The organism is Pseudomonas sp. X10, assembly GCF_054889225.1.
Genome location: NZ_CM142677.1, coordinates 2,396,803 through 2,453,342, shown reverse-complemented (window position 1 = coordinate 2,453,342; position 56,540 = coordinate 2,396,803). Strand labels below are relative to the sequence as shown.

The 56,540-nt window shown below is 63.6% G+C and carries 49 protein-coding genes and 1 pseudogene (2 of these 50 only partly in view); 25 read left to right on the top strand and 25 right to left on the bottom strand.

Annotated elements, in window-relative coordinates; translation table 11 throughout:
* Positions 1-1,908, bottom strand: the 5' portion of a protein-coding gene (locus ACYU03_RS11340) for a TonB-dependent receptor (protein WP_461890734.1). Its footprint begins 261 nt before the window's first position; the window shows 1,908 of its 2,169 coding nt (coding positions 1-1,908); it begins with the start codon at positions 1,906-1,908; the stop codon falls past the left edge of the window.
* Between the two features lie 259 nt (positions 1,909-2,167).
* On the opposite strand from ACYU03_RS11340, the gene ACYU03_RS11335 reads away from it, so the two are divergent.
* Positions 2,168-3,019, top strand: a complete 852-nt coding sequence (locus ACYU03_RS11335) for a CAP domain-containing protein (protein WP_461890732.1) — start codon at positions 2,168-2,170, stop codon at positions 3,017-3,019.
* A 63-nt stretch (positions 3,020-3,082) separates the two neighbouring features.
* On the opposite strand, the gene ACYU03_RS11330 is transcribed toward ACYU03_RS11335, so the two are convergent.
* From ACYU03_RS11330 to ACYU03_RS11310, 5 genes are all read right to left on the bottom strand, one after another.
* On the bottom strand, positions 3,083-3,826 hold the full coding sequence (locus ACYU03_RS11330; RefSeq protein WP_461891444.1) for an AraC family transcriptional regulator: 744 nt from the start codon (positions 3,824-3,826) through the stop codon (positions 3,083-3,085).
* A 151-nt stretch (positions 3,827-3,977) separates the two neighbouring features.
* On the bottom strand, positions 3,978-5,486 hold the full coding sequence (locus ACYU03_RS11325) for an MDR family MFS transporter (protein ID WP_461890730.1): 1,509 nt from the start codon (positions 5,484-5,486) through the stop codon (positions 3,978-3,980).
* Positions 5,476-6,609 carry an HlyD family secretion protein gene (locus ACYU03_RS11320; protein WP_461890728.1) on the bottom strand — a complete coding sequence of 378 codons (1,134 nt, stop codon included), beginning with the start codon at positions 6,607-6,609 and terminating at the stop codon, positions 5,476-5,478. Before ACYU03_RS11320 ends, ACYU03_RS11325 begins: the two co-directional genes overlap by 11 nt.
* 125 nt (positions 6,610-6,734) lie before the next feature.
* The gene (locus ACYU03_RS11315; RefSeq protein WP_461890726.1) at positions 6,735-7,607 is read right to left on the bottom strand and encodes an alpha/beta fold hydrolase; all 873 of its coding nucleotides are present in this window, start codon (positions 7,605-7,607) and stop codon (positions 6,735-6,737) included.
* 20 nt (positions 7,608-7,627) lie between these two features.
* Complete coding sequence (locus ACYU03_RS11310) at positions 7,628-8,248, bottom strand: LysE family translocator (protein ID WP_461890725.1); 621 nt, start codon at positions 8,246-8,248, stop codon at positions 7,628-7,630.
* A 187-nt stretch (positions 8,249-8,435) separates the two neighbouring features.
* On the opposite strand from ACYU03_RS11310, the gene ACYU03_RS11305 reads away from it, so the two are divergent.
* From ACYU03_RS11305 to dkgB, 3 genes are all read left to right on the top strand, one after another.
* A complete protein-coding gene (locus ACYU03_RS11305; protein WP_461890723.1) occupies positions 8,436-8,915 on the top strand; it encodes a GNAT family N-acetyltransferase in 480 nt (159 codons plus the stop codon).
* A 191-nt stretch (positions 8,916-9,106) separates the two neighbouring features.
* On the top strand, positions 9,107-9,445 hold the full coding sequence (locus ACYU03_RS11300) for a hypothetical protein (RefSeq protein WP_461890721.1): 339 nt from the start codon (positions 9,107-9,109) through the stop codon (positions 9,443-9,445).
* 132 nt (positions 9,446-9,577) lie between these two features.
* Positions 9,578-10,381, top strand: coding sequence for a 2,5-didehydrogluconate reductase DkgB (gene dkgB, locus ACYU03_RS11295; RefSeq protein ID WP_461890720.1), 804 nt, complete (start codon positions 9,578-9,580; stop codon positions 10,379-10,381).
* Between the two features lie 142 nt (positions 10,382-10,523).
* Here the strand turns inward: dkgB and ACYU03_RS11290 are convergent, their stop codons facing one another.
* The gene (locus ACYU03_RS11290; protein WP_461890718.1) at positions 10,524-11,720 is read right to left on the bottom strand and encodes a CynX/NimT family MFS transporter; all 1,197 of its coding nucleotides are present in this window, start codon (positions 11,718-11,720) and stop codon (positions 10,524-10,526) included.
* Complete coding sequence (locus ACYU03_RS11285) at positions 11,717-12,175, bottom strand: nucleoside deaminase (protein WP_461890716.1); 459 nt, start codon at positions 12,173-12,175, stop codon at positions 11,717-11,719. Before ACYU03_RS11285 ends, ACYU03_RS11290 begins: the two co-directional genes overlap by 4 nt.
* A gap of 201 nt (positions 12,176-12,376) precedes the next feature.
* On the opposite strand from ACYU03_RS11285, the pseudogene ACYU03_RS11280 reads away from it, so the two are divergent.
* Positions 12,377-12,655, top strand: a pseudogene (locus tag ACYU03_RS11280) (carboxymuconolactone decarboxylase family protein); the annotation flags it as partial.
* A gap of 8 nt (positions 12,656-12,663) precedes the next feature.
* Here ACYU03_RS11280 and ACYU03_RS11275 read toward each other — a convergent pair.
* Positions 12,664-13,686, bottom strand: a complete 1,023-nt coding sequence (locus ACYU03_RS11275; protein WP_461890714.1) for an AraC family transcriptional regulator — start codon at positions 13,684-13,686, stop codon at positions 12,664-12,666.
* 168 nt (positions 13,687-13,854) lie between these two features.
* Here ACYU03_RS11275 and ACYU03_RS11270 point away from each other — a divergent pair, with 168 nt between their 5' ends.
* From ACYU03_RS11270 to ACYU03_RS11260, 3 genes are read left to right on the top strand one after another with little or no spacing between them, the layout of a single operon-like run.
* A complete protein-coding gene (locus ACYU03_RS11270) occupies positions 13,855-15,039 on the top strand; it encodes an acetyl-CoA C-acyltransferase family protein (RefSeq protein WP_461890712.1) in 1,185 nt (394 codons plus the stop codon).
* Positions 15,040-15,056: 17 nt separating this feature from the next.
* The gene (locus ACYU03_RS11265) at positions 15,057-15,905 is read left to right on the top strand and encodes a 3-hydroxybutyryl-CoA dehydrogenase (RefSeq protein ID WP_461890710.1); all 849 of its coding nucleotides are present in this window, start codon (positions 15,057-15,059) and stop codon (positions 15,903-15,905) included.
* A gap of 12 nt (positions 15,906-15,917) precedes the next feature.
* On the top strand, positions 15,918-16,526 hold the full coding sequence (locus ACYU03_RS11260; RefSeq protein ID WP_461890706.1) for a TetR/AcrR family transcriptional regulator: 609 nt from the start codon (positions 15,918-15,920) through the stop codon (positions 16,524-16,526).
* A 3-nt stretch (positions 16,527-16,529) separates the two neighbouring features.
* Here ACYU03_RS11260 and ACYU03_RS11255 read toward each other — a convergent pair whose 3' ends face one another.
* Genes ACYU03_RS11255 through ACYU03_RS11235 form a run of 5 tightly spaced genes read right to left on the bottom strand, consistent with a single transcriptional unit; the run spans position 16,530 to position 23,032 of the window.
* Positions 16,530-16,907 carry a response regulator gene (locus ACYU03_RS11255; protein WP_461890702.1) on the bottom strand — a complete coding sequence of 126 codons (378 nt, stop codon included), beginning with the start codon at positions 16,905-16,907 and terminating at the stop codon, positions 16,530-16,532.
* A 44-nt stretch (positions 16,908-16,951) separates the two neighbouring features.
* On the bottom strand, positions 16,952-18,178 hold the full coding sequence (locus ACYU03_RS11250) for a hybrid sensor histidine kinase/response regulator (RefSeq protein ID WP_461890700.1): 1,227 nt from the start codon (positions 18,176-18,178) through the stop codon (positions 16,952-16,954).
* Positions 18,172-18,747, bottom strand: coding sequence for a chemotaxis protein CheB (locus ACYU03_RS11245; RefSeq protein ID WP_461890698.1), 576 nt, complete (start codon positions 18,745-18,747; stop codon positions 18,172-18,174). Before ACYU03_RS11245 ends, ACYU03_RS11250 begins: the two co-directional genes overlap by 7 nt.
* Positions 18,744-19,565: a CheR family methyltransferase gene (locus tag ACYU03_RS11240; protein ID WP_461890696.1), complete on the bottom strand. Its 822-nt coding sequence runs from the start codon at positions 19,563-19,565 to the stop codon at positions 18,744-18,746. Before ACYU03_RS11240 ends, ACYU03_RS11245 begins: the two co-directional genes overlap by 4 nt.
* Positions 19,562-23,032, bottom strand: coding sequence for a response regulator (locus ACYU03_RS11235; protein WP_461890694.1), 3,471 nt, complete (start codon positions 23,030-23,032; stop codon positions 19,562-19,564). The genes ACYU03_RS11240 and ACYU03_RS11235 overlap by 4 nt, the downstream gene beginning before the upstream one ends.
* Positions 23,033-23,292: 260 nt before the next feature.
* On the opposite strand from ACYU03_RS11235, the gene ACYU03_RS11230 reads away from it, so the two are divergent.
* Complete coding sequence (locus ACYU03_RS11230) at positions 23,293-23,646, top strand: response regulator (RefSeq protein WP_461890692.1); 354 nt, start codon at positions 23,293-23,295, stop codon at positions 23,644-23,646.
* A 185-nt stretch (positions 23,647-23,831) separates the two neighbouring features.
* Here the strand turns inward: ACYU03_RS11230 and argE are convergent, their stop codons facing one another.
* Positions 23,832-24,995, bottom strand: a complete 1,164-nt coding sequence (gene argE, locus ACYU03_RS11225) for an acetylornithine deacetylase (protein ID WP_461890690.1) — start codon at positions 24,993-24,995, stop codon at positions 23,832-23,834.
* Complete coding sequence (locus ACYU03_RS11220) at positions 24,988-25,665, bottom strand: DUF1028 domain-containing protein (protein WP_461890688.1); 678 nt, start codon at positions 25,663-25,665, stop codon at positions 24,988-24,990. The genes argE and ACYU03_RS11220 overlap by 8 nt, the downstream gene beginning before the upstream one ends.
* A 341-nt stretch (positions 25,666-26,006) precedes the next feature.
* Between ACYU03_RS11220 and ACYU03_RS11215 the strand changes: the two genes are divergently transcribed.
* Together ACYU03_RS11215 and ACYU03_RS11210 are read left to right on the top strand one after the other, a co-directional pair.
* A complete protein-coding gene (locus tag ACYU03_RS11215; protein WP_461890686.1) occupies positions 26,007-27,329 on the top strand; it encodes a flavin-containing monooxygenase in 1,323 nt (440 codons plus the stop codon).
* Positions 27,329-27,745 (top strand): RidA family protein, encoded by a 417-nt coding sequence (locus tag ACYU03_RS11210; protein ID WP_461890684.1) that lies wholly within the window; start codon positions 27,329-27,331, stop codon positions 27,743-27,745. Before ACYU03_RS11215 ends, ACYU03_RS11210 begins: the two co-directional genes overlap by 1 nt.
* A gap of 54 nt (positions 27,746-27,799) precedes the next feature.
* Here ACYU03_RS11210 and ACYU03_RS11205 read toward each other — a convergent pair whose 3' ends face one another.
* Entirely contained in the window at positions 27,800-28,705 is a 906-nt protein-coding gene (locus ACYU03_RS11205; protein WP_461890682.1) for a LysR family transcriptional regulator, read from the bottom strand.
* Positions 28,706-28,882: 177 nt separating this feature from the next.
* Positions 28,883-29,848 carry a GlxA family transcriptional regulator gene (locus tag ACYU03_RS11200; protein WP_461890681.1) on the bottom strand — a complete coding sequence of 322 codons (966 nt, stop codon included), beginning with the start codon at positions 29,846-29,848 and terminating at the stop codon, positions 28,883-28,885.
* A gap of 99 nt (positions 29,849-29,947) precedes the next feature.
* Here ACYU03_RS11200 and ACYU03_RS11195 point away from each other — a divergent pair, with 99 nt between their 5' ends.
* Together ACYU03_RS11195 and ACYU03_RS11190 are read left to right on the top strand one after the other, a co-directional pair.
* On the top strand, positions 29,948-30,559 hold the full coding sequence (locus ACYU03_RS11195; protein WP_461890678.1) for a LysE family translocator: 612 nt from the start codon (positions 29,948-29,950) through the stop codon (positions 30,557-30,559).
* 424 nt (positions 30,560-30,983) lie between these two features.
* Entirely contained in the window at positions 30,984-31,298 is a 315-nt protein-coding gene (locus tag ACYU03_RS11190) for a hypothetical protein (protein WP_461890676.1), read from the top strand.
* Between the two features lie 640 nt (positions 31,299-31,938).
* Here ACYU03_RS11190 and ACYU03_RS11185 read toward each other — a convergent pair.
* Complete coding sequence (locus tag ACYU03_RS11185) at positions 31,939-32,820, bottom strand: PAAR domain-containing protein (protein ID WP_461890674.1); 882 nt, start codon at positions 32,818-32,820, stop codon at positions 31,939-31,941.
* A gap of 320 nt (positions 32,821-33,140) precedes the next feature.
* Here ACYU03_RS11185 and ACYU03_RS11180 point away from each other — a divergent pair, with 320 nt between their 5' ends.
* The 4 genes from ACYU03_RS11180 (at position 33,141) to ACYU03_RS11165 (ending at position 40,000) form a co-directional block, all read left to right on the top strand.
* Positions 33,141-33,470, top strand: coding sequence for a cupin (locus ACYU03_RS11180; RefSeq protein ID WP_461890672.1), 330 nt, complete (start codon positions 33,141-33,143; stop codon positions 33,468-33,470).
* Between the two features lie 209 nt (positions 33,471-33,679).
* Positions 33,680-35,893 carry a TonB-dependent receptor gene (locus tag ACYU03_RS11175; protein ID WP_461890670.1) on the top strand — a complete coding sequence of 738 codons (2,214 nt, stop codon included), beginning with the start codon at positions 33,680-33,682 and terminating at the stop codon, positions 35,891-35,893.
* A gap of 282 nt (positions 35,894-36,175) precedes the next feature.
* Positions 36,176-38,593, top strand: a complete 2,418-nt coding sequence (locus tag ACYU03_RS11170; RefSeq protein WP_461890668.1) for a glucose/quinate/shikimate family membrane-bound PQQ-dependent dehydrogenase — start codon at positions 36,176-36,178, stop codon at positions 38,591-38,593.
* A 123-nt stretch (positions 38,594-38,716) separates the two neighbouring features.
* Positions 38,717-40,000 carry a carbohydrate porin gene (locus ACYU03_RS11165; RefSeq protein ID WP_461890666.1) on the top strand — a complete coding sequence of 428 codons (1,284 nt, stop codon included), beginning with the start codon at positions 38,717-38,719 and terminating at the stop codon, positions 39,998-40,000.
* 53 nt (positions 40,001-40,053) lie between these two features.
* Here ACYU03_RS11165 and soxR read toward each other — a convergent pair whose 3' ends face one another.
* Positions 40,054-40,512: a redox-sensitive transcriptional activator SoxR gene (soxR, locus tag ACYU03_RS11160; protein WP_461890664.1), complete on the bottom strand. Its 459-nt coding sequence runs from the start codon at positions 40,510-40,512 to the stop codon at positions 40,054-40,056.
* 161 nt (positions 40,513-40,673) lie between these two features.
* Here soxR and ACYU03_RS11155 point away from each other — a divergent pair, with 161 nt between their 5' ends.
* Both ACYU03_RS11155 and ACYU03_RS11150 read left to right on the top strand, forming a co-directional pair.
* Positions 40,674-41,879 (top strand): MFS transporter, encoded by a 1,206-nt coding sequence (locus ACYU03_RS11155; protein WP_461890662.1) that lies wholly within the window; start codon positions 40,674-40,676, stop codon positions 41,877-41,879.
* A 248-nt stretch (positions 41,880-42,127) separates the two neighbouring features.
* Positions 42,128-43,936 (top strand): sensor histidine kinase, encoded by a 1,809-nt coding sequence (locus ACYU03_RS11150; protein WP_461890660.1) that lies wholly within the window; start codon positions 42,128-42,130, stop codon positions 43,934-43,936.
* Here the strand turns inward: ACYU03_RS11150 and ACYU03_RS11145 are convergent.
* The 3 genes from ACYU03_RS11145 to parS form a co-directional block, all read right to left on the bottom strand.
* A complete protein-coding gene (locus ACYU03_RS11145; protein ID WP_461890658.1) occupies positions 43,933-44,568 on the bottom strand; it encodes a LysE family translocator in 636 nt (211 codons plus the stop codon). The genes ACYU03_RS11150 and ACYU03_RS11145 overlap by 4 nt on opposite strands.
* 92 nt (positions 44,569-44,660) lie before the next feature.
* Positions 44,661-45,125, bottom strand: a complete 465-nt coding sequence (locus ACYU03_RS11140) for an RES family NAD+ phosphorylase (protein ID WP_461890656.1) — start codon at positions 45,123-45,125, stop codon at positions 44,661-44,663.
* A complete protein-coding gene (gene parS, locus ACYU03_RS11135; protein WP_461890654.1) occupies positions 45,125-45,694 on the bottom strand; it encodes a type II RES/Xre toxin-antitoxin system antitoxin in 570 nt (189 codons plus the stop codon). Before parS ends, ACYU03_RS11140 begins: the two co-directional genes overlap by 1 nt.
* Positions 45,695-46,082: 388 nt before the next feature.
* On the opposite strand from parS, the gene ACYU03_RS11130 reads away from it, so the two are divergent.
* The 4 genes from ACYU03_RS11130 to ACYU03_RS11115 all read left to right on the top strand — a co-directional run bounded on the left by ACYU03_RS11130 (position 46,083) and on the right by ACYU03_RS11115 (position 52,174).
* Entirely contained in the window at positions 46,083-47,495 is a 1,413-nt protein-coding gene (locus ACYU03_RS11130) for a purine-cytosine permease family protein (RefSeq protein ID WP_461890652.1), read from the top strand.
* A gap of 267 nt (positions 47,496-47,762) precedes the next feature.
* Positions 47,763-49,253 carry an aldehyde dehydrogenase gene (locus tag ACYU03_RS11125; RefSeq protein ID WP_461890650.1) on the top strand — a complete coding sequence of 497 codons (1,491 nt, stop codon included), beginning with the start codon at positions 47,763-47,765 and terminating at the stop codon, positions 49,251-49,253.
* 79 nt (positions 49,254-49,332) lie between these two features.
* Entirely contained in the window at positions 49,333-50,736 is a 1,404-nt protein-coding gene (locus ACYU03_RS11120; protein WP_461890648.1) for an APC family permease, read from the top strand.
* Positions 50,737-50,791: 55 nt separating this feature from the next.
* Entirely contained in the window at positions 50,792-52,174 is a 1,383-nt protein-coding gene (locus ACYU03_RS11115; protein ID WP_461890646.1) for an aspartate aminotransferase family protein, read from the top strand.
* 88 nt (positions 52,175-52,262) lie between these two features.
* Here ACYU03_RS11115 and ACYU03_RS11110 read toward each other — a convergent pair whose 3' ends face one another.
* Positions 52,263-52,811 carry an RrF2 family transcriptional regulator gene (locus ACYU03_RS11110; RefSeq protein WP_461890644.1) on the bottom strand — a complete coding sequence of 183 codons (549 nt, stop codon included), beginning with the start codon at positions 52,809-52,811 and terminating at the stop codon, positions 52,263-52,265.
* Between the two features lie 277 nt (positions 52,812-53,088).
* Between ACYU03_RS11110 and ACYU03_RS11105 the strand changes: the two genes are divergently transcribed.
* Positions 53,089-54,291, top strand: coding sequence for an NAD(P)/FAD-dependent oxidoreductase (locus ACYU03_RS11105; protein WP_461890642.1), 1,203 nt, complete (start codon positions 53,089-53,091; stop codon positions 54,289-54,291).
* Between the two features lie 101 nt (positions 54,292-54,392).
* Here ACYU03_RS11105 and ACYU03_RS11100 read toward each other — a convergent pair whose 3' ends face one another.
* Positions 54,393-55,793 carry a purine-cytosine permease family protein gene (locus ACYU03_RS11100; protein WP_461890640.1) on the bottom strand — a complete coding sequence of 467 codons (1,401 nt, stop codon included), beginning with the start codon at positions 55,791-55,793 and terminating at the stop codon, positions 54,393-54,395.
* Positions 55,794-56,108: 315 nt separating this feature from the next.
* Between ACYU03_RS11100 and ACYU03_RS11095 the strand changes: the two genes are divergently transcribed.
* Positions 56,109-56,540: the 5' portion of a flavin reductase family protein gene (locus ACYU03_RS11095; protein WP_461890638.1), read on the top strand. Its footprint extends 54 nt past the window's final position; the window shows 432 of its 486 coding nt (coding positions 1-432); it begins with the start codon at positions 56,109-56,111; its stop codon lies off the right edge, out of view.

The window sequence follows — 56,540 nt, the reverse complement described above, 5'->3', positions numbered from 1 at the left end:
GCCCGGCACGTCCCAGTCGACGCTGGCGTTGAGCTGGAAGGTCGGCACGCCGACCGCGTGATTGCCGTCATTGGCGCCGTCCTGGGTGTTTTTCAGTTCGGTGTCCATGCGCGTACCGCCCACCATCAGGCGCAGGCTATGGATCGGCTCGCCGAAGAGGCTCAGTTCGACGCCACGGTTGACCTGCTCGCCGTCCTGGACGAACACACCGTTCTGGTTGTAGCCATCGGTAGGCCGCTCGATCCGGAACACTGCCAGGCTGGCGCCGTAGGTCTGGCGGTCGAGCTTGATACCGGCCTCGATCTGCTTGGTCTTAGCCGGAGGGAACACCTCGCCGAGGTTGATCACGTCGCCCGAGGCGGTCGCGCCCTGGGCCAGGCCCTCGATGCGATTGGCATACAGCGAGACCGAGGGCGTGGCCTTCCAGACGATGCCGTACACCGGGGTAGTGACCGATTCATCGTAGAAGGCATTGCGGCCCGCGTCGGGGCCTTCGCCATCATAGGCATAGCCCTCGACGCGCAGTTGCTGGCGACGTACGCCGGCAGTCAGCAGCAAGGTGTCGTCGAACAGGCCGACGGTGTCCGACAGAGCGAGGCTACGGTTGCGGGTCTTGCCGGTCACGCCCGGGTCATTCAGCTTGCCACCGGTGAAGGTGGGTGTGGTCGGCTTGGGCAACGGGTCAGTGTGGTAGATGTTGGTATCGGCGGAGTTATAGAAAACGAAGGCATTCTCCTGCTGGGTCCAGATACTCGCGCCACCGAGATTGAGCTGGTGGCTGACCGGCCCGGTCCAGAAACGGCCGTTGATTCCGCCCATGACGGTGGTGTTGTCCTCATTGTGCGGGATCATCGAGCCACCAATGCTCGCCGCCCCCGTGCTGGCGTTGGTCAGGATCGGCGTGCCGTAGAAGCCTGTCTCGCGGGTGTGCTTGGCGCCTGCGGCCAAGTACGCGCTCCAGTTGTCACTCAGGTCCCAATCACCACGGGCCATGCCGAAAGTGTCTTCGGTTTCGGTGTATGTCCAGTCCTGGCCGTAGTTGTGGTCAGCATCCGGCGCGCGGGGAATGTGGGTCACGCCCGCGTCCAGGCGCACCGAATTGCGCAGGTGGTTGACCCGCTGTTTCTGGTAGCCGAAATCGGTGGATACGCGGAAGGTGTCGCCACGGTAGTCCAGGCCGGCGATAAACAGCTTGCTGCGGTGGTCCTGGTCATCGATGGCTGTCTCGCCCTCGCGCTGCGACAGGTTCAGGCGCACGCCGAAGCGGTTATCGGCACCGAAACGCTGGCCAATATCCAGATGCTCGCCGAGGCGGCCATCAGTGCTGATGTCCTGGGTGTAGCGACGAGTCGGCGTGTCACCGGCACGCTTGGGCTGCAGGTTGACGTTGCCGCCCAGCCCTGTGCCGGTCGGGCTGGCGCCGTTGAGAAAGGCATTGGGCCCCTTGAATACCTCGACTCGCTCTACCGCATCGATGGAAATCATCTGCCGCGGCAGCACGCCGTACAGGCCGTTGAACGAGACATCGTCGCCATTGAGCGGCAGGCCACGGATAACGAAGACCTGGGATTGGTTGCCAAAGCCGAACGACTGGCGCACCGACGGGTCGTTGAGCAGCACATCGCCGATGTCTTCGGCCTGCTGGTCCTCGATCAACTGCGCGGTGTAGCTGGTCATCGTGAAAGGCACATCCATAATGTCCTGGTTGCCCAGCACGCCCATCTGCCCGCCACGGGCCACCTGGCCGCCGGCGAAGGGTTCAGGGAGCTCACCGCGCGGGGTCTTGAAGGCCTCGGCGCTGACAGCGGTGGCCCCCAGTTCGATGGCACCATCGGCAGCATGGACAGTGACGCCGAGGGAACAGCCAAGAGCAAGCAAGGTCGGACGTAAAGGACAGGATCGTGCCATGGAAGGCTCCCCCACATAATTAAATGAAGGCCTTCCTGGCAATGAGATTGCTTATCACCCAGATCAGGCTAGCAGATGGAATACAAACCATTACCAATCACTCGCACTTTTTCACCAGTGGGTGGTCTACTCCCCCTTTTGCCATACGCAATCGATTGCTACCGGCCTTTTACCCTGCATCAGGCGGGGCAAAATGCCATACGCTTGTGTAGGATGAGCAGCGAACCTCAAGGTCGCTGCCAGCCATAGGGAGATTTTCATGCGAGTCCTGTCATCCGTTGCTCCCCTTGTCGCCCTGTCGCTGGGCCTGGCGTTCTGCGCCAGCGTCCAGGCGGGCGAGGAAGCGCAACTGATCGATTCGATCAACGCCTACCGCAGCCAGGCGCAGCGCTGTGGCGGCGAGGCCTCCCTGGAGCTGCCACCACTCAACAGCGACACTCGCCTGGCCCTTTCGCCGGAAGGCACCCGCGACCTGCAGCAGGCCATGACCCGAGCCGCCTATCCCATGGTCAATGTCCAGGCCATCAGCCTGTCCGGCCCGCGGGATGCCCAAGCGGCGATGAGCGCCATCCAGGAGAGCTTCTGCCAAGTAGTGCTCGACCCCCAGTTCGTCGACATCGGCGTCAGCCAGGAAGGCCGCGATTGGCGCATCGTCCTGGCGCGCCCGCTGATCAGCGGGCGTCTGGGCGACTGGCAGGCCGAGGGGCAGAAGCTGCTGCAAGAGGTCAATGCCGCCCGTGCCCAGCCTCGCCAATGTGGCGGCCAGCCCTTCGCCGCCGCCGGCGCGCTGACCTGGAACGCCACCCTGGCCGGGGTCGCCGCCACCCACACCCGGGCCATGGCGAACCAGAACTTCTTCGACCATATCGACCATGATGGGCGTACCCCGGGCGACCGCGCCGAACTGGCCGGCTACCCCTACCAGCAGATTGGCGAGAACATCGCCGCTGGCCGCGACACGCCGCACAAGGTGGTCAATGGCTGGCTGGCCAGCCCCGGCCATTGCGCCACCTTGATGAACCCGGACTTCCATGACCTCGGCGCCGCCTATGCGGTCGACCCGAAGAGTGACGCTGGGATCTACTGGACCGCGCTGTTCGGCACGCCCTAGCCGGGCCGAACAACGCAAGGGGACTTTGAAAGCCGGCTCTTGGCGTTGACGCTTGCGGGGCGCTCAGGCGGCCCTGCCGAAGTAGGCCGACGGCGACACGCCCAGCGTGCGGCGGAACATGGCGCTGAACGCACTGGGGCTGTCGTAGCCCAGGTCCAGTGCCACATCGAGGATCGAGTGCCCGGCCGCCAGGGCGTCGAGACTGGTCAGCAAGCGCATGCGCCGCAACCATTGGATGAAGCTGAGCCCCGTCTCGCGCTGGAAGGCGCGGGTCAGGGTACGCGGGCTGATACCGCTGTGCCGGGCAGCTCGCTGCAGGCTCCAGTCCTCGGCCGGTGCGGCACGCAGGGCCTGGCACAGGGCGAGCAATTGCGGATCGCATGGGCTTGGCACATGCAGGGCCATGACCGGCAGCACGCGGATTTCGTCGAGGATCAGTTGCATGACCCGCTCATCGCGCCCGCCTGCTGGAACATCGGCCGGGATGTCCATGGCACTGATGATCAATTCGCGCAACAGCGCAGAGATCTCGATTACCTGGCACTCCCTCGGCAAGTCCGGGCGAGCCTGGGGGTCGATGAACAAGGTGCGCATGCGCACCATCCCGGCGATCTTCAGGTCATGCTCCACCGCAGCCGGCACCCAGACACCGCGCCCCGGCGGCACCACCCAACTGCCCTGGCGCGAGTTGACCGTGACCACCCCGCTCAAGGCATGGATCAACTGCGCGCGGTCATGGCAATGCGGAGCGATGCGTTCGCCGTGACGGTAGTTTTCCGCGAGGGGGAGGATGGCCGGTCGGGTCATGGTGATGCTCGGCAAGGTCGGGCCTGAATAGTTGGCAGGGGCGTCATCCTGGAGCAAGCCCATGCGAGAGTGCAATGCTCCCAAACTGGAGGCATTGCAGGAGCCTGAGCCAACGTAGCCTGGCCAGAAGCACAGCCATGGGCAACACGCCTCATCGGCTGCGCAAGAGCAACGAGGCCAGTGCACACCCCAACAGCGCCACGCAGGACACATAAAAGGCATCCGAATAGGCCATCAGGTAGGCCTGCTCCCGCACGCTGCCATCGATCAGCGCCAATGTCTGCATGACCTCCGGCAGTTGCGGTTGCAGCAGCCCGTCAGGCAAGCGCTGTTGCAGGGCGTTGTCGAACTGAGTCAGCCCCTCGCCCACCCGCACCGAATGGAAACGCTCGCGCACCGACACCAACTGGGTCAGCAATGCTGTGCCCAACGCCCCGCCAAGGTTACGCAGCATGGAAATCAGCGCCGAGGCCGAGCCGGCCTGTGTCTTGTCCAGCCCCTTCACCGCCAGCACCGACAGGGCCACCATGATCAGCGGCTGGCCGATGCCACGCACCACCGTCGAGGGAATGATCACGTTCTTCGCCGCATCCCCCGTCAGGTGCGCGCCCAGCCAACACCCCAGCGCCATGATGGCGAACCCGCTGGCCACCAGCAGCTTGCCGTTGAGCCAACGCATCAGGCGGGGCAACAGTGGCGCCAGCAGCAACTGGACCATGCCATAGGCAATCAAGGTGACGCCGATCTCGCTGGCGCTGTAGCCCTGCACCTGTGAGAGGTAGTTAGGTACCAGGAACACCAGACCGAAGGTGGCCGCGCCGAACACCGCCATGGCCAGGCTGGAGACACCGAAGTTATAGCTGGCCAGTAAGCGCAGGTTGATGAAAGGCCGCTGCCCCCACAACTGGCGCTGGATGAACAACGCCAAGGCGAACCCCGCCAACAGACTGAAGACGATGATGAAACGCGAGTCGAACCAATCCTTGCGCCCTCCCTCCTCCAGCACCACCTGCAGTGCCCCTAGGCCCAGGGCCATGGCCGCGATACCCAGCCAGTCGGCCTGGCGCAGGGCACTGCGGTCTCCCGCCTGGCCCTTGATCGACCACGCCACTGCCGTCAGCAACGCCAGCCCTGGCGGCAGTTGCAGGAGGAAAATCCAACGCCAGGAATAGGCGTCGGTCAGCCAGCCGCCAATGGACGGCCCGGCGGCCTGGGCCACGCTGTTGGACAGGCTGAACAAGGCCATGCCCATGGGGATGCGGCTGGCCGGCAGCTCAGTGATGATCAACTGCATCGACAGCGGAATCAGCACCGCGCCGGAAGCGCCCTGCACCACACGCAAAGCGATCATCCCGGCCAGGTTGGGCGCCAGCGCGCAGCTCACCGAACTGACCAGGAACACGAACGAGCCCACCAGCATGACCCGGCGCAAGGAGAACACCTGCACCAGCCAGGCGGTCAGCGGAATCATGCTGATCTCCGCCACCAGGTACGCGGTGGAAATCCAGGAGCCTTCCTCGAAGCTGGCCCCCAGGGCGCCTTCGATCTCGGGCAAAGCGGCGCTGGTAACGTGCACGTTCATGCCCGCCATGAAGCAACCGAACAGTCCGCCGATCACCGCCACCCAAGCGCGCAGGGAGACCTTTTCCTCAACTGCCATGGGCCGGCTCCCGGGTATCCACCGTGGCGATCACCGACATCCCGGGCAGCAAGCGCGGCGCCTCTTCGCTTACGGCGTCCAGGCGGATGTGTACAGGAAAACGCTGGACGATCTTGGTGAAATTGCCGGTGGCGTTGTCCGGCGGCAGCAAGGCGAACACCGCGCCAGAAGCCGGCGCCACGCTGTCCACGGTGCCTTGCCAATGACGGCCGAAGGTGTCCACCTCCAGGGTCACCCGTTGCCCGGGGCGCAGACGCTCCAACTGCGTCTCCTTGTAATTGGCCACCACATAGGCCTGGGCCAGCGGCACCACCGCGAGCAAGGGCAAGCCAGGGTTCACGTACTGTTGCTGGCGCACCTTGCGCTGCCCCACCACACCGTCGAAGGGCGCACGGATTTCCGTATCGGCCAGGGCGTTGCGCGCCAAGGCGACGGCAGCGCCAGCCTGGTCGAGCGCCGCCTGGCGCTGGCGCAACTCAGCCTCCAGTTGTTGCGCCTGCCGCTGCAAGACCTGCTGGCGGGCCCTTTGCCGCGCCAACTCGGCGTCGGCAGCGCGTTGCTGGGCCAGGGCCCGCACTCGACTGGCCTTGGCATGTTCGAGGCGCTGGACGCTGGCTGCATGCTCTAGTGCCAGCACCCGGTAGCGCTGCCAATCCCGGTCTGCGCGCTCGGCCTCGCCAACACTGGCACTGCGTTCAGCCTGGGCCCGTGCCACCGCCTGGACCTGCTCCTCCTGTTCGGCCCCAAAGGCACGCAAGCGGGCCTGTTGCACCTGCACCGCCGCAGCGCTGACGGCCAGGCGGGCTTGCGCCTCGCGCAAGCGCTCACGGTAGTCCCGGTCATCCAGGCGCACCAGCAGGTCGCCGGCCTTCACCGACGCATTGTCGGCCACCAACACGTCAGCCACATAACCACTGACCCGACTGCTGATCGGTGCCCAATCGGCACGTACATAGGCATCATCGGTCTGTTCGAGAAAGCGGCCGCTGCTCCACCAGTACAAGCCATAACCCACCAAGGCGACACTGGCGCAAGCGGCCAGGCCATAGCGCAGCCGTTGCTGGCGCCGCTCAGCACGGGTGTTCAAGGGGGGTTGCGGATCGGGGGTTACCGCTTGGTTCATGCTCGGGCTCCATCCTGTCGGGCGAGGTGTCTCGCCCGGGGTCATTTCCAGGAGGGCAGCTTACGGGGTCACCCGTTGTCGTTCACGCGCGAATCCACCAGCAACCATCGCGAAATGGACAGGCTTCAGGGGTTCAGGAAGGCCAGCACTTCGGCTGCCGCCTCCTCGGGACGTTCCTGCATGAAACAGTGGCCGCCGGACACCTGCTGGGTCGTCACGGCCGGGTTGCTGGCCGCCAGGCGCTTGGCTGAGTGAGGCACGAAGGGATAGGTATCCGCGCCGTAGAGGATCCGGACCGGTGTACGGATCTCGCCCAGGGTCGCCCACATCCGCGCCGGGAAGGAGCTGAAGATCTCCACCTCGCGGCTGGGCCGGCACTTGAGCACCACACCCTCGCCGCAGTCGCCGATGGCATGCTCCACATAGGCCTGCAATGCCGTTTCGCTCCAGCCCTTGAAAATGCCCCGGCCCTGCAGCGAAGCCAGCGCCGCTTCGCGGTCCGGCCAATGGCGGCGGCGCATCGCCGCCTTGCGCGCCAGGGCGTGACGCCGGTGCAGGCCAACCAGCGCGGCGGCCCCCATGATGCCGATCATCCGCCGGCTGAACAGCACTGGGTCCAACAGTACCGCGCGCTGGAACAAGCGGGGCTCGCGAGCCAGGATCAAACCGGTGAGCACGCCACCAAAGCTGTGCCCCAAGGCGTAACAGGGCGCCTCGCCATACTCGCCGCGCCCGACGGCGAACGCCTCCACAGCCAGCTCGGCAGTGCGGTTCCAGCCGCGGAACACACCGCCATGATCACTGTCGCCATGGCCCTGCACATCACTGAGCCACAGGTCGAAGTGTTCGCCCAGATGCATCAGCATCGGTTGATAGGCCAGGCTGCAGAAACCGTTGCCATGCAGGAAGTGCAGCAGCGGCCGCCCGCTGGCCGGCGAACGCCAGCCGCGCAGGGTAAAGCCCTCGGAGCAATCATGGGACCAGGGAATCAACTGCATTGGATACTGCACTCATCGGTCTAGGAAAATGCCGATTCTACAAAGAGCAGTGGATACAGGGATATCACCAGCAACGCTGCCATCAACAGATTGAACACCATCAACCAGCGCGGATTCTGCAGCAGGTTGCGCAGCGCGCTGCCGAACATCACCCAGATACCTACGCTCGGCAGGTTGACCAAGGCGAACAGCGTGGCAATGACGATCACGTTGAAGACATAGCCCTGGGCCGGCGTGTAGGTGGTGATCGCCCCTACCGCCATCACCCAGGCCTTGGGGTTGACCCACTGGAAAGCCGCCGCGCCCCAGAAACCCAAGGGCTTGCGCGTTCCGGAGCCGTCAGCCGAAAGCGGCCCGGAGGTGGCGATCTTCCATGCCAGGTACAGCAGGTAGGTAGCGCCCAGGTAACGCAGGATGCTGTACAACGGCGGCCAGGCCTTGAATACCTCACCCAAGCCGAACCCCACCGCCAGCACCATGACCATGAAGCCGACACTGATGCCCAATGCGTGGGGAATCGAACGGCGCACGCCGAAATTCACGCCCGAGGCCAGCAGCATGGTGTTGTTCGGCCCCGGGGTGATCGAGGACACGAAGGCGAAAAGCACGAAGGCAGTGAGCAGGTCGAACGAGCTGAGCATGGCAGGTAGTCCATGGGCGTCTGGGGTGTGATGACAGTAGCGGACTGTCCCTCGCCTGCGACCCGTACAGTTACCACAAATTGTGCCACTACAATTCACTGTACCTATATGGAATTCGGCCCGGCCCTCGGCAAAACCGCCCGGCTGACGCTAACATGGCGCCCTGCCCTCAACCGGAACCGTCGCAATGTCCCTGACCATCCGCCCTGCCCAGCGCGCCGATGCCGCGCAGATCCTCGCCTTCATCATCGAACTGGCCGATTACGAACGCGCCCGCCATGCCGTGGTGGCCAGTGTTGCCGACATCGAGCGCACGCTGTTCGGTGAGGACGCCAAGGCCCAAGGTCTGATCTGCGAACGCGACGGCCAGGTCATCGGCTTTGCCGTGTACTTCTACAGTTACTCGACCTGGCTCGGACGCAATGGCATCTACCTCGAAGACCTGTACGTCACCCCAGGGCAGCGCGGCGGCGGCGCCGGCAAGCAGTTGCTGCGGCATATCGCCCGCGAGGCCTGTGCCAACGGCTGTGGCCGCCTGGAGTGGAGCGTGCTGGACTGGAACGAGCCGGCCATCGGTTTCTACCGCTCGCTAGGCGCCGAAGCCCAGGATGAGTGGGTGCGTTACCGCCTGGAAGGCGAAACCCTGGAACGCTTCGCCCAAGGCTGAACTGCGCGCTCCATTGCTGGCAGACACTGCCCCCCACATTGGTGCCGCATTTAGGAATCTTCCTTCGCGCCAGCAGGAAGTTTCCTATTTCAACTCGCCAATTTTCAAACCCATGATCCCGGACTGAACAACAGGGTGATGTGCCCCGCCCCCTGTGAACACAGCTCCCGTATGCCGCACGAGGTCTCGCCATGGAACCCGCGAAGTGCCCCACCACCCAGCTCAAGCACAGCCTGCGCCAATTGATGCAGCACGACGTCTCCAACCCCGACGACGATCCACACTGGAGTGGCGTGATGTTCTTCTGCGCCACTGACGAGCACACCCGCGCCCTGATCGAAAAGATCGAAATCCTTGCCAGCGAAGCCTTCTTCGACCCACGCGGCCGGGCCATCATGCAGCATGTCCGCGCCGCCGCCATCGAAGGCGTCCGCGTCAAGCAGCTCAAGGATGCCCCGGCCGACGAAACCATCATCCGCATCTGCCTGCCCAGCAAGGCCTATATCACTGTGAGCGCCGCCAGGCTCTGAGGCATGGCGGCCTCTCCAAGGCTGGTCTATCTTTGCGTCCTGCTCAAAAAACAAGTGCCCCGTGACGGCTGTTTCCCGGGCGTGGCGGGGGCGATACTGCCCTCCTACCCTTCGACACAGAGGAACCGCCCCATGATTATCCCAGCACTCGGCCTCGGTACTTTCCGCCTCAAGGACCAAGTGGTGATCGACTCGGTCAGCCAGGCCCTTGAGCTCGGTTACCGGGCCGTTGATACGGCACAGATCTACGGCAACGAGGCCGAGGTCGGCCAGGCCATCGCCAACAGCGGCGTTGCCCGTGAAGAGCTGTTCCTGACCAGCAAGATCTGGACCGAGAACTACGCCGCCGACAAGCTGATCCCCAGCCTGAAGGAGAGCCTGCGCAAGCTGCGCACCGACCACCTAGACCTGACCCTGATCCACTGGCCATCGCCTGGCGGCCAGGTGCCGGTCAGCGAATTCATGGGGGCCCTGGCCGAAGCGCAGAAGCAAGGCCTGACCACGCACATCGGCGTCTCCAACTTCACCATCGACCTGCTCAAGCAGGCCATCGAGGTGGTCGGCGAGCAGGCCCTCGTCACCAACCAGATCGAGCTGCACCCTTACCTGCAGAACCGCACCGTGGTGGGCTTCATGCAGGAGCAGGACATCGCCGTGACCTCCTACATGACCCTGGGCTACGGCAAGGTGCTGCAGGACCCGGTGATCCAGGCCATCGCCGAACGCCACGGCGCCACACCGGCCCAGGTGACCCTGGCCTGGGCCATGCAACTTGGCTATGCGGTGATTCCATCCTCGACCCGCCGCGAGAACCTGGCCGGCAACCTCAAGGCCCGCGACCTGCACCTGAGCGAGCAAGACATGGCCCAAATCGCCGCCCTCGATCGCGGCGAACGCCTGTGCGCCCCGGAAGGCCTGGCACCAGCCTGGGACTGACCTGCATAGCTGCCGGCGGGGCGGGAATCGGGTTAACCTGAGCCCCCGCCCCTACCGGACCGCGCCATGGAACTGCACATCCGCCTGGCGCGCCTGGATATCGACCCGGCGCTGGACCGGGTCCGCGATACCTTGCAGCGCCTCAACTGAGCGGCGCTACCTCGCCTATCGGCCGTGGCCGCCCCATGGCGCTGGCATAGCCCTGCGGGGCGAAACGTGCCGTCACCAGCAACATGGCCATCACGCTCAGGGCCAGCAGCAGCCATGACGCCTGGAAGTCACCGCTGACATCGCGCAGCCAACCGGTGATGTAAGGCACGATACCCGTGATGATGAAGCCGATACCCTGGACGAAGGCCGCCAAGCTGCCCGCTTCGGCGGGCGTCTTGAGGTGTTCCAGGGTCAAGGTCAGGCTCAGGCTGAAACAGGCGCCCAGGCCCAAGCCGATCATTGCCACCCACAGGCCCATGGCCAAAGTGGGCGCCAGCAACAGGCCGAGAAAACCGCACAGCTGGATGGCCAGGGCCAGCCACAGGCCGGGTCGCCGGTCGGCCAGCCGGCGCAGCAGCAAGGGCAGCCCCAGCGCGCCGACGACCTGGAAGATGGTCATCAGGCCAACCAGCTCACCGCCTCCCTGAGCCGTGCCGCCGTGCTCCAGGTGATAGGCCGGTAGCCAAGCCACCATGCTGGTGTAGCCGCCATTGATCAACCCGAAGTACACCGCCAGCAGCCAAGCCCGGCGATTGCCAAACCAGAACCCGCCGCCGGCCCCACTTACCGTGGCCGTGCTTTGCCGGGGGCGCAGCAGACACCAGCAGACCAGCGCCAACAGCGCGGGTACCGTCCAGATGCCTAAGCCAGCCTGCCAGCGCTCGAAGTGCGCGCTGACATGGGGCCCCAGCACCGCCGCCAGGCCACCGCCACTCATCAGCGCCGCCGAGTACAGGCCCATGGTGGCCGCCAGGCGGGTGGGAAACCAGCGGTTGACCAGACCGGGCATCATCCCCTGCACCACCGCCACCCCCAGTCCGGCCAGCACCGCGCTGGCGATCAACGCCCAGGCGCTGTCCAGTTGCAAGCGCCAGAGACAGGCCAGGGCGATGGCCGATAGCCCGATCAGCATGCCGCCATGTTCGTTCAGCCAGCGTCGCAACCAGGGCTGCAACAACGGCATCAGGCCCATGCACAGCACCGGCAGCGCCGTGAGCAAAGCCGCCTGCTGGTAGCCCAGGCCCGTGCTCTGGCGCATGGGCTCGAGCAATGGCCCGATGCTGGTGAGGATCGGCCTCAGGTTCAGCGCCAACAGCACGACCAGAAGCAGGTTCAACGCGTTTCTCATGCCGGGTGTACCTGCCGCCACTGCAGGTACAGGTCAGCCTCGCCCGCCGGTTTCAGGGGGCGCAACGGCAGGCTCTGCTGCTGGGGTGGCCGGGCCATCTGCGCATACACCTGCGCCGTGGACAGGCCATAGGGCTCGCCCTCGTCATTGTCGTAGGCGAACCAGGCGCGCTCGATACCGCACAGGTGCATGGCTGCCAGGCACATCGGACACGGATGGCCGCTGGCATAGATCTCGGCGCCGTCCAGGCGCGGCCGCCCCAGGCGTTGCGAGGCCTGGCGGATCGCCTGCAGCTCGGCGTGAGCGGTGGGGTCCTGGGTGCTGTGGATCTCGTTGACGGCACGGGCGATGACCTGCCCCTGGTACACCAGCACCGCGCCGAAAGGCCGCCCACCGGCCTTGATATTGGCGCGGGCCAGTTCCAGGGCCTCGCGCATGAAACGTTCATCGGGCATGGAAAAACTCTCCGGGTGCAAGAGCCGCCATTATCCCGGGCCGGGCCGATGCACAGAAATTAATTGATTGGATGCAACCCAGTGGGCGGCTGAATGGGGCCAAGGGGAATTGGCCTCCTGGTAAAGCGGCGAATTGGCTATTCGGCCCGGGCATCGGAGACGCTAAGGTTTCCCCTCCAGACATCAATCGATGGCGATGGCATGCACGCCAACGACGCGCGCAAAGCTGGCGAAACCGAGGCTCGCCTGCAAACCCTAGCGGTCTGGGAAGATACCCGCTTCTTCACGCCCCGCGAGCGCGCCGCCCTGGCCTGGGTGGAAAGCCTGACCCGCCTGCCCGAGCGCCACGCACCGCAACCTGAATACGAGGCCTTGCTGGAACACTTCGAACCGGCCGAGGTGGCCAACCTGACCCTAGCCATCGCCACCATCAACGCCTGGAACCGCTTCGGCGTCGGCTTCGCCATGGTCCCGGCCTGAGCGCCCTCTCAGGGCCTGCCGCGCCCGGCGCCCAGGCGCAAGCGGTAACTGCCCGGACTCTGCCCGGTCCATTTCTTGAAGGCGCGGTGGAAAGCGCTGGGCTCCTGGAAGCCGGTCTGCTCGGCGATCTCGGCAATGCTCAACTCACCTTCGCGCAGGCACTCGAAAGCCATGGCCCGGCGTACTTCGTCCTTGATCTGCTGGAACGAGCGCCCTTCACGCTCCAACTGACGGCGGAAGCTGCTGGCACTCATGCCTTCACCTTCGGCCATGGCGTTCAGGGTCGGCCACTGGCCGTAATGCCGCGCACGCAAGTGCCGGTACACCCTGGCCACCAGGCCGTTCTGATGCCGGAAGCGAATCACCAGCCATTGCGGCGCGCTGCGCAGGAAGGTCTTGAGCGCCGCCAGGTCCTGGACTACCGGCAGGCGCAGGTAGTCAGCACTGAACTCCACCTCAGTGCGCCCGGTGCCCAGTTGCAGGTCGGGGCCCCACAACAGCGGATCGTCCTCCTGGGCAGGGCGGGCAATGGCCAGTTCGGTGCGGTCGATGGCAATGCGTCGCCCGGCCAACCAGCACAGCAGGCTGATCACCAGCACCAGGAAGGTTTCTTCGGCATAGACGCGGGTCAGCGGGTCGTCGATCCGTGCTTGCAGGCTGATCACTGCGCGCCCACCGCGCACCGTCACGCTGCCGCGCAGGTCACGCAGGAACAGGGCGAAATTGTTCAGGCATTGGCGCAGGGCCTTTTCCAGGTTCGGCTCCTGGATCAGCCCCCGGCAGATCAGGGCGAAGCTGCCCAACGGCATGCCATGGCTGTCGAGCTGGAAGAACTCGTCCTCCAGCGTCTGGATCAGCTCAAGCCACAACCGGGCGAACGCCTGGGCCGGTACTCGGGCCTGGGGCTGCCCGAGCACCTGCGGATCGATGCCGGCTGCCCGCAACAGTTCGTCGCGTCGCTGCGGCTGGTCGCGCAGGGCGTGCAACATGGTATGGACGAAGTACACCGCGACCGAATCGCTTTCCCGCATGGTTGTAATCGCTGTCTATGCTGAGTGGCAAAAAATGCCAGGTTGACTGAACAGTTACGGCATAGGCCGCGCCCCAGCCATTGCCTAGACTCGGTCTATTCCGGGGCGGTGGCCATTCTCGCAGACCCTTGCCCCACCCCGCCACGTCTTCGCCAATCGGAGCCCCCCATGAGCAGTGCAGAAATCTATGTAGTCAGTGCGGTCCGTTCGGCCATCGGCAGTTTCGGTGGTTCGCTCAAGGACCTGCCCCTGGCCGACCTGGCCACGGCCGTCAGCCGTGCCGCCATCGAGCGTTCGGGCCTGGCCCCGGAGCAGATCGGCCACGTGGTCATGGGCAACGTGATCCCCACCGAGCCGCGCGATGCCTACCTGGGTCGGGTCGCGGCGATGAACGCCGGCATCCCCAAGGAAACACCGGCCTTCAACGTCAACCGCCTGTGCGGCTCGGGCCTGCAGGCCATTGTCTCGGCAGCCCAGAGCTTGCTGCTCGGCGATGCCGAGGCGGTGCTGGCCGCCGGTGCCGAATCCATGAGCCGTGGCCCCTACCTGCTGCCGCAGGCCCGTTGGGGCGCCCGCATGGGCGACCTGCAGGGTGTCGACTACATGCTCGGCATCCTCCAAGACCCCTTCGAACACTTCCACATGGGCATCACCGCCGAAAACGTGGCCGCCGCCCATGGCATTACCCGGCAGATGCAGGATGAGTTGGCCTTGACCAGCCAGCAGCGCGCCGCCCGGGCCATCGCCGAGGGCCGCTTCACCAGCCAGATCGTTCCGCTGGAGCTCAAGACCCGCAAGGGCAGCATCCAGTTCGCGGTGGACGAACATGTGCGTGGCGACGTCAGTGCCGAACAACTGGCGGGCATGAAGACCGTATTCAAGAAGGACGGCACCGTCACCGCAGGCAACGCCAGTGGCCTCAACGACGGCGCTGGTGGGCTGGTGCTGGCCACCGGCGACATGGTCCGCCGCCAGGGCCTCAAGCCGCTGGCGCGCCTGGTCGCCTATGCCCATGCCGGCGTCGAGCCAGAGCTGATGGGCCTGGGCCCGATCCCGGCCAGCCGCAAGGCCCTGGAAAAGGCCGGCTTGAACGTCAACGACCTGGACGTGATCGAGTCCAACGAAGCCTTCGCGGCCCAGGCCTGCGCCGTGGCACGCGCCCTGGACTTCGACCCAGAGAAGGTCAACCCCAATGGCTCGGGCATTTCCCTCGGTCACCCCGTGGGCGCCACCGGGGCGATCATCGCCACCAAAGCCATCCATGAACTGCAACGCATCCAGGGCCGCTATGCCCTGGCCACCATGTGCATCGGTGGCGGCCAGGGTATTGCCGTCATCTTCGAACGCGTCTGATCCGGGAGCCAAGCAACATGACCATTCAACAGATCGCCGTGATCGGCGCCGGTACCATGGGCAACGGCATTGCCCAGGTGTGCGCGGTCGCAGGCTACGACATCACCCTGATCGACGTCTCCGAGGCCGCGCTCGAGCGCGGCCTGGCCACCTTGGGCAAGAACCTCGAACGCCAGGTCAACAAGCAAACCCTCTCGGCTGAGCAGGCCCAGGCCGCGCTGGCCCGCATCCGCACCAGCACCGACTATGCCGAGTTGCGCCCAGCGCAGTTGGTGATCGAAGCCGCGACCGAGAACCTGCCGCTCAAGCAGCGCATCCTCCAGCAAGTCGCGGCCAATGTCGGCAGCGACTGCCTGATCGCCACCAATACCTCGTCGCTGTCGATCACCCAGTTGGGCGCGACCATCGAGCATCCCGAGCGGTTCATCGGCGTGCACTTCTTCAACCCGGTGCCGATGATGGCCTTGGTCGAGATCATTCGCGGCCTGCAAACCAGCGACAGTACCTACGCCCAGGCCCTGCTGGTCACCGAGAAAGTCGGCAAAACCCCGATCAGCGCCGGTAACCGCCCCGGCTTCGTGGTCAACCGCATCCTGGTGCCGATGATCAACGAGGCGATCTTCGTGCGCCAGGAAGGCCTGGCCAGCGCCGAGGATATCGACACCGGCATGCGCCTGGGCTGCAACCAGCCGATCGGCCCGCTGGCCCTGGCGGACCTGATCGGCCTGGATACCCTGCTAGCGATCATGGAAGCCTTCCACGAGGGCTTCAACGACAGCAAGTACCGCCCTGCCCCGCTGCTCAAGGAAATGGTCGCCGCCGGCTACCTGGGGCGCAAGAGCGGTCGTGGATTCTTCACCTACTGAGGAGTTGCCGCCATGCCCATGACCGCTGCCCTGCGCTGTGCGAATTTCGAAGAGCGGCGTGACAAGGCCATGGCGCTCTTCGCCGAGAAGGGTTTCGGCCAGGTCAGCATGCGTGAGCTAGCCAGCCACCTGGGGCTGACCGCAGGCTCGCTGTACCATCACTTTCCCAGCAAGCAGGACCTGCTCTACGACCTGATCGAGGAACTCTTCGAAGAGTTGCAGGCCACCCTCGACCAGGGTCGGCGGGCGGCTGCCCGCGGACGTCCGGCGCTGCCTTGCTTGATCGCGGCGCACTGGGCGTTGCACACCGAGCGGCCGTTGCAGTTCCGCCTGGCCGAACGTGACCTGTGCTGTCTCACTGAAGGTCAGCAGCAGCGTCTGGCGCGGTTGCGCAAAGATTATGAGACCGGCTTGCTGCGTCTGATCGCGCCTCAGGCGGGGTTGCGCGGCGATGCCCTGGCAGCCACCGCCCATGTCCTGGCCACCCTGCTCAACAGCCTGCCCGGCTGGCTGCAGGCGCGGAACTTGTCCCAGGCCCAGGGCCTGGCGCTGATGGAGAACCTGCTGCTCGGCGGCCTGGAACGCACTTTGCGCGGCGAAAGGCTGGACCTGCCAGCCTGAAGCTCAGCTCAGCAACTTCTGGATCTGCTCATGCAGGCTGTTCAGGTCGAACGGTTTGGCCAGGATCGGGGCTGTACGTGTGATCGGGCTGCCGGAGTCGAGGATTTCAGCCGGATAGCCACTGATGAAGATCACTTTGAGATCCGGACGCAGCTTGACCGCCGGTTCGGCGATCTCTACCCCTGAGATGCCACCCGGCAGACGAAAATCGGTGACCATCAGGTCCAGGTGTGGCTTGCTGGCGAGAATGGCGAAGGCCTGCTCGCCATCCTCGGCCACCAGCACGTGGTAGCCCTCGCCTGCCAGGTAGTCCCGCAGGATCATGCGGATCGCCGGTTCGTCCTCGACGATCAGAACCACATCTTGCGCATCTTCGCTCATGCCAAACGCCTTGACTCTCTACAGATGGCTATAGGACTCCGGGCTCAGGCAGAGGTTGCCTGCTCCCGGTCACTTTCTTTCAGCGACGACGACAGCGGCAGTTGCACCGTGAAGGTCGAGCCCTGCCCTTCCTCGCTGTCGACGCAAATACGACCGCCGTGGGCCAGGACAATCTGCTCGGAGATGTACAAGCCCAACCCCAAGCCGCCCGTGCCCTGGTGCGCGGCCACCCGCTCGAACTGCTGGAAGATCCGTTGCTGGTTCTGCCTGCTGATACCGATCCCCTGGTCCTGGACCTGCACGCACGCCATGCCGGCCTCCGCGAACACCCGCACCTTGACCGGCTGCCGCTCACCATAGCGCAAGGCATTGCTCAGCAGGTTGGCCACCACCTGCTCGATTCGGAACTCGTCCCACTGGCCTTCCAGGGCTTCGCTGCTTTCCAGGTCGATACGCGACTCCAGCGCCGCGGCCTGGGCCGCAAAATTCTCCACCAAGCCGCTGATCAATTGGCCCAGGTCGAAGCGTTTGGTGCGAATCGACAGCTTGCCAGTGCGGATACGCGATACATCGAGCATGTCTTCGATCAGGCGGATCAAGCTGTTGATCTGGCGTTCGTCGCGCTCGACCATGGCCTGCAGCTTGTCCAGGGTGAAGGCATCGGCGTTGTTGCGCGCCAGGTGCATCTTGCGCAATTGGGTTTCCAGGATCAGACCGTTGAGCGGGGTACGCACCTCGTGGGAGACGATCGACATGAAGTCATCGCGCATGCGCACCGCATGCTCGAGCTCGCTACGCGCCACCTGTAACTGGGCAAGCAGTTGCTCCTGTTCCTGTCGGCTGCGTTCGATGGCCTCCAACTGCCGCCCTAAGGCCTTGCGCTGGCGATAGAGATCGACGAACACCGACACCTTGCTCTTCACCGCATGGTTGTCCAGGGGCTTGTGCAGGAAGTCCACCGCGCCGCTTTCGTAGCCCTTGAAGGCATAGTCCATCTCACGGCCGGCGGCACTGACGAAGACGATCGGTATGCTCTTGGTCTTTTCCGTGCCGCGCATCAGCTCGGCCAGCTCGAAACCGTTCATGCCCGGCATCTGCACATCGAGGATGGCCAGGGCGAACTCGTGTTCGAGCAGCAGCGACAACGCGTGCTCCGCGGACTGCGCCTGGTGCACCTCGCGGTCTTCCCCCTGGATCAAGGCCTCAAGCGCCAGCAGGTTCTCCGGCAGGTCATCGACGATCAGCAGTTTGGCTGTGATATGGCTTAGCATGCGCTGGATTCCAGGGTAGCGAGCAAGTGCCCGATACCGCTCAAAGAAAGGATATGGTCGGGCTGGTGCAAGGCCAACGCGGCTTCAGGCATCAACGCGATTTGTGCTTCGCGGGGGTCCTGAACCACGGTTCGTCCGCCGCGCTGTTTGATATAGGCAAGGCCCCGGGCGCCATCTTCGTTGGCCCCGGTCAGCAGTACGCCCAGCAAATGACGGCCATAGGCATCGGCCGCCGACTCGAAAAGAAAGTCGATCGCCGGGCGGGAGAAATGCACCGGTTCCTCCTGGCTCAGGGACAGGCTGAAATCCCGCTCCACGGAAAGGTGATATCCCGGGCCGGCGACATAGATCATGCCAGCGGCGATGCGCTCCTTGTCCCGCGCCTCCCTGACCGGCCGCTGCAACTTGCGCTGCAATACCTCGGCCAGGTGGCTGTGGCGGTTGTCCGGCAGGTGCAGTACGCACAGCACCGGGATGGCAAACTCCGCCGGCAAGGGGTCGAGCACCGTGGCCAGGGCCATGACGCCGCCGGCCGAAGCCCCCATGACGATCGCCCGTGCGCCGCTCATGACTTGCGGTAGATCCGTTCGGGCCTGACCAGGGCCTCGAAACGGTCGCTGTAGGTGGAAAAGTCCAGGGTCTCCTTGCTGCCCAAGACCAGGAAGCCACGGTGGCACAGGGACTCGTGGAACAGGCCGAAGGCACGATCCTGGAGTTCGCTGTTGAAGTAGATCAGCACATTGCGGCACGAAACCAGCTGGGTTTCCGAGAACACGCTGTCGGTGGCCAGGCTATGGTCGGCGAAGGTCACGTTCTCGCGCAGGCTGCTGTCCATGATCGCGTTGCCGTAGGCCGCCGTGTAGTACTCGGCGAACTCGCGGCGGCCACCGGCCTTGCGGTAGTTCTCGGCGTACCCGAGCATGCTCTGCATCGAGTAGATGCCTTGCTTGGCCTTGTCCAGCGAGTGCGGGTTGATGTCGGTGGCATAAATGATGGTGCGCTCCAGCAGCCCTTCTTCGCGCAGCAGGATGGCCATGGAGTAGACCTCCTCGCCCGTGCTGCAGCCGGCGACCCATATCTTGATCGAAGGCCAGGTGCGCAGCAGCGGCACTACCTCCTGGCGCAGAGCCAGGAAGTGCCCAGGATCGCGGAACATCTCGCTGACCGGGATCGTCAGGTACTGCAGCAACTGCAGGAACATGCCCGGGTCATGCAGCACCCGCTCCTGCAGGGCCGAGACCGTGCGGCACTCGAACTGGCGCAAGGCGTGCTGGACCCGGCGCTTGATCGAAGCGCCGGAGTAGTTGCGAAAATCGTAGCTGTACTTGAGGTAGATCGCCTCGATCAGCAGTCGGATCTCGATATCGGTGTTGAGCTCGGTAGTCAAATTCGCTCCAGTTGCGGCAGCCAGACACGGATCAGGGAAAACAGCCGGTCAAGGTCGATCGGTTTGGCCAGGTAGTCGTTGGCACCGGCCTGCAGGCAACGCTGCTGGTCATCCTTCATCGCCTTGGCGGTCACCGCGATGATGGGCAGCTTGCGCCAGCGCGGTTGTTGGCGGATCAGTCGGGTCGCCTCGTAGCCATCCATCTCCGGCATCATCACGTCCATCAGCACCAGGTCGATGTCCTCGTGCTGCTCCAGCCGTTCGAGGGCCTCGCGGCCGTTACGGCCGATCTCCACCCGCGCGCCCTTGTGCTCGAGCGCGCTGGTCAGGGCGAAGATATTGCGCACGTCATCGTCGACCAGCAGGATCTTGCGCCCTTCGAACACCTTGTCGCGGCTGCGCGCGGTCTTGAGCATGCGTTGGCGCTCGTTGGACAGCTGCGACTCGACTTTGTGCAAGAACAGCGTGACCTCATCAAGCAGGCGCTCCGGAGAACGTGCACCCTTGATGATGATCGAACGCGAGTACTTGAGCAGGTCGGCTTCCTCGTCCCGGGTCAGGTTGCGCCCGGTGTAGACGATCACTGGCGGGAAGGCACGGATGTCCTCGGCGGTCATGCGCTTGAGCAACTCGTTGCCGAGCATGTCCGGCAGCTTGAGGTCGATGATCATGCAGTCGTAGATGTTCTCGCACAGCAAATCCAGCGCCTCCTGGGCCATGCCCACGGCGGTGATCTCGATGTCGTCGTCGCCGATCAGTCGGGCGATGCTCTCGCGCTGTAGGTCATCGTCCTCCACCAGCAGGATGTGCTTGAGCTTCTGCGTCAGCTTGGCTTCCAGGCGGGCGAACACCTCCTTGAGTTCCTCGCGGCTGGTGGGCTTGACCGCATAGCCCACTGCGCCCATGTGCATGGCGGCCTCGACGCGGTCTTCCACTGAGATGATGTGCACCGGTATGTGCCGGGTGCCGGCCTGCTCCTTCAGACGTTGCAACACCGTCAGGCCGGAGTGGTCCGGCAGGCGCATGTCCAGCAGGATGGCATCGGGGACATGGCTGGCGGCCAATTCGAAGCCTTCGTCAGCGGCATGGGCGACCAGGCAGCGGTAGCCCAGCTCGTGGGCCAGGTCGAACAGGATGCGGGCAAAGTTCGGCTCGTCCTCGATGACCAGGATGCAGCGGCTGCCGAAGGCCGCCTTGTCACGGTCATCGGCGAAAGCCGATGCCTTGCGCGGCACCGAGGCAGGCACCGCCGCCGGCGCCTCTGGCGCACGCCTCTCGGCCAGCAGGCGGCCGCTGGCCACTGGCGCGTCCTGTTCGACCTCGGGCTGGTAACGCTCGGGCAGCACCAGGCTGAACACACTGCCCTGGCCTGGGCTGCTCTCGACACTGATCTGTCCGCCCAACAGGCGTGCCAGGTCACGGGAAATCGACAGCCCCAATCCGGTGCCGCCATAGCGCCGGTTGGTGGTGCCATCGGCCTGATGGAAGGCCTCGAAGATCGCGTGCTGCTGGTCGGCAGCGATGCCGATGCCACTGTCACGCACAGCGAAGACGATACCCATGCCGGCCTGCTCGCGGACCTGCAGGCTGACTTGGCCACGCTCGGTGAACTTGATGGCGTTGGATAGCAGGTTCTTGAGAATCTGCTCCAGGCGCTGGCGGTCGGTGAACAGGGTCTGCGGCACCTGTGGGTCCAACTCGACACTGAAGGCCAGCCCCTTGTCCCGCGCCAGCGGCTCGAACATGTCCTGCAGGCCTTCGACCAGGCGCGCCAGCGGTGTGCTCTGCGCACGCACTTCGAGCTTGCCGGCCTCGACCTTGGCAATATCGAGGATGTCGTTGATCAAGTTGAGCAGGTCATTGCCAGCCGAGTAGATCGACTCGGCGAACTTGACCTGCTCGTCGCTCAGATTGCCCTGGCCGTTCTCGGCCAGCAGCTTGGCCAGGATCAGCGAACTGTTGAGCGGCGTACGCAGTTCGTGGGACATGTTGGCGAGGAACTCGGACTTGTACTTGCTCGAGCGCTGCAAGTCCTCGGCGCGTGCTTGCAGCTCAAGCTGCGCCTGGTTCAACTCGCCGTTCTTGCGGTTCAGGGCGTCGGTACGCTCGGCCAGTTGCTCGTTGGTCTGCTCCAGCTCCGCCTGCTGGATCTCCAGGTGGGCCTGGGACTCCTTGAGCACTCGCGACTGCTCTTCGAGCTCTTCGTTGGCGGTCTTGAGCTCCTCCTGCTGCACCTGGAGTTCTTCGTTGAGCTGCTGGGTCTCGGCCAGCACCTCCTGCAGGCGCTGGCGGTAACGGGCGCTGTCGATGGAGATGCCAAGGTTCTCGGCAACCCGTTCCAGCAACTCGCCGTCACGCTCGCCAAGCGGGCGCAAGAAACCCAACTCGATCACGCCATTGATCTGCCCGTCATTGCTGGTCGGCATCAGCAATGCGCTACGCGGCAGGCCGCTGCCAAGACCGGAGGCAAGCTTGAAATAGTCTTCCGGCAGTTGCTCCAGGGCAAACAGGCGCGCCTGCTTCACCGCCTGGGACAGCAAGCCATCATGCCCGGCCAGGACCTGGCCGCGGGCTTGCGCCTCGGCGTCCAGGCCGTAGCTGGCCACCCGCTGCAGGTTGCCCTGGGCGTCCCGCACGTAGACCGCGCCGACCACACTGCCCAGGTAGCTGGCAAAAAAGCGCAGGGCGTTGTCGCCCAGCATCGACAGGGTCAGTTGCCCCAGCACCTGCTCAGCCAGCTTGGTCTGGCCATTGCGCAGCCAGGCCTGGCGTTCCAGGCGCTCGGCCGAGCGCTGTTGGGCCTGCAGGTTTTCGACATAGCTGGCCGACAACGCCATCAGGTCACGCCGGCCCATCCAGGCCAGCAAGGCACTCAAGGCAACGATGAACAGCAAGAAGGCAGAGATGGCCGTCACAGTGGTCGTGCTGACCTGCTCGTTGCGAGCCATGCGCAGTTGCTGCTCGGTGACGATGAAGTTGTCGAACTCCTTGCGGATCTCATCGGTCAGGCGCTTGCCCCGGCCATTGCGGATCAGCTCGCGGTACTGGCCGTCGTTGCGGCGCAGTTCGATCATCTCGCGGGCAAAGGTGTTCCACTCCCGCTGCAGGCTGACCAAACGGTCGATGCGGTCAAGCTGCGCGGGGTTGTCCGCGACCATCTTGCGCAAGCTGTCCAGGCTGCTGAAAATCCGTGGCCCGGCCACTTCGTAGGGGTCGAGGAACGCTTCGTCAGCGGTGATCAGGAAGCCGCGCATGCCGGTTTCCATATCGATCGTCAGCTTGAACGTCTCGTTGGCATTACTGATTGCCTGATCAGTGTGTTCCACCCACTGCATGGCCGAGAGCAGGTAATTGATCAGCGCGATGAACGCAATGGCGCTGAGCAGGCCTACCCCCAGGGGCAAGCCGATGTTACGGCTCAATAGCTTGCGAAAACTTTGCTGGTCTATCGAGGCTGCTTGAATCATCTGAAAAACGCCCGAGCAAAAATGAGTCAATCGAAGCGTATGGCAACTACTTCGCGTTTATAGTTCTGGGATTGCGCTGCCCCCACTGCCGCTACAGCGAGTCTAACCACCTTTGCCCTTTTCGGCAGGGCATTTAGCCAGCATTTGAAAGCAGTGCGCGCCAATCGTTCCCTGTGCGCGCAGGGGTCGCTATGCTGATTGAACTTATGCCCCCGCTTCGGGCACAGAATTAAAGACACCCTTTGCACAGGACCTGAACAATGCAACTTCTGGTAGTCGAAGACGACGACATTGTCCGCATGTTGATGGTCGAGGTGCTCGTTGAATTGGGCTACACGGCCATCGAGGCGCAAGACGCCAGCTGCGCCCTGAAGATCCTCGAGGACGCCAGCCAGCCACTGGACCTGATGATGACCGATGTGGGCCTGCCGGACATGGACGGCAAGGAACTGGCTGGAAGGGCCCGCCAAGCGCGGCCGCTACTGCCTATCCTGTTCGCCAGCGGCTATGCCGAGACCGTGCAGGTCCCTGAAGGCATGCACCTGATCAGCAAGCCATTCAGCATCGATCAGTTACGCGAGAAAGTGACGGGGATTCTGGGGCGGGCGGGTTAAGTGAACGTAGTTTTTGAGGTCGAAGCTCAGGTAGGAGCCAGCGTCAGTTGGCTCTCATAGAACAACACATAACGCATTGATTTAGTAGGACTCTGTAGGAACTGGCTTGCCCACGAATGCGTCGGTAAATTCACTGCCGTATTCGCGGGCAAGTCAGGGCACCGAACCGGTGTCTTACAGACGGGTCAAGCGGCCTCACACAAGTATTCGAGCAAGCGCAGCAACATCGCATCGCACCCCTGCAACTGCTCGACACTGACGAATTCGTCCGGCTTGTGCCCCTGGTCCATGCTGCCCGGGCCACACACCACGGTGGCAATCCCCGCCTGCTCGAACAGCCCGCCTTCGGTACCGAAGGCGACGGTGCCGAACTCATTCGAACCGCTGAGCAGCGCCAGCAGGCGCGCAGCCTCGCTGTCGGCCGGCGTCGCCAGGCCGGGATAAGCGCTCAGCGGTTGCAGGCGGATACCGGTGTCGGCTTGCACGGCGCGCATCTTCGGCACCAGCTCGGCCTCGGCGTAAGTCTGTAATTGATCGGCCACGGCCTGGGCCTCGAAACCGGGCAAGGCACGCACTTCGAAGTCGAACTCGCATTCAGCCGGCACGATGTTCAGTGCCCTGCCCCCCTTGATCACGCCCGTCTGCACCGTGGAGTACGGCGGATCGAAACGTGCGTCGTGCTGCTCGGGGCTGGCCAGCGCTGTGCCGATTTCGCCCAGCTTACCGATCAGTTGCGCGGCGTATTCGATGGCATTGACCCCGTAAGGCGCATAGGCCGAGTGGCACGCAGCACCCTGCACATGGCAACGCATGGCCAGCTTGCCCTTGTGCCCGAGCACCGGTTTGAGCCCGGTGGGCTCGCCGATCAGACACAGACGCGGTTTGTGCGGGCGCCTTTCCAGCTCGGCGAGCATGGAACGCACGCCCAGGCAGCCAACCTCTTCGTCATAGGAAAAGGCCAAATGCACCGGTAGCTTCAATGGCGCGGCGAGAAACGCCGGTACCGCCGCCAATACCGAGGCGATGAAGCCTTTCATGTCGGCGGCCCCCCGCCCATACAAGCGGCCGTCCTTTTCCGTCAGGCGAAACGGCTCGACCGTCCAGGCCTGACCATCCACCGGCACCACATCGGTGTGCCCGGACAGCACCACCCCACCCCGCTCCCTCGGTCCGATGGTAGCGAACAGATTGGCCTTGGTGCCTTCGGCGTTGTGGAACAATTCGCAGTCGACCCCGAAGCCAGCCAGGTAGTCACGGATGAAGGCGATCAAGGCCAGGTTGGAATCACGACTGACCGTGGCAAAGCCGACCAGCCGCTCGAGCAGGGCGCGGCTGGACAGCTCACTCATCGCCTGGCACTCCGTAGCTCGGTGCTGCGGTGGGGTCAAGGGCGCGGGTCACGTAATCCTGCATCTGCGGGCGGTAGTCCTGCCAGAGCGCATCGAGCTTGCCGATGGGGTCTTCGTCGGCCCAGTCCACCCGCAGGTCGACCAGCGGCCAGGTCAGCTCGCCGGCAACCTTGAGCGCCGCCGAGTGCACCGGCCCGGCCTCGCCGCCGGCCTTCATCGCAGCATGCATGGCCGCCAGCAAGCGGTCTGCCAGCTGGCCATCGGCCTGTTCGAAAGCGGTGACCATGGCCTCGATGACCTGGATGCCGGACAGCAGGTTGCCGGCCGCCACGCACTGTTCACCGGCGACGGCGTTGTGCACGCCGAGGGCTTCCTGACCGGTGAACAACGCCACGCGGCCGCTGCTGTCGATGGCCGTGACCTGGCGATACTCACTCCAGCCATTGGCGCTGAGCACACGGTCCAGTGCTGCGGCCGGCGCCAGTTGCTCTTGCTCCAGGGCGTCGAGGATCTGCGGGCCGAGTGCCGGCAAGGTGATGTTCTGGGTGGCCACCGCGCCGACCCCGGCACGCACCCAGGGGCAACGGGCCCCGACAGCGATGCTGGACGAGCTGATGGCGATACCGAGCTGGCCGGTCTCCTGGCAGCGACCGATGATGGAGAACGTCATTTTCCTGCTCCTTGTGCTTGTTTATTCACATCGCGGTCAATGCAACTTCCGCGCTATTTCACGATTGATTGCATTCTGGGCAAAAGCCGGCAAACCACGAAACAACCATTTTTATCGTCGCTGAAAAGGAAAAAACTAACGTGATAAAAGCACCACCGGAAAAGCCCTGAAAGCAGCGACAAACACCCTCTAGGCCTCGTTTTCAAAGGCCTTCAGTTATTTATGGGCAAGTGTTAGCTAAATAGTATTTTATCGATCCGATGCGCTTCCCTAGTCTGGCCCCAGGTAGAGGCGGTACCCATACCGACCTGAATAAAATCGCCTTCAACAAGGGCTCGGACATGACAATCGACAAGATAGAAATAGACACACTCGTAGTGGGTGCCGGCCAAGCCGGCGTGGCCATGAGCGAGCACCTGAGCAAACTCGGCGTGCCTCACCTGGTACTTGAGCGCAACCGCATCGCCGAAGCCTGGCGCACCGGCCGCTGGGATTCGCTGGTGGCCAACGGCCCGGCCTGGCACGACCGCTTCCCCGGCCTGGAATTCGACCTCGACCCTGACGCCTTCGCCGCGAAGGATCAGGTGGCCGACTATTTCGAAACCTATGTCCGCAAGTTCAACCTGCCTATCCGCACCGGCGTGGAAGTGAAGAAGGTGGTGCGCAATACCGAGCGTCCGGGCTTCACCATCGAGACCTCCGAAGGAGTGATCCTGGCCAACCGCGTGGTCGCCGCTACCGGCCCGTTCCAGCGCCCGGTGATCCCGCCGATCGCGCCCAAGAGCGAAGCGCTGCACCAGATCCACTCCGCCGCCTACTACAACCCGCAGCAACTGCCCGAGGGCGCGGTGCTGGTGGTCGGCGCTGGCTCCTCCGGCGTGCAGATCGCCGAAGAGCTGATGCGCGCAGGACGCAAGGTGTACCTCTCGGTCGGCGCCCATGACCGTCCGCCACGCGCCTACCGCAACCGTGATTTTTGCTGGTGGCTGGGCGTGCTCGGCGAATGGGATGCAGAGATCGCCAAGCCTGGCCGCGAACACGTGACTATCGCCGTCAGTGGCGCCCGCGGTGGCCACACCGTGGACTTCCGTGGCCTGGCACATGAGGGCATGACCCTTGTCGGCCTGACCAAGGCATTCAACAACGGCGTGGTGAGCTTCCAGGATGACCTGGCGGCCAACCTCGAACGCGGCGACGAAAACTACCTGGCGCTGCTGGATGCCGCCGATGCCTATGTCGAACGCAACGGCCTGGATCTGCCGGAGGAGCCGCAAGCCCGCCACCGTTACCCGGACCCGGACTGCGTGACCCAGCCGATCCTGGAACTCGACCTGGCCCAGGCCGGCATTACCTCGATCATCTGGGCGACCGGTTACGCCGTGGACTTCAGTTGGCTGCAGGTCGATGCCTTCGACGCCAACGGCAAGCCCAAGCACCAGCGTGGCGTGTCCAGCGAACCGGGCGTGTACTTCCTCGGCCTGCCGTGGCTGTCGCGCCGGGGCTCGTCGTTCATCTGGGGCGTGTGGCACGACGCCAAGCACATTGGCGGCCACATCGCCACGCAACGCACCTACCTTGCCTACCGCGACAGCGCGCAACGCCAGGCCGAGGCCCGCACCACCGAACCGACCATCAAGAAAGTCAGCGCCCTGGGAGTCAACTGATGCCTACTCATACCCGCATCCGCATGTTCAACACCAAAGCAACCTACCCCAACCAGACGCTGGACAACGACCTCTGCCAGGCCGTGCGCGCTGGCAACACCATCTACGTGCGCGGCCAGGTCGGCACCGATTTCGAAGGTCGCTTGGTCGGCCTTGGCGACCCGCGCGCCCAGGCCGAGCAAGCGATGAAGAACGTCAAGCAACTGCTGGAAGAAGCAGGCTCGGACCTGTCGCACATCGTCAAGACCACCACCTACATCACCGACCCGCGTTTTCGCGAGGCGGTGTACCAGGAGGTCGGCAAATGGCTCAAGGGTGTCTTCCCGATTTCCACTGGCCTGGTGGTGGCCGGGCTGGCCCAACCGGAGTGGTTGATGGAGATCGACATCATCGCGGTGGTGCCGGACGAGCAGTGATGAAACAAGACCGGGGCCTCAAGCCCCGGTTTTTCTTGGGTACTACGCTGGCGCCTACATCCGCGCCAGTTCCTCCCGGCAGAATTCGACGAACAACTGCGCTGGCTTGGTCAACTGCACCCGCTTCAGCCGCGCCGCCGCCAGCCCGGAGGTCGACACCGGCTCAGCAATGTCGATGGTCACCACCTTCTGCCCATCGTAGGTGCATTCCGAATGTGGCCGAGTGACCAGCAGCGAGAAGCCGAAGCCCTGCCCGACCATACCGCGCACCATTTCGATCGAGGGCGAGCTGAAGACGATATTCGGTGTCAGCCCCAGTTCATTGAACAGGCTGACGAAGTAGGTCCGGCTCGGCGCCACGTCCAGCAGGATCATCGGCTCTGGGCAAAGGTCACGCAATGACACCTGGGTCTGGCCGGCGAAACGGTGCTTCTCCGGCAACAACACATAGGGCTTTTGCGGCGGCATCAGCGGCTCGGCTTCGATAGTGCCGTCCAGGTCGTGGTCGTAGAGGAATGCCAGGTCGAAGGTGCCGGCGGTCAGGCCCTGGATCAGGTCTTGTTGCTCACCGTCGCGCAAACGGATATCCACGCCTGGGTAGCGCTCGCGAAAGCCTGCGATCAGCCGCGGCAGGTACAGCGGCGCCACGGTCTCGAAACAGCCGATATCGATCTGCCCGGCCACCGTGTCGTTATCGGCCAGGGCGTTCTGCTCGAACTCATGGGTCATCTGCAGCAACGCCTTGGTCTTGGCATAGAAACGCTTGCCGCTGGGCGTCAGGGACACGCCTTGGGCGTGATGGCGGATGAACAGCTGCACGCCGAAGCTCTCTTCCAGGCTCTTGATCGCCGTGGAGATGGACGGCTGGGCGATGTACAACTGGCGCGAAGCCTCGGCCACGCTGCCAGCCTCCACGGTGGTCACGAAATACTTGAGTTGTCGCAAGGTATAGGAAGCCACAGGCACCTCTTTGACGCTGTCTCACAGCGTTCTTGTCATATCGGGGGTGCCTATCACCTTACCCTAGCGACCAGGTCACGGGCGCTTGGCCGATGAAGGATTTACCTATGGCTGGACGATATTTTTCATGGCGTGACGGTGTACTTGGCACCGAGTCCCTCGCCCCAAGTCAGACCGCTAGCCCCTTTTGCGCAACTGCGCCGGCGTACAGCCGAAGCGCCGGCGCACGCACTTGCCCAGGTAGCTGCTATCGGCCATACCCACCTCATCGGCGATCTGCGCCAGACTGTGACTGGAGTTGAGCAAGCGCCACTTCACGTGTTGCAGGCGCATTTCCAGCCAGAACGCCTTGGCACTCATGCCCTCGCTCTCCTGGAACAGGCGGTCGAGCTGGCGGCGGCTGATGCCCAGCTCGGCCGCCAACTGCTCGACCGAACCACTGCCCGCCATGCGATGGTGCATCAGCGCGATGGCACGCTGCACATGCCGCCCTTGCACGCCAGCGACTACCTGTGAACGCAAGGCATGGCGGCTGTCACGGGTCTCGTCCACCAGCATGTCGGCCAACCCCTTGAGCGCCCGGGTGCGTCCACAGGCGCGGGTCAGCAGCTCCACCGCCAGGTCGATGGCCGCCGTCCCTCCGGCGCAGGAAATACGCGCGCCGTCGAAGCAATACAGTTGTTCGCGCTGTACCTGGATACGCGGATAGGACACCCGAAACTCAGCCTCGTGCCGCCAGTGCAAGGCCACCTTATGGCCGTTGAGCAAACCACAGGCAGCCAGCAAGAAGGCGGCGTTATCAACGCAGACCAGCTTCAGGCCTGCCCTCGCCGCCCGGCGCAGCAGGGGCTTGTAGGCTGGGGCCAACGCCGCAGTGGCCCCCGCGCTGCGACCACCGAACAGCACCAGATAGTCGTAATCAGCCAGCGTGACCTGGTCAAACGTCGCCTCTACCTGCAGTGCCGCGCCGCTGCTGGAGAAAACCGGCGCCGGCGTCAGCCCGACCAGCGTCCAGCTGCAATAGCGCTGCCGGCTGTAATCCTCGTCATCGGCACTGAAGCGCAGTTTGTCCAGAAACGCGCCCAGCGGCAGCAGGGCGAACTCCGGCAGAGGCAGGATCAGCAGGCGGATATCAGGGGGCATGGGCAAGGTCCAGTTATCACCAGAAAATGTCCAGATAATACCCTTTCTATTCCCCTCGCTTCTCTACACTGGCCGCCTCTGCATACACGAGACACTTCCATGGCCCTGGACACCTGGCTCATCTACCTGCTGGCAAGCATCGGCCTGTCGCTGACGCCCGGCCCCAACAGCCTGCTGGCCCTCACCCACGGCGCGCTGTACGGCGCCCGCCGTACCCTGTTCACCATCTGTGGCGGCGTGGTCGGCTTCAGTTGCCTGATCGCCCTCGCCATGTTCGGTCTGAGCGCGTTGCTGCAGACCTCGGCGTCACTGCTGCAGATGCTCAAATGGCTCGGCGGCGCCTACCTGCTCTGGCTGGGCATCCAGCTCTGGCGCAACCCTGCCCTGCGCCTGGAGCCGGCGGTTGGCGACAATGGCTCGAGTGCCGCGGGGCTTTGCCGCCAGGGTTTCCTCTCAGCCATGGCCAACCCCAAGGTCCTGCTGTTCTACGGTGCCTTCCTGCCACAGTTCATCGACCCGCAGCGCAGCCTGGTGCCGCAGTTCGTGGTGATGGCAGCGACCTTCGCCAGCGTCGAGTTCCTGGTGGAATACCTGCTGGCACGCCTTGCCTTCCGCATCCGCCCCTGGCTGGCCCGGGGCGGCAAGGGGTTCAACCGCTGCTGTGGCAGCCTGTTCGCCCTGATCGGGGTGGCGTTGCCCTTGAGTCGATAAGTGAGGCACGGCATAGGACGAAGGACGGTAGGAAGACTTCATCCAGCGTTGAAACTTGCCGTCCCCTCTGCCGCTCAATCCAGGGACTGCTGTGGATTGACACAAGCGTGATGTGAAAGTCACGAGAGCACGCAATGTGCAGGCTGATAACGAGCTCTATGAATATAAGCAGGAAAGGAAATCTCGCAAAAAAAAGCTGCACATTTAGCGGCCAACTATTGATATCAACCATCTCTGCATTCATGAATCTCCCACCAATAGAAACATATCCCTAGCATGCTGATGACGAAAGGCGACAGCATGAAAGTAAACCCCCACCTAGTTCCCCCAAAAACCTCCCACGCTCAAGACTCCTCATAACGACATCACGGTTTTCCAGCAGAACCATGGCAACCCACTCAGCGCTCACAGGAGGGGTAGGCCTATGTTTCATGGCAGCACAATGCTGCAAACAGATCAGGTACTGGACAACCTCACGAGCCCCCCGCCGACCAGCATCCAGCAGAAACCGATTGCGCTCGGCCACAGTGAAATCAGCATCTTTCGCTTCAGTGCCGGGGGAAAGTTGCGGATCTCATCGGCATCCACTACTCCCCTGCGCAAGTGCAAATACGGGAAAACGACTAAACCGCAGACGCTCCACACCAGCGCCCAGCGAGCTTTGAGACTTGTCGTCCCCCATGAACGTTTCTGCCGCTCAATCCAGGGACTGCTCTGGATCGCCGCAAGCATGATGTAAAAGTCACGAGAACACGCAATGTGCAGGCTGATAGCGAGCTCTATGAATATAAGCAGGAAAGGAAATCTCGCAAAAAAAGCTGCATATTCAGCGGCCAACTGTTGATATCAATCATTGCTGGACTCATAGATCTTTTCACCAGAAAATTCGCCGAGTGCATCACCAGTCAAGCCGCCCGCAAACGAACCGCCACCTACCAGTACGATGGCACATACAGGCGCCCCAACGCCTGCAGTTCCAACGCTAAATGCGCCGCACAACATGGTTGCTGTAAACCCTCCTAGTAAAGAGCCAACTGTGCCTCCTGCAAGACCACCAACCAAGCTCCCCGTTTCTGTCAACCTAACCTTTTTGCACCCTGCCGTTTCTCCAGCACGACACACCTCTTGCACCTTCAGACCAGAAGATGCCCCCCTAACGCAATACCGACATAGCCACCGTACTTCAAGTACTTCGCGGTCTTGGCCACCTCATCCAAATGCGTGGCATACCCCGGAATCTGTCCGGCACCACCCGCGCGTGACCCGTGATGCACCAGGCTCTTGGTTGAAATACGCAGGTCCCGGCGCAGGGTGTTGTAGCTACCGAGATTCAATTGTTTGTTGAGGAAGGCGCTTTTCAGTTGCGCATCCAGCTGTTGCTACAACTGCCGGCGGGCGGTGAAGAAGTCGGGGCTTTTCAAATGGCCGTGCCGATTGAACTCACGCTGGTGCAAGAGTTCGAGGCTACGCAAGGTATCTTCGACCTGCTTCAGTCCTTTGTTCAGCATGTCCACGCCGACGCCCATCGACAAGCTGGCCATGCCGAGCATCCCGGCAATCTCGCCTTGGTAACGCATCATGAAATTAGCTTCTTCGTCGGTGAGTTGCGCCAGCGTTTCACGCACCTGCGCGGCGGCCGCCATCAGGTCGGCCTCTTTCCGCGTGCAAGCCGTGAAGTTGTCCGGGTCACCGATGACAACGATCTCGCCCGCCTTGAAGCCGTCGAGGTAGGTGGGGTTGAGCCGCTGTAGACGGGTGATCAGTTGCGGTCCCTGCTCATCGGTCAGGCGGGCGAGCAGCTGTGGCCAGGACATGCTGCGCGGGACGATGTAGAAGCCCGGCTCGAGTGTGCCGGGAGGCGCACCAGCAAAGGCTGATGAGGACGGTGTGAGGGGAGTCGCCCGTGACGCTGCAGAAGCCGGCACGGCGTTCGTCGCCGACCTTGGCGCTGCCGCCTGTTTCGCTCCGGACAGCGCCCCCAACGGCGCGATCAGGCGGTTGCTACCAGCAGGACAGGCGCAGTGGATCAGCGCTCCATCCACCGCCACTGGCAGCCCGTGGAACTTCATCCGACGCTCGCCTTCGATGATCGTCCCGTTCTCACCGCACCTGGGGCAGGCTGTAGTGACGTCGCCCTGACGCAGGATGCCCCGCCTGTCCTGCCGGGCCTGGGCCAGACTGCTAAGGCAGGTGGCGCCGGTGGTGGTTGCATCGCCATCCAGGCCCTGGCCCTTGCCGAATACGTTCATGCGGTTGCCCATCACTCACCACCGGCTATCAGGGTGAAAGGGGCAGCAGGCAAAAGCTGCCTGGTCATGTGCAAGTTCCTTGTGCAAAAGAAGTCCGGAACCTAGCACCCAGCCGGCGGTTTTATACCCCGCTCAAGTCGATAGAGAAAATTCCTACATCAAATCCAGATCCATCTACCGATCCACAGAAAAAAGATTCATCACAGATTTCCGGGGGAATCAGCGAGGTTGGGGTTGCATGATGATTACCAGCCGCTTGCCGCTGAAGTTGACGGGCAAGCCGCGCCAACCCAGTCTTCCAGAGCACCCCCATTGCCGCGAGCGCCCGGCCCATGCTCATCAACCTGCTCAACACCTTGCCCGACCTCGACCCGCAGGCCGCCGAACATATCGACAACCTGCTCGAGCGCCCTGGCCTGCGTATCGAACGCATCGTCTCCAGTGGCCAATGCAGCCCGCCAGACTTCTGGTACGACCAAGTCGAGGGCGAGTGGATCCTGCTGCTCAGCGGCAGCGCCGGTCTGCGTTTCGAGGATGAAAGCGAGCCAAGGGTGCTGCAGCCCGGCGATCACCTGGACATCGCGCCGCACCGACGCCATCGCGTGGAATGGACGGCCAAGGACGTGGCCACGGTATGGCTGGCGGTGTTCTACGGCAACTGATCCAGTTCAGCGTCACTGATACATGACCCGTTGAGGCCACGACACAATCCGCGCGCGGGTCGGCGCACCTGCGTAGCTCCCCTTGCCGCTGAAATATTTGCACACATTCGTAGCCTAGCGACCAATGGCAAGCCTTCCTGTGATCTCGATATGATTGATAACACTTATCAAAAGCAATAGTACTTTCGTCTCACTGGAAAACAATTCTCATGACGAATACCCTTGTGTCGAATCGCCCCTCTCACCCCTTGATGGCCTCCGCCCTCGGCCTCGCCGTCGCCTCCACCTCGGTTTGCACCCTCGCCGAAGAGCCTCGCAAGAGCACCCTGGAGCTGGGCAACATCAACGTCGATGCGCAATCCGACGGCGACTACCGGACCGAACGCTCCGCCTCCAGCAAATACACCGCCCCGCTGCTCGATACGCCGCAGACCATCACTGTGGTGCCCAGCCAGGTGATCAAGGAGCAGCAAGCCCTGAGCCTGCGCCAGGTGCTGTCCAACGTTTCCGGCATCACCTTCAACGCCGGCGAAGGGGGTGGGGGTTCGGGTGACAGCATCAACATCCGGGGCTTCTCGGCCAACAGCAACATCCAGATCGACGGCTTGCGCGACAGCGCCCAGACCACCCGCTCCGACACTTTCAACATCGACCAGGTGGAAGTCATCAAGGGCCCCAACTCGGTGTTCGGTGGCGCCGGCACCACTGGCGGGAGCATCAACATCATCACCAAGCAACCCCAGGACCAGGCCTTCACCCGCCTGGGCGGCAGTGTCGGTACCGACAACTATTACCGCCTGACCCTGGACAGCAACCAGCCGCTGGAAGGCATCGGCGACAACAGTGCATTGCGCATCAACGTCATGGGCCATCAGAACGATGTGCCCGGCCGCGAGAAGATCGACCGTGAACGCTGGGGTGTCGCGCCGTCCCTGCGCCTGGGCTTTAACGACTCCACCCGTCTGACACTGAGCGCCTTCCACCAGGTGGACGACAACCTGCCCGACTACGGGGTCCCGGCCCTGAACGGCAAGAAGCTGGCCGGCGTCGACCGCAACGACTACTTCGGCTGGAAGAACCTCGACAAGGAAGAAATCGAACAGAGCGCCCTGACCGCCAAGTTCGAGCACGACTTCAACGATAACCTCAGCCTGCACAACCTCACGCGCTACAGCCATATTGCCCGCGACACCACGGTGTCAGCGTCCCATGTCAATACCGAGGGTGTACCGCCAGGCCGTTACCGCCCAGCCGGCCCGCAAGGGTATGGCCGCGACGCCACCACCGAACTGTGGATCAACCAGACCAACCTGATCAGTCACTTCAACCTGCTCGGCATGCGCCATGACCTGGTCGGCGGCGTGGAGGTCTCTCGCGAGACCATGGACCTGAAAACCTACAGCCATGGCCTGGGCAATGCCTTGTACCCTGCCGATGGCTATGATCTGGGCAACCCGCCGGGATACTGGTCAGGGCCAGCCAACAAGGCCACCACCGGTTATTCGGAATCAGAGCTCACCAACCACGCGCTCTACGTCTTCGACACCATCGCCCTGCACGAGCAGTGGGACCTGAACCTTGGCCTGCGCTACGACAAGTTCAAGGGCGAGGCCGAAGGCTTCTCCGCGGCCCATGAGCGTACTTCGAGGTTCAAGTCCACCGACGAGAGGCTCAGTGGCCGTGCGGGCCTGGTCTACAAGCCGACTGAGAACGGCCGCATCTACGTAGCCTGGGGCAATTCCTTCAACCCATCGGCGGAAAGCCTGGCCTCCAGCGGAGGCGGCCTCACCGCAGCCACCGAAGACCTGTCCCCGGAAAAGAACGAAACCTGGGAACTGGGCACCAAGTGGGAGTTGCTGGACAAACGCGTGGAGCTGGACGCCGCGCTGTTCCGGGTCGAGAAGACCAATGCCCGCGAAACCATGGCCGACGGCTCGACCCAACTGGCCGGCAAGCAACGGGTACAGGGCGTGGAAGTGGGCGTGACCGGCCACATCACCGAACATTGGGATGTGTTCGCCAATTACACCTTCCTCGACAGCGAGACCCTCAAGGCCGCCAACACCGACGCAGGCATCGCCCGCGAAGGCCAGGCGCTGGGCAATACTCCACCACGCTCCCTCAACCTGTGGACCACCTACCAATTGCCGGCTGGCTGGACCCTTGGCTACGGTGCGCGCTATGTCAGCGAACGCAACGTCACCTCCAGCACCACCGAGAAGCTGGATGCCTACTGGGTGCACAACGCCATGGTGGCCTACCGGGTCAATGAGAACCTCGACCTGCAGTTGAACGTCAACAACCTGTTCGATAAGGACTACATCGAGCGAGTCCGCCAGCAGAACGGCACCGACGCACGTTCTTCGGCCATCGAATATGGCGATGCACGGTCGGCGATCCTCTCGGCGACCTACAGCTTCTGAGTGAACCGCTCGGGCTGATGCAAGGTCAGCTCGAGCGCAATTGTGGCGGCGGCGCAGCGCCGAAGCGCCACGCCGTCCCAATTGGCCCTAGTTGACCGGAGCCAGTTGGGAGCCGTTTCCTCTCCAGACTTTTCTCGCAGACGCTCTCCGTAAACTAGACTCCGACACGGCTCCCAGCCTTTTCTGCCCTGCGACAACAGGTCTCTTTCAATTATGTACTAACTTGTTAATTAGCTTGCTAAGGGTATAAACTCTGTGCATCCCACAGCGAGATCTTTCGGCATGAAACAAGCACCGCGCGCCTCCGGCGCCCCCTCTTTCATCCTGGTCGGCCTGGGCGTGATCATCGCCTTGCTCGGCCTCGCCCTGGCCGCTGGCGGCATGAAGCTGGCCGGCCTGGGTGGTTCCTGGTACTTCCTGATAGGTGGCCTGGCCATGGCCATCGCCGGTGTCCTCATCGCCCTGCGCAAACCGGCTGGCGCCTGGCTGTTCGCCGTATTCCTGGTGGGTACCGCGATCTGGGCTCTGGCCGATGCCGGCCTGGCGTTCTGGCCGTTGTTCTCACGGCTGTTCATGTTCGGCGCGATCGGTATGGTCGTGGCGCTGGTCTACCCGATGCTGGTGCGCGCCAGCGGTGGCACGCCTGGCCGTGCGGCCTACGGAGTGGCCGGTGTGATGGCGGTGGCGCTGGTCATCGCCGCCGGCAACATGTTCGTCGCCCACCCGAGTGTCGCCCCCACCGGCACTGGCCCAGGCTTGACCCCGGTGGAGCCGGACAAGGCGCAGAAGGACTGGGCCCACTACGGCAACACCGAAGGTGGCAGCCGTTTCGCCGCGCTGGACCAGATCAACCGCGACAACGTTGACAAACTGCAAGTGGCCTGGACCTACCGCACCGGTGACGTCGCCATCAGCGACGGCAACGGTGCCGAAGACCAACTGACCCCGCTGCAGGTCGGCAACAAGGTGTTCATCTGCACCCCGCACAACAACCTGATCGCGCTCGATGCCGACACCGGCAAGGAGCTCTGGAAGAACGAGATCAACGCCAAGTCGGCGGTGTGGCAACGCTGCCGTGGCATGGCCTATTTCGATGCCAGCGCACCACTGGCCCAGCCAACCCAGCCGAACAGCTCGCAAGTCACCGCCGTCAGCGTTCCAGCCGGTGCCAACTGCCAACGCCGCCTGCTGACCAACACCATCGACGCCCGCCTGATCGCAGTCGATGCCGACACTGGCGAGTTCTGTCAGGGCTTTGGCAACAACGGCCAGGTCGACCTCAAGGCCGGTCTGGGCGATGTCCCGGACTCCTATTACCAGCTGTCCTCCGCGCCGCTGATGGCCGGCACCACCGTGGTGGTCGGCGGCCGCGTCGCCGATAACGTGCAGACCGACATGCCCGGTGGCGTGATCCGTGGTTTCGATGTGGTCACCGGGCAGATGCGCTGGGCCTTCGATCCGGGCAACCCGCAGGACCGCAACGCCCCGGCGGCCGACAGCACCTACGTGCGTAGCACCCCCAACAGCTGGGCGCCGATGTCCTACGATCCAGCGATGAACACCGTGTTCCTGCCAATGGGCAGCTCCTCCACCGACATCTATGGTGTCGAACGGACCAAGCTCGACCACACCTACGGCGCTTCGGTGCTGGCCCTGGACGCGACCAGCGGTGAAGAAAAATGGGTCTTCCAGACCGTGCACAACGACCTCTGGGACTTCGACCTGCCGATGCAGCCAAGCCTGATCGACTTCACCAAGGCCGACGGCAACACCGTTCCAGCCGTGGTGATCGGCACCAAGGCTGGGCAGATCTACGTGCTCGACCGCGCCACCGGCAAGCCGCTGACCCAGGTCGATGAAGTGCCGGTCAAGCCGGGCAACATCCCCAACGAGCCCTACTCGCCCACCCAGCCCAAGTCCGTCGGCATGCCGCAGATCGGAGCCCAGCAACTGACCGAGTCGGACATGTGGGGCGCCACCCCGTACGACCAACTGCTGTGCCGCATCGACTTCAAGAAGATGCGCTACGACGGCCTGTACACCGCGCCGGGCACCGACCTGTCGCTGAGCTTCCCGGGCTCCCTGGGTGGCATGAACTGGGGCAGCATCTCCACCGACCCTGTGCATGGCTTTATCTTCGTCAATGACATGCGCCTGGGCCTGTGGGTGCAGATGATCCCGTCGCAGAACCAGGGCCAGGCCGCCTCCGGTGGTGAAGCGCTGAACACCGGCATGGGCGCGGTACCGCTCAAAGGCACCCCGTACGCAGTGAACAAGAACCGCTTCCTGTCGGTCGCGGGCATTCCCTGCCAGGCCCCGCCTTTCGGCACCCTGACCGCCATCGACATGAAGACCCAGAAAGTCGCTTGGCAAGTGCCGGTCGGCACTGTCGAAGACACCGGTCCCCTGGGCATCCGCATGCACCTGCCGATCAAGATTGGCCTGCCAACCCTCGGCGGCACCCTGTCGACCCAAGGTGGCCTGGTGTTCATCGCCGGCACCCAGGACTTCTACCTGCGTGCCTTCAACAGCGCCAACGGTGACGAAGTCTGGAAGGCCCGCCTGCCAGTCGGCAGCCAGGGTGGCCCGATGACCTACGTCTCGCCCAAGACTGGCAAGCAGTACATCGTCGTCACCGCTGGCGGCGCCCGCCAGTCGACCGACCGTGGCGACTACGTCATGGCCTACGCCCTGCCGTAATAAGTCGCTGCTCTTTTCGCGGGTCAAGCCCACTCCCATCAGCGAACGCGCTGCGTGGGAGTGGGCTTGACCCACGACAGCCTCTCCATAGACACCCCCGCGATTCCTTCAGGAAGGCCCGCAATGTCATCCGTTTTTCACTTCACGCCTACCCACTTGGCCGCCGCTCTGCTCATGGGCCTGGCCAGCACCTACGCCCTGGCCGAAGGCGACCTGCTCACCCGCGACACCCTCACCGGCGACTGGGGCGGCCTGCGCCACCAGTTGGACGAGGACGGCATCAGGTTCACCGGCGACTACAGCGGTGAAACCGCCTACAACGCCCACGGCGGCCAGCACCGTTCGGCGCGTTACTCGCAGAACCTCAAGCTGGGCGTCCAGTTCGACCTGAGCAAACTGTATGGCCTGGACAACGGCGGCAAGGTCCAGCTGACCATCAATGACCGGCGCGGTAACAGCGCCTCCGAAGACCTGGTGGGCAACCGCCTGCCGATCCAGGAGAACTACGGTGGCCTCTACACCCGCCTGACCGAACTGAGCTATGAGCGCACCCTGTTCACCCCGGCGCTGAACGTCAAGCTCGGCTACATGGCCATGGGCAATGACCTCGGCGGCCTGGACAGCGGCATCCTCTGCAACTTCATGAACGCCGGCTTCTGCGGCCACCCGCTGAACATGTCCGGCGGCAGCGGCTGGACCAACTACCCCAACGCGCACTTGGGCGCGCGGGTGAAATACGACTTCTCGCCTTCCTGGCAACTGCGCGTGGCCGCCTTCAACGTCGACCCCGAAAGCAACGGCAACTCCAGCCGCGCCTGGCACCTGGGTCCCAAGCACACCACCGGTACCGTGGTGCCGATCGAGCTGGTGTACAAGCATCAGGGCGAACTGCCTGGCGAATACAAGCTCGGTTATTACTACGACAGCTCCAACGTCAAGCGCATCGGCAGCGACAAGGACGTGGCCGGTCGTGGTGGCCACTACCTGCTGATCGACCAAGCCGTGTGGAACTCCCAGGCTTCGCCGGGCCGTAGCCTGCATGCCTTCGGTCAGTACTCCGCAGCCAGCAGCGCGGCCTCGCCATTCACCAAGTGGTATGGCACCGGCGTGGTCCTGTACAAGCCGCTCGAAGGTCGCCCCCATGACACCATCGCTCTCGGCTACGGCCGCGCCGTGCCCAATCCACGCAGCCGCGACGTCCTGGAAGACACCGCGCTGGCCAACGGCGAAGCCTTCCCCAACCTGGACAGCGCGGAGCAGTTGATCGAGTTGAGCTACGGCTACCAGGCTACGCCCTGGCTGACCCTGCGACCGGATGTGCAATACATCATCGAGCCGGGTGCCTTCTCCGGCGAGAACATCGACAACGCCCTGGTGGTGGGCCTGCAGGTCAAGGCGACGTTCTGAGCCTGGCGAGGGCCTTGCCCTCGCTTCGCTGGCAAGCCAGCTCCAGTTGACTTCTACAGCGGATCGCCGAGCCAGCGGCGCGGACCAGGGCCGCTTAGGCCGGAGCGATCACCTGGGTTTGTCAACAAGCATTTCTTCATCGACAGGCAGCCGCAGCCGATGCACTCGTCCATACCGATGTTGAGAGCCTGCAACTGGGCGATACGCTGTTCGACGCGTTTTTTCCATTGCCGTGTGAGGCGCTTCCAGTCCTCGCCCACAGGCACACGGTCCTTGGGCAGGTGCGCGAGTTCGGCCGCTACCTCGTCCAGGCTCAGGCCGACCTTCTGTGCAAAGACAATGAAAGCCACGCGGCGCAACACCGAGCGCGGGTAGCGCCGGTGGCCGCTGTCCACCCGCACAGACTCGATCAAGCCGCGTGATTCATAGAAGCGCAGTGCCGACGCTGCGATGCCGCTGCGCTGTGAAATCCATCCGATGGTGACCAGGGGGTCCAGTGTTGAAGAAGTCATGTCAAAACCCCTTGACTTAAAGTTCACTTGAACTTTTATATTGCCGCGTAACCAATTTCAAGGGCAAGCGGAACAGCTGGCGATATGCACTGGGCCGCGCCGCACATCGGCGGGCTTCTGCTCGCGACTATCCTGGCCGCTCGGCCCCAAGGAGAAAAGCCATGAGCGAAAGCACTCCGCAAGCCGCATCGGCTGCTCCAGCCCCACAATCGACCACAGACACGGCACTCGACCGCATGGCCGTGACACTGGTTATCGTGGCCGGCATAGTGTCGGCCCTGCATGTAGGCAAAGGACCGATCGCACTGCCCGAAATGCAGGGCGAGTTCGACCGCGGCCTTGCGGAGCTCAGTGGCATGCTGTCGGTCTTCGCCATCGTCGGTGTGATCGGCGGCATGGCTGCGGGTGCGCTCGCGCAACGCCTGGGCGACAGGCGTGTGCTGATGGCTGGACTCGTCATCCTGGGCCTGGCGAGCGTGGCGGGTGCCGCTGTGCCCGACTACGGCTGGCTCGTTGCCACCCGCGTCGTCGAAGGGCTGGGCTTTCTCGTGGTCGTGGTCGCAGCGCCTGCCGCGCTCAACCGGCTGACACCGCCCGCGCAGCGCAGCATGGTCTTCGGCTTTTGGGGCACGTTCATGGGCATCGGTATTGCGCTATCGATGCTGCTCGGTCCATTGCTCGGCGGCTGGCGGCAGTTGTGGTTGCTCGACGGTGCACTCGCACTCGTCATGGCGGTGTGCATAGGTCTGCGAGTACCTGCTGTACCCGGTACGCGCAAGGATGCCGGACTCGACGTGCGCAGCGTCCTCCGCTCACGTCCCACTGTGCTGCTGGCGCTGGCTTTCGCGGTCTACAACGTCCAGTTCTTCGCCATGATGTCCTTCCTGCCGAGCTTTCTGATGCAGCGGGTGGGCCTATCGATGGCACAGGCAGGCACAGCAAGCGCTGTGGTCGTGCTTGCGAATGCGGCGGGTAACGTGCTCGGCGGGTTCAGCCTGCAACGCGGCATGACGCCCACACGGCTGATGGCGCTGGGCTATCTGGTCACGGGCTTGCTGGGAGTGCTGGCCTACCTGCCCACCACGCCAGCGCCCGCAGTCCTGATGCTGTGCGTGGCCTTCTCGGCTGCCGCGGGAGTACTGCCCGCCACCTTCCTGGCCAGTGCGCCGCGCTCAGCGCCCGCACCGCACCTGGCCCCCATGAGCATGGGCCTGGTCATGCAGGGGAACTATCTGGGGCAAGTGGTCGCGCCAATACAGACAGGCGCGCTGCTCGCTGCTTTTGGCTGGATTTCTATCAGCGCGCAGATCGGCATCGCTGCGCTCGCTGGGGTCGCACTGAGCTGGGGATACTGGAGGTATCGCTAGCACCTAGCAGTGGCCTGCACCTTTTATCAAGCGAGCGCCATTGTGATTGGTGGTTTCACTGCGGGAGGAGACGCTGACAACTTGCCTAGGTTGATCTAGCAAGTTTCTCTGAGCTATGCCGTCAAAACATTCGCCTCCAGAGGCATCCCGGTGCCCCCTATGACGCCAGAAGTTGAGCTACCCTGCGAATGCTGGCGCACGCCAGTTGCAATGATAGATTCCAGGGTCCGTACGCGTTAAGGAAGAACATGGCGAAATGGCTTGCAGGTGGCGGAGTGATGGCTGAGCGCATCCGCCAACACGACTGGGCGTCCACGCCCCTAGGGCCGCTGGAGGACTGGCCCGATACCCTCAAGACCAGCGTTGCCCTGTGCCTGGCATCACGCTTTGCACAAGCGGTCCTCTGGGGGCCGGAGCTGATCACCCTGCACAATGACGCCTTCTCGCCGATCCTGGGTGACAAGCCGCCTGCACTCGGGTGTCCCTTCAGCGAAGTCTGGCAGGAAGCCTGGAGCGAGATCAGCCACATGGCAGACCAGGCCCTGGCCGGGCAAGCGATCTACATCGAAGACTTCCCGCTGCTCATCGAGCGCAGCGGCACCCCTGAACAGGCCTACTTCACCTTCTGCTACAGCCCGATCTACAACCTCGATGGCCAGGTGGTAGGCATGCTCGACACAGTCACCGAGACCACGGCCGCCGTGTTGGCCAACCGTCGGCTCGGCTTCCTGGATGACCTGGGGCGGGAAGTGACCAACGCCAATGACCCCGACCGGATCATGGCCTCGACCACCCGCATGCTGGGCGAACACCTGCAGCTCTCCAGCTGCGCCTACGCCATGATGGAGCCCGACGAGGAGCACCTCACTGTCTGCGGCGACTGGGTAGCGCCCGGGTCGCCACGCCTGCTGGGGGATTACCGTCTGAGCGACTTTGGCCAACGGGCGGTGAACGAGCTGCGCAGCGGCCGGCCGCTGATCATCAACGACAGCCTGAACGAGCTCGCAGCGCATGAAGCAGCCTCGTTCCAGGCCCTCGGCATCACCGCCGCCCTCAGCATGCCCCTGGTCAAAGAGGGCCGCCTGACGGCGCTGATGGCCATCCATGACAGGTCACCACGAACCTGGACAGCCTACGAACTGGCGCTCATCGGCGAAGTCACCGAGCGCTGCTGGGCGCACATCGAGCGGGTCCAGGCCGACGCCGAGGTACGCCAGGCCCTGGCTGCGCTGGAGGCCTTGAACACCACGCTGGAGCAGCGTGTGGAGGAGCGCACCACGCAGTTGCTGCACACCGAAGCCGCACTGCGCAAGGCCCAAAAGCTCGAAGCCATGGGCCAGCTCACCGGCGGCGTGGCCCATGACTTCAACAACCTGCTGACCATCATCCACTCCTCCATTCACTTCCTGCAGCGCCAGGACCTGTCTGAAGAGCGACGGGCCCGCTACCTCAAGACCATCTCCGACTCGGTTGACCGAGGCACCAAGCTGACCGCTCAACTGCTGGCCTTCGCCCGCCGCCAAGCACTGAGCCCACAGGTGCTGGAAGCAGGTCAACACCTGGAGGCGATCGCCGACATCCTAGACACCGCGACAGGCGCCCATGTGAAGGTCGAGCTCGACCTGCCCCGAACGCCCTGTTTCATCTGTGCCGACCTGGTACAACTGGAAACCGCGATCATCAACATGGCCATCAATGGCCGCGACGCCATGGCCGGCCAGGGGACGCTGACCCTGCGGCTAACACCTGGCCAGGCCATGCCGGCCATTGGAGCGCATACACCACAGCCAGGTCGTTTCGCCGCAATATCGGTCATCGACACCGGCGTCGGCATCGCCCCGGACATACTCGAGCGGATCTTCGATCCCTTCTTCACCACCAAGGCCGCCGGCCATGGCACAGGCCTCGGACTGTCCCAGGTATTCGGGTTCGCCAAGCAATCCGGCGGCGATGTCCAAGTGAGCACGGCCCAAGGCCAAGGCACCACCTTCACCCTGTACCTGCCCCATGGCGAGCCCACCCAGATGACAAAACCTACCGACTCCGGTACGCCCTAACGCCGTCCTTCGGCCAGCATGCGCACCGCTAACCCAGCCAGCACCGTTCCCATCAACCAGCGCTGAACCTGCTGCCACAGCGGCCTGCCGGCCAGGAATAGCGCGATGGAGCCGGCCATCACCGCGATCAAGGCATTGACGATCACGCTGATGGCGATCTGTGTGGTCCCCAGCGCCAAGGATTGTGCCAGCACGCTGCCGTGCCCGACCGGGTCGATGAACTGCGGCATCAGCGACAGGTACATGACCGCGATCTTCGGATTCAGCAGGTTGGTCAGAAAGCCCATCATGAACAGCTTGCGCGGGCTGTCCTTGGGCAGGTCCCGCACCTGGAACGGCGAACGTCCGCCGGGCTTGACCGCCTGCCACGCCAGGTAGAGCAGGTAGAGTGCTCCGCCCAGGCGCAACGCGTCGTAGGCATGGGGCACGGCCATGACCAGGGCCGTGATGCCGAAGGCAGCGCAGAGCATGTAGAAGACAAAACCCAAAGCCACCCCACCCAGCGAAATCAAACCCGCCACCCTGCCCTGGCAGATCGAGCGGGAAATCAGGTAGATCATGTTCGGCCCGGGCGTCAGGACCATACCCAGGGAAATCAGGGCGAAAGCCACTAGATTGGCGAGATCGGGCATGGGACGGGTCCTTTATGACCGTGGACGGGTTCAGAGACCGTCAACGATCACTCAAGGCGGTCAAACGGTCAATGCCCGTGCTAGACCCGGCTCTATCGCGCCTTGAACATTCGTTCGTCATAGGCGAAGTCGAAAATCTCGCGGACGCGAACCTGCTCCAGTGCCGGATGCAGGGGATTGATCACCACATTGCGCTCCAGCGGCAGCACCACCGATGGCACGATCAAACCCAGGTGGCTGCACGCCTGCAGCCAGCGGCTGCCGAACGCCATGCTCGGGCTGTCCGCCGGCGCGGCATCCCACCCCTCGGGCAGCGCATGCGGGCTTGGCTCCAGATACAGCGCCGGATCGTCGGGCAGTTCGAAGCAGGTGATCTTCATCGCGAACTGGGGACGACCAGAAGCGTGGACAAAAGTCTCCAGGCAGCAAATCGCTGGGGACAGCCCCATGTACAGGGCTGGGATGTCGATCTGGTTCCAGCGTCCACCGACGATGGCCGCCCCCTTGCCGCTGAGGTCATCCGCCCGGGAAGCCTTGGCCACGCGCCAGGCCAGCATCAGACCACACCACCCCATTCCAGCGCGGTGAGCACCCGCCGCACCTGCCTGGCACCGATTTCGGTCTCGCAGAGCATGACCGGCGCGGCACCACCCAGGGCGTCGTTGGAGCGTGACATCCAAGCCGTGGCCTCCTCCTCGCTCTCGAACACTTCGAGCGCCTGATGGCTGATCGCGGCAATACGGTCCAGGCGCTCGGAGGCCACAGGGTCGAGCGGTTTGTTGTCTCGCACGCGGCGCTCGAGGGTGGAGATCGAGGCGTTGAAGAGCTCGGCCAGTTGCTTTTCAGGCAGCCGGAAGACGGCCCTCACCTCCTGGTAGAGGCCGGCGGGCAAACCTTGTTTGATCTGCACCAAGCGCTCGCTCTCGGTCATGGCGCCATGGACTTTGGAAAAGCGCCAAAAAACGCCTGAGCTGTCAGCGCCTTTCTTCCCCACGGTTGCCCGGGCTGGCTCGCTGGAGGCGCGCCCCCCCGCGATGGCCACGAAGCGCCCATCCGCCCCCCGCCTGACACGCTCGGCGCTGTCCTCGGGCTTTTTGCCTCGCGGCTTGCTGGTGGACTCGATCATGCTGCCTCCATCATTTGACTAAAAATGACCGTCAAATGAAGACTACACCGATCCGGGCCCTGGTACACGAGTTTGCATTGCCAGCGCTAGCCCCATGGCGGTGCAGCAAAAAACCAGCGCACCATCCTGGCCTCCCCCGCCGCCACGCAGCCCATACCCAGCAGGCCCTGCGCCGCATGATACGGGCCCTGCGAAACACTGGCACATGCCTTGCTTAGTGACCCCTCCGCCTTTTGCAGGACTTAACTTTTTTAACGTTTATGGGCACATATTTACTAATTTATTCTTCCCCGCCCACTGCTCAAGATCGCTCCTACAAGAAGGCGTCGTCCCCGGCCGACGCTCACCGAAGTACGACCCCGTACTCATCCTTGCCTTGGAGTCCGTCATGACCAGCGCAGCAACATCGGCACCACTCATAGAAAAACACACGATCGGATACGTGCCTCCAGAAGACCGCCACGGAAAGGTAAGGGACCTGTTCACCCTCTGGTTCGGCGGCAATATCGCGCCGTTGCCCATCGTCACCGGGGCCCTGGGCGTGCAGCTGTTTCACCTGAACCTGGTGTGGGGCATCGTCGCCATTCTGGTCGGCCACCTGGTCGGCGGGGTACTGATGGCGCTGCACTCGGCCCAAGGCCCGCAGATGGGCATCCCACAGATGATCCAGAGCCGTGCCCAATTCGGTTCGCTCGGCGCACTGCTGGTGGTAGTGATCGCCGGGGTGATGTACATCGGTTTCTTCGCTTCCAACATCGTCCTGGCCGGCAAGTCCCTGCATGGTGTGGTCGACAGCGTGCCGGTGCCAGTTGGCATCGTGATCGGCGCTCTGGGCTCGGGGATCATCGGCATCATCGGCTACCGCTTCATCCATGTCCTCAACCGCATCGGCACCTGGGTGCTGGGCGTCGGCATCGTGCTGGGCTTCGGCTACATCTTCACTCACATCCAGACCGATGACTTCCTGACTCGCGGCGGCTTCAACATCTCCGGCTGGCTGGCCACCGTGTCCCTGGCAGCGCTGTGGCAGATCGCCTTTGCTCCCTATGTGTCGGACTACTCGCGCTACCTCCCCGCCAATGTACCGGTGGCAGCCACCTTCTGGACCACCTACCTGGGTTCGGCACTGGGTTCGAGCCTGTCATTCGTATTCGGAGCCGTGGCCGTGCTGGCCATCCCGGCCGGCATGGACACCATGGATGCGGTCAAGCTCGCCACCGGCGCCATCGGCCCGCTGATGCTGGTGCTGTTCCTACTCAGCGTGATCAGCCACAACGCGCTGAATCTGTATGGCGCTGTGCTGTCGATCATCACCCTGGTGCAGACCTTCGCCTACCGCTGGATTCCCACGGCCAAGAGCCGCGCGGTGCTGTCGCTGATCGTCCTGCTGGCCTGCTGCGTGGTGGCGGTGTTCGCCTCGGCGGACTTTATCGGCCACTTCGTTGACATGGTCCTGGTACTGCTGGTGGTGCTGGTGCCCTGGACCGCGATCAACCTGATCGACTTCTACGCCATCCACAAGGGCGACTACGACATCGATTCGATCTTCAAGGTCGATGGCGGCATCTATGGACGCTACAACCCACAGGCGCTGCTAGCCTACGCCATTGGCATCGTGGTGCAGATCCCGTTCATGAACACACCGCTGTATGTCGGCCCGGTCGCCGAGCATATCAACGGCGCGGACCTGTCCTGGCTGGTCGGCCTGGCCGTCACCTCGCCGCTGTACTACTGGCTCGCGACCCGTGACAGCGCCTACCGCCGTCGGCAGGTGAGCGCCAAGCTGGCGGCCAATCACTGATATCCGTAAAGCGCACACGCCGGGGACGCCCTGTCCCCGGTCAATCGCGGGCAAGCCTGATCCAACACATCCAGTACGTGCTTTGAGAGTGGCGTGGACCTGAAGCCCGCGATTGCCATCGCCATGACTGCAGCGCCCCTGGCAACCCAGCTTTTTCATATACCCCGAGCATATTTTTAATAATTTTCCTATTGCCCGCGCTGCCGCAGTATCGCCTTAGCCCACAACAACAAACCGACTGCTCTGACGGTCAGGGGGAACTGTAACGTGTTCGATCTCGGTTACTGGCAGCAGCAAGCTGCCCGGTTATCTTTCAGCGACAAGGCTCTGATCGGCGGTCGCCAGGTGGCGGCCTGCTCCGGTGAAACCTTCGACGCCATCAACCCGGCGACCAACCAACTGCTGGCCAAGGTGGCCGCCTGCACCGACGCCGATGTCGACCTGGCCGTGCGCACCGCCCGCCAAGCCTTCGAGCAGGGCCCTTGGGCGCGCATGGCGCCAGTGGAGCGCAAGCGTGTGCTGCTGCGCCTGGCCGAACTGATGCTGGCGCACCGCGAGGAGTTGGCCCTGCTCGACTCGCTGAACATGGGCAAGCCGGTAATGGACGCCTACAACATCGACGTGCCCGGCGCCGCCCATGTCTTCGCCTGGTATGGCGAGGCCCTGGACAAACTCTATGACCAGGTCGCCCCCACCGCGCCGAATGCACTGGCCACCATCACCCGTGAAGCCCTGGGTGTGATCGCCGCCGTGGTGCCCTGGAACTTCCCGCTGGACATGGCTGCCTGGAAGCTGGCCCCGGCCCTGGCCGCCGGCAACAGCGTGGTGCTCAAACCGGCCGAGCAGTCGCCCTTCTCAGCCCTGCGCCTGGCCGAACTGGCGCTGCAAGCCGGAGTGCCGGAAGGCGTGCTCAACGTCGTACCAGGCCTCGGCGAACAGGCCGGCCGCGCCCTCGGCTTGCACCCGGATGTGGATTGCCTGGTGTTCACCGGCTCGACCCAGGTAGGCAAGTACTTCATGCAGTATTCGGCGCAATCCAACCTCAAGCAGGTCTGGCTGGAGTGCGGCGGCAAGAGCCCGAACCTGGTGTTCGAGGATTGCCAGGACCTGGACCTGGCCGCCGAAAAAGCCGCCTTCGGCATCTTCTTCAACCAGGGCGAAGTCTGCTCGGCCAACTCGCGCCTCTATGTGCAGCGCTCCATCCAGGACGAATTCACCGAGCGCCTGCTGGCCAAGGCTCGCCAGTGGCTGCCGGGCGACCCGCTGGACCCGGCCAGCCGTGCCGGGGCCATCGTCGATGCCGGGCAGACGGCACGGATCATGGCCTTCATCGAACAGGCCCAAGGCGAAGGCGCACGCCTGCTCGGCGGTGGCCGGCAACTGAGCTTCAACGGCTCCAGCAACTTTATCGAGCCGACCGTTTTCACGGATGTCGCCCCCGGCATGCAACTGGCCCGCGAAGAAGTGTTCGGCCCAGTGCTGGCGCTCAGCAGCTTCGAGACCGAGGAAGAAGCCGTGCGCCTGGCCAACGACAGCCCCTATGGCCTGGCCGCTTCCGTATGGAGTGACGATCTCAACCGCGCCCACCGCGTCGCCCGGAGGCTCAAGGCCGGCACCGTCTCGGTGAATACCGTGGACGCCCTGGATGTCACCGTGCCCTTCGGCGGCGGCAAGCAGTCCGGTTTTGGCCGGGACTTGTCGCTGCACTCCTTCGACAAGTACAGCCAGCTGAAGACCACCTGGTTCCAGCTGCGCTGAGCACGCTGCAAGGCATCCGCCCTGGCGTGGCGGATGCCCGATTCGCTTTCCACAACAAGAACAGGATCGGGAGTGTGTCATGAGTGCAACTGTGTCTGTATCTGCCCATGGGCAGGTCAAGGAAGCCGGCTTTCGCCGGGTGCTGGGCCTCGGCTCGCTGCTGGCCGTGGCAGTCGGCCTGGTGGTGTCCCAGGGTGTGATGGTGATCATGCTGCAAGGTGCCGGGATTGCCGGGCTGGGCTTCATCGTGCCATTGGGGCTGGCCTACCTGCTGGCGCTGAGCTATGCCTGTTCCTTTTCCGAACTGGCGTTGCTGGTGCCGCGCGCGGGCAGCCTGTCGAGCTACACCGAGGTGGCCCTGGGGCACTTCCCGGCGATCCTGGCGACCTTCTCCGGATACGTGGTGGTGGCCATGTTCGCCTTGTCGGCCGAGCTGCTGTTGCTCGACTTGATCGTCGGCAAGGTCTACCCGGGGGTATTCCCGCCCTTCTCCGTAGCCTTCGGTGTGCTGGGCTTGTTCACGGTGCTCAACCTGTTGGGCATCGATATTTTTGCCAAGCTGCAGACCGCACTGGCAGTGGTGATGATCATCGTCTTGCTGCTGCTCGGGCTGGCAGCCATCGGCAAAGGCACCTCCGAGGGCACCGCCAGCACCCTGTTGCAAGGGGACTGGAACCCAATGGGCGCCGGGGTGCTGACCTTGACCGCCCTGGCGGTGTGGGGCTTCGTCGGAGCAGAGTTCGTCTGCTCGCTGGTCGAGGAAACCCGCAAGCCCGAGCGCAATATTCCACGCTCGATGATCATCGGCCTGACCGTGATCTTCGCCACCATCGGCCTGTACGGCCTGGGCGCGCTGTTCCTGCTGCCGCGCGACGCACTGGCTAGCGATGCCCTGCCTCATTACCTGTTCGCCACTACGGTGTTCGGCAAGACCGGCGAAGTCTTCCTGGTGATTGCTGCCGTCACCGCCACCTGCAGCACCCTCAACACGTCCCTGGCGGCCATCCCGCGTATGCTCTACGGCATGGCGCACAATGGCCAGGCCTTCCCACAGTTCAAACGCCTCAGCCCGCGAGCACGCACGCCCTGGGTGGCAGTGCTGTTCGTCGCGGCCATCACCGGCCTGCCGATCCTGCTGATGGGCCAGGACGCGGCCGCGATCAACCTGTTGCTGCTGGCCGCTGCCCTGGCCTGGCTGCTGGCCTACATCATCGTCCACCTGGACGTGATCGCCCTACGCCGCCGCTACCCGAACCTGGCACGCCCCTTCAAGACGCCGTTCTATCCGCTGCCACAGCTGTTTGGCATCGGCGGCATGCTCTATGCAATCTGGTATGCCTCGCCCAGCCCGGAGATGAGCGCGAGTATCTTCGGCGCAGCCGGCGCAGTGCTGGCGCTGGTGTCGCTGATCGCGGTGCTGTGGATCAAGTGCGTGATGCGCAAACCGCTGTTCCAACCTGAGCCACTGGAGCGGGTGGAGTGACCCGCCATCCCGACAACAACCTGCACGCCCCCAAGGGAACCAAGGAGAAAGTGAGATGAACGCCCAATTCAAGGCGCAACGCGAAACCCGTGACTACCAGGCAGCGGACGCCGCCCACCACATCCACGCCTTCCTCGACCAGAAGGCCCTCAACGCCGAAGGCCCCCGGGTGATCGTCGGCGGCGAGCGCCTGCACCTGTGGGACAACGACGGCAAGCGCTACCTGGACGGCATGTCGGGCCTGTGGTGCACCAACCTGGGCTACGGTCGCCAGGACCTCACCGCCGCCGCGACCCGCCAGCTGGAGCAGTTGCCCTACTACAACATGTTCTTCCACACCACCCACCCGGCGGTGATCGAACTGTCCGAGCTATTGTTCAGCCTGCTGCCGGGTCACTACAGCCACGCCATTTACACCAACTCCGGCTCCGAAGCCAACGAGGTACTGATCCGCACCGTACGCCGCTACTGGCAGATCCTCGGCAAGCCGCAGAAGAAGGTCATGATCGGCCGCTGGAATGGCTACCACGGCTCGACCCTGGCAGCCACTGCCCTGGGTGGGATGAAATTCATGCATGAAATGGGCGGGCTGATCCCGGATGTGGCGCACATCGACGAGCCTTACTGGTACGCCAACGGCGGCGACCTGAGCCCTGAAGCGTTCGGCCTGCAGGCGGCCCGCCAGCTGGAAGACAAGATCCTCGAACTGGGCGCCGAGAATGTCGCCGGCTTCATTGCCGAGCCCTTCCAGGGCGCTGGCGGCATGATCTTCCCGCCGGCCAGCTACTGGCCCGAGATCCAACGCATCTGCCGCAAGTACGACGTGCTGTTGTGCGCCGATGAAGTCATCGGCGGCTTCGGCCGCACTGGCGAGTGGTTCGCCCACCAGCACTTCGGCTTCGAACCAGACACCCTGTCCATCGCCAAGGGCCTGACCTCCGGCTACATCCCCATGGGCGGCTTGGTCCTCAGCAAGCGCATGGCGCAAGTGCTGGTCGAGCAAGGAGGCGTGTTCGCCCATGGCCTGACCTACTCCGGGCACCCGGTGGCGGCGGCGGTGGCCATTGCCAACCTCAAGGCCCTGCGTGACGAAGGAGTGGTCAGCCAGGTGAAGAACGACACCGGTCCTTACCTGCAGCAATGCCTGCGCGAAGTGTTCGGCAGCCACCCGCTGGTGGGCGACATCCAGGGCACCGGCTTCGTCGCCGCGCTGCAGTTGGCTGAAGACAAGGCCACGCGCAAGCGCTTCGCCAACGAGAACGACATCGCCTGGCGCTGCCGCACCCTTGGTTTCGAGGAAGGCGTGATCATCCGCTCCACCCTGGGCCGAATGATCATGGCCCCGGCGCTGGTGGCCAACCGCAGCGAGATCGATGAGCTGGTGAGCAAGACCAAGGCGGCAGTGGACCGCACGGCGCAGGAGCTGGGCGTGCTCTGACAGCCGCTACGCGCAGCCCCGCTCTATCGCGGGTCAATCAGCAGGAGCCAGCCGGCTCCTGCAATTGATCTGCAGGCAGTCCAACACCTTAATCCTCCAGGCGCCTCAGCGGAATATCGCCCCCGCTGCCCTTGCCTTCCCGTCGCTCACCCATCCAGTCATTGACCTGCTCGACAAAAGCCGGCGGCGCCTTGCGCCCGAAACGCCGGGCCAGGTCGAGGATAGTCTGCTGGGCCAGGGCCTCTTCCATGCGCTTCTGGGCATTGAGCATCACCGCATGGATGGCGCAGGTGCCGTCGATGGCCCACGACGGCGGCGAACCCTCGAACAGGGTGCAACGCTCGCGCACTTCGCGGCAGTCAAAGATCTTCTTCGGCCCGTCGATGGCCGTGACGATGTCCAGCACGGTGATCTCGTCCGACGGCCGGTCTAGGCGAAAACCACCCCGCACACCTTCCGTGGCCGCCACCAGGCCGGCCCGGGCCAGCTTGGTGAAGACCTTGGCCAGGTACTCGTGAGGTACCCCCTGGAGCTCCGCCAGGTCCCGCACACTGGCCTCACGGCTCTCGCCCCGCTCGCCCACCAGGAACAGCAGGCAGTGGATGCCGTACTCGACGCCTGCACTGTAAAGCGACATATCTATCTCCGACTGATTCTGTCGTAAATACTAACCGAGCTCGCCCACTTGCCACAAATCGAATGCGACCACCTGTCATTTTCATGGTCGGCGCCACGCCCTTTTACTAAGCGGCCTAGAGCCAAACCTGACGATCACCGTCGGCGCAAACAGCGTCCATCGTGAAAAAAACGCTTGCCGAATAAAACTACGATCAATAGAGTCGTAGTTATTCGACGGACCCACTCAACACCGCCGAAACACTTCCCGACCTGTCCTGATCTTTGCGGAGCACAGCATGAAACAACAGATCCTGATCATTGGTGCCGGCTTTGCTGGCGTCTGGAGCGCCCTGAGCGCCGCCCGCCTGCTCGACCTGAACCAGCGCAGCGACGTGCGCATCAGCGTGCTCGCCCCCCAGGCCGAACTGCGCATCCGCCCGCGCTTCTACGAAAGCGACGTGCAAAGCCTGAAAGCACCCGTGGGTGAACTGTTCAAGGCAGTCGGCGTCGACTTCATCCAGGGCAGCGCCCAACACATCGACGTGGCCGGCAAGTCGGTCAGCTACGTCGATGCCCACGGTCAGCGCCAGCAGGCGAACTACGACCGGCTGGTCCTCGCTGCTGGCAGCAACGTGGTGCGGCCGAATGTGCCGGGCCTGGCGGAACACGCCTTCGACGTCGACCAGATCGAATCGGCGGCCCACCTGGAACAGCACTTGGTCAGCCTGGCCCAGCAGCCCTCCTCCAGCGCCCGCAACACCGTGGTGGTCGCCGGCGGTGGCTTCACCGGAATCGAGACTGCCACCGAAATGCCGTCCCGCCTGCGCGCTATCCTTGGCGCCGACACCCCGGTGCGGGTGATCATCGTCGATCGCGGCCCAAGCATTGGCGCAGCCCTAGGCGAAGGCATCACGCCATCGATCATCGCCGCATCGGAACAATGCGGTGTGCAGTGGCGTGTCAACGCCTCGGTAGTGGCCGTCGATGCCGGTGGCGTGACCCTGGACAGCGGTGAACACATCGAGGCCAGCACCGTGATCTGGACTGTCGGCGTCAAGGCCAGCCCGCTGACCGAGCAGATCCCCGGCGAGCGCGATGCCCAAGGCCGCCTGCGCGTCGACCCATACCTGAAAGTGGTCGGCCAGGAACACATCTACGCCAGCGGCGACGTCGCCTGGGCCGCCACCGACGACCTGGGTAACCACGCCCTGATGACCTGCCAGCACGCCATCCCCCTGGGTCGCCACTGCGGCAATAATGTCGCGGCCGACCTGCTGGGCGTGGCGCCGGTGGTCTACCGCCAACCCAAGTACGTCACCTGTCTCGACCTGGGCGACTGGGGCGCGGCCTATAGCGAAGGCTGGGTCCGTGAACTGAAACTGCAGGGCCTGGAAGGCAAGGAACTGAAGCGGCAGATCAACACCGTGTGGATCTATCCCCCGGCAGCCGACCGCGCCCTGGCACTGGCAGCCGCCGACCCGATGATTCCGATCGCCTGATAGCTGCGTGAGCAAAGGCCCGGCACCGCAAAAGTGCCGGGCCTTTTTACTTGCCCGCGATAGGCTGTAAAGCAGCCCGGATTGTTGACTGCCACGAGCGATCAGTCGTTGAGGCTCACCGCAGGCACCACCTGTTGCGGCTGACTACGCGTCGCCAGGCAGTAATACAGAGGGCAAGTGACCAGCAGCCCAAACAGCCAGGACAGGTCGGCACCTTCCACCAAGTTGGCGTACGGCCCCACGTACAGCGAGGTATTGGCGAACGGTAGCTGTACCAGGATGCCGCAGGCGTAGGCGATGATCGCGTGGCTGTTGAAGCGGCCATAAATACCGCCATCGGCGCTGAAGATCGAGGCGATGTCGTAATGACCTTTCTTGATCAGGTAGAAGTCGATCAGGTTGATCGAGGCCCATGGCACCAGCACCAACAGCAGTGCCAGGATCAGGCCGATGAAGTGCGAGATGAAGTCGGCCGAAGCGCTTAGCGCGACCAGCCCACAGGCGATCAGGATCACCGTGGCCAGGGCCACTCGCACTCTGACGCTCGGCGTCCAGCGGGCGGCGAAGGTCTGGATCGCGGTCACGATAGAAAGCACCGCGCCATACAGGTTCAAGGCGTTGTGGCTGATGATGTTGAGCAGGAACAGCACCATCAGGATCGGCCCCAGCCAGCCGGTGGCCTGCTCGACAGCAGCCATGGCATCGGTGCCTTGCGGGACCGCGAGCACAGCGATCGCGCCGAAGCTGAAGCACAGGATGGTGCCCAGGGTCGCGCCAAAATAGGTGGCCCAGAACGGCTTGGCGATACCGACCTCGCGCGGCAGGTAGCGCGAGTAGTCGGAGGTGTAGGGCGAAAAGCTGATCTGCCAGATCACGCCCAGCGACACGGTGGCGATCCACCCCGACAGGTTGAAGCTACCGCGGCTGAAGAAGTCGGCGGGCAGGTCCTGGGCGAACATCATGATGAAGCCGGCCAGCAGCGCCGAGCCCATGACCCAGGTGCCGATGCGGTTGAGGGTATGGATGAAGCGGTAGCCGATGACGCCGATGGCGGTGGCGCTCAGGGCACCGATGATGATGGCGGTCGGCATGGGCACGCTCGGGGCGATGCCATGGATCGACTTGCCAGCCAGGACGATATTGGAAATGAAGAACCCGACGTAGATCAGCGCAGTAAAGAAGACGATCAGCAAGGCGCCATAGCGGCCGAACTGCCCCCTACTCTGCACCATCTGCGGAATACCCATCTGCGGCCCCTGCGCCGACGCCAGGGCGATGACCACGCCACCAAGCAGGTGGCCGAGGAAGATCGCCAGCAACCCCCACAGCAGGTTCAGATGGAACACCTGGACCACCATGGCACCCGTGACGATCGGCAGCGGGGCAATGTTGGTACTGAACCAGAGGGTGAAAAGATCCCGCGCCTTCCCATGGCGCTCGGCAGGTGGAACGTAATCGACCGTGTGATTCTCGACAAACTGATGTTGCGACGATTGGGACATGGGTCTGAGCTCGAAAGGTTCTGTTTTTATCGTTGTAGGAAACCGCTCAAGGCGGCCTCTCAGCTGCGGACCATATTATGGTATTCCAAACTTTTGACAACACTGATCCGTGGTAAAAACACCCCTCTGATCTGCGTTTTTCCACGTCCTGCTGCGTTTCTTATTCCCGCAAAGCCCCTATCCATGGGGCCTTTAGCCGCCCATCGTGATTTTTCCTGGCTGAAAATTCCGCTTGCAAAATAGGTATTACGGTATACCATCAGACACATCAACGATAAAAAGCGGACCACCGCTGCTCTTCCCGAGGACCACGCCATGATCGACGCAACCGTCTACAAGAACGTTCTGGGCTCCTTCCCGTCCGGCGTCACGGTGATCACCACCCTGGACGACGACGGTCAGGTCGTCGGCCTCACTGCCAGTGCCTTCAGCTCCTTGTCCATGGACCCTCCGCTGGTGCTGTTCTGCCCCAACTACAGCTCCGACTCCTACCCTGTCTTGATCCGCAACAAGCGCTTTGCCATCCACCTGCTCTCCGGCGAACAGCAGGCAGAAGCCTATGCCTTCGCCCGCAAGGGCAAGGACAAGGCCGTCGGCATCGAGTGGCGCCTGAGCGAGCGCGGCAACCCGCTGCTGGCCAATGCCACGGCGATCATCGAGTGCGAACTGTGGCGCGAGTACGAAGGCGGCGATCACGCCATCATGGTCGGCGCGGTGCAGAACCTGATCGTCCCCGAGCAAGCGCCA

Bases quoted from the DNA above. Each gene is read 5' to 3' on its own strand.
- ACYU03_RS11100 (WP_461890640.1), bottom strand. From the start codon at position 55,793: ATGTCCCAATCGTCGCAACATCAGTTTGTCGAGAATCACACGGTCGAT.
- ACYU03_RS11130 (WP_461890652.1), top strand. From the start codon at position 46,083: ATGACCAGCGCAGCAACATCGGCACCACTCATAGAAAAACACACGATC.
- ACYU03_RS11320 (WP_461890728.1), bottom strand. From the start codon at position 6,609: ATGAACCAAGCGGTAACCCCCGATCCGCAACCCCCCTTGAACACCCGT.
- ACYU03_RS11325 (WP_461890730.1), bottom strand. From the start codon at position 5,486: ATGGCAGTTGAGGAAAAGGTCTCCCTGCGCGCTTGGGTGGCGGTGATC.
- dkgB (WP_461890720.1), top strand. From the start codon at position 9,578: ATGATTATCCCAGCACTCGGCCTCGGTACTTTCCGCCTCAAGGACCAA.
- argE (WP_461890690.1), bottom strand. From the start codon at position 24,995: ATGAGTGAGCTGTCCAGCCGCGCCCTGCTCGAGCGGCTGGTCGGCTTT.
- ACYU03_RS11230 (WP_461890692.1), top strand. From the start codon at position 23,293: ATGCAACTTCTGGTAGTCGAAGACGACGACATTGTCCGCATGTTGATG.
- ACYU03_RS11315 (WP_461890726.1), bottom strand. From the start codon at position 7,607: ATGCAGTTGATTCCCTGGTCCCATGATTGCTCCGAGGGCTTTACCCTG.
- ACYU03_RS11145 (WP_461890658.1), bottom strand. From the start codon at position 44,568: ATGCCCGATCTCGCCAATCTAGTGGCTTTCGCCCTGATTTCCCTGGGT.
- ACYU03_RS11215 (WP_461890686.1), top strand. From the start codon at position 26,007: ATGACAATCGACAAGATAGAAATAGACACACTCGTAGTGGGTGCCGGC.
- ACYU03_RS11150 (WP_461890660.1), top strand. From the start codon at position 42,128: ATGGCGAAATGGCTTGCAGGTGGCGGAGTGATGGCTGAGCGCATCCGC.
- ACYU03_RS11110 (WP_461890644.1), bottom strand. From the start codon at position 52,811: ATGTCGCTTTACAGTGCAGGCGTCGAGTACGGCATCCACTGCCTGCTG.
- ACYU03_RS11220 (WP_461890688.1), bottom strand. From the start codon at position 25,665: ATGACGTTCTCCATCATCGGTCGCTGCCAGGAGACCGGCCAGCTCGGT.
- ACYU03_RS11105 (WP_461890642.1), top strand. From the start codon at position 53,089: ATGAAACAACAGATCCTGATCATTGGTGCCGGCTTTGCTGGCGTCTGG.
- ACYU03_RS11335 (WP_461890732.1), top strand. From the start codon at position 2,168: ATGCGAGTCCTGTCATCCGTTGCTCCCCTTGTCGCCCTGTCGCTGGGC.
- ACYU03_RS11245 (WP_461890698.1), bottom strand. From the start codon at position 18,747: ATGAGCGGCGCACGGGCGATCGTCATGGGGGCTTCGGCCGGCGGCGTC.
- ACYU03_RS11310 (WP_461890725.1), bottom strand. From the start codon at position 8,248: ATGCTCAGCTCGTTCGACCTGCTCACTGCCTTCGTGCTTTTCGCCTTC.
- ACYU03_RS11165 (WP_461890666.1), top strand. From the start codon at position 38,717: ATGTCATCCGTTTTTCACTTCACGCCTACCCACTTGGCCGCCGCTCTG.
- ACYU03_RS11210 (WP_461890684.1), top strand. From the start codon at position 27,329: ATGCCTACTCATACCCGCATCCGCATGTTCAACACCAAAGCAACCTAC.
- ACYU03_RS11195 (WP_461890678.1), top strand. From the start codon at position 29,948: ATGGCCCTGGACACCTGGCTCATCTACCTGCTGGCAAGCATCGGCCTG.
- ACYU03_RS11140 (WP_461890656.1), bottom strand. From the start codon at position 45,125: ATGCTGGCCTGGCGCGTGGCCAAGGCTTCCCGGGCGGATGACCTCAGC.
- ACYU03_RS11200 (WP_461890681.1), bottom strand. From the start codon at position 29,848: ATGCCCCCTGATATCCGCCTGCTGATCCTGCCTCTGCCGGAGTTCGCC.
- soxR (WP_461890664.1), bottom strand. From the start codon at position 40,512: ATGACTTCTTCAACACTGGACCCCCTGGTCACCATCGGATGGATTTCA.
- ACYU03_RS11175 (WP_461890670.1), top strand. From the start codon at position 33,680: ATGACGAATACCCTTGTGTCGAATCGCCCCTCTCACCCCTTGATGGCC.
- ACYU03_RS11265 (WP_461890710.1), top strand. From the start codon at position 15,057: ATGACCATTCAACAGATCGCCGTGATCGGCGCCGGTACCATGGGCAAC.
- ACYU03_RS11300 (WP_461890721.1), top strand. From the start codon at position 9,107: ATGGAACCCGCGAAGTGCCCCACCACCCAGCTCAAGCACAGCCTGCGC.
- ACYU03_RS11235 (WP_461890694.1), bottom strand. From the start codon at position 23,032: ATGATTCAAGCAGCCTCGATAGACCAGCAAAGTTTTCGCAAGCTATTG.
- ACYU03_RS11305 (WP_461890723.1), top strand. From the start codon at position 8,436: ATGTCCCTGACCATCCGCCCTGCCCAGCGCGCCGATGCCGCGCAGATC.
- ACYU03_RS11260 (WP_461890706.1), top strand. From the start codon at position 15,918: ATGCCCATGACCGCTGCCCTGCGCTGTGCGAATTTCGAAGAGCGGCGT.
- ACYU03_RS11115 (WP_461890646.1), top strand. From the start codon at position 50,792: ATGAACGCCCAATTCAAGGCGCAACGCGAAACCCGTGACTACCAGGCA.
- ACYU03_RS11255 (WP_461890702.1), bottom strand. From the start codon at position 16,907: ATGAGCGAAGATGCGCAAGATGTGGTTCTGATCGTCGAGGACGAACCG.
- ACYU03_RS11330 (WP_461891444.1), bottom strand. From the start codon at position 3,826: ATGACCCGACCGGCCATCCTCCCCCTCGCGGAAAACTACCGTCACGGC.
- ACYU03_RS11270 (WP_461890712.1), top strand. From the start codon at position 13,855: ATGAGCAGTGCAGAAATCTATGTAGTCAGTGCGGTCCGTTCGGCCATC.
- ACYU03_RS11120 (WP_461890648.1), top strand. From the start codon at position 49,333: ATGAGTGCAACTGTGTCTGTATCTGCCCATGGGCAGGTCAAGGAAGCC.
- ACYU03_RS11250 (WP_461890700.1), bottom strand. From the start codon at position 18,178: ATGCTAAGCCATATCACAGCCAAACTGCTGATCGTCGATGACCTGCCG.
- ACYU03_RS11275 (WP_461890714.1), bottom strand. From the start codon at position 13,686: ATGCGGGAAAGCGATTCGGTCGCGGTGTACTTCGTCCATACCATGTTG.
- ACYU03_RS11185 (WP_461890674.1), bottom strand. From the start codon at position 32,820: ATGGGCAACCGCATGAACGTATTCGGCAAGGGCCAGGGCCTGGATGGC.
- parS (WP_461890654.1), bottom strand. From the start codon at position 45,694: ATGATCGAGTCCACCAGCAAGCCGCGAGGCAAAAAGCCCGAGGACAGC.
- ACYU03_RS11180 (WP_461890672.1), top strand. From the start codon at position 33,141: ATGCTCATCAACCTGCTCAACACCTTGCCCGACCTCGACCCGCAGGCC.
- ACYU03_RS11155 (WP_461890662.1), top strand. From the start codon at position 40,674: ATGAGCGAAAGCACTCCGCAAGCCGCATCGGCTGCTCCAGCCCCACAA.
- ACYU03_RS11285 (WP_461890716.1), bottom strand. From the start codon at position 12,175: ATGCCCGATGAACGTTTCATGCGCGAGGCCCTGGAACTGGCCCGCGCC.
- ACYU03_RS11190 (WP_461890676.1), top strand. From the start codon at position 30,984: ATGTTTCATGGCAGCACAATGCTGCAAACAGATCAGGTACTGGACAAC.
- ACYU03_RS11170 (WP_461890668.1), top strand. From the start codon at position 36,176: ATGAAACAAGCACCGCGCGCCTCCGGCGCCCCCTCTTTCATCCTGGTC.
- ACYU03_RS11290 (WP_461890718.1), bottom strand. From the start codon at position 11,720: ATGAGAAACGCGTTGAACCTGCTTCTGGTCGTGCTGTTGGCGCTGAAC.